This is a genomic window from Actinoplanes siamensis, assembly GCF_016862395.1.
GTDB lineage: Bacteria > Actinomycetota > Actinomycetes > Mycobacteriales > Micromonosporaceae > Actinoplanes > Actinoplanes siamensis.
This window is the reverse complement of sequence record NZ_BOMW01000051.1, coordinates 1-57,263: the sequence shown is the minus strand read 5'-3', so window position 1 is coordinate 57,263 and position 57,263 is coordinate 1. Positions and strand designations below refer to the sequence as shown.

Annotated in this window: 46 protein-coding genes and 1 riboswitch (1 of these 47 running past the window's edge); of the genes, 19 read left to right on the top strand and 27 right to left on the bottom strand. The window is 71.9% G+C overall.

Going from position 1 to position 57,263, the window contains the following annotated elements:
• Positions 1-580 carry the 5' portion of a precorrin-8X methylmutase gene (locus Asi03nite_RS25355; protein ID WP_239102912.1) on the bottom strand. Its footprint begins 38 nt before the window's first position, so only the first 580 of its 618 coding nucleotides appear in the window; it begins with the start codon at positions 578-580; its stop codon lies off the left edge, out of view.
• On the bottom strand, positions 580-2,055 hold the full coding sequence (locus Asi03nite_RS25350; protein ID WP_203682962.1) for a ferredoxin-like domain-containing protein: 1,476 nt from the start codon (positions 2,053-2,055) through the stop codon (positions 580-582). Before Asi03nite_RS25350 ends, Asi03nite_RS25355 begins: the two co-directional genes overlap by 1 nt.
• Before the next feature lie 186 nt (positions 2,056-2,241).
• Positions 2,242-2,315, top strand: a riboswitch (cobalamin riboswitch).
• A 54-nt stretch (positions 2,316-2,369) separates the two neighbouring features.
• Here Asi03nite_RS25350 and cobN point away from each other — a divergent pair.
• Positions 2,370-5,909, top strand: coding sequence for a cobaltochelatase subunit CobN (gene cobN / locus Asi03nite_RS25345; protein ID WP_203682961.1), 3,540 nt, complete (start codon positions 2,370-2,372; stop codon positions 5,907-5,909).
• 219 nt (positions 5,910-6,128) lie between these two features.
• Here the strand turns inward: cobN and cobF are convergent, their stop codons facing one another.
• On the bottom strand, positions 6,129-6,932 hold the full coding sequence (gene cobF / locus Asi03nite_RS25340) for a precorrin-6A synthase (deacetylating) (RefSeq protein WP_203682960.1): 804 nt from the start codon (positions 6,930-6,932) through the stop codon (positions 6,129-6,131).
• 291 nt (positions 6,933-7,223) lie between these two features.
• Between cobF and Asi03nite_RS25335 the strand changes: the two genes are divergently transcribed.
• Positions 7,224-7,634, top strand: coding sequence for an Hsp20/alpha crystallin family protein (locus tag Asi03nite_RS25335; RefSeq protein ID WP_203682959.1), 411 nt, complete (start codon positions 7,224-7,226; stop codon positions 7,632-7,634).
• Positions 7,635-7,637: 3 nt separating this feature from the next.
• Here Asi03nite_RS25335 and Asi03nite_RS25330 read toward each other — a convergent pair whose 3' ends face one another.
• From Asi03nite_RS25330 to Asi03nite_RS25320, 3 genes are all read right to left on the bottom strand, one after another.
• Positions 7,638-8,264, bottom strand: a complete 627-nt coding sequence (locus Asi03nite_RS25330) for a carbohydrate-binding protein (protein ID WP_203682958.1) — start codon at positions 8,262-8,264, stop codon at positions 7,638-7,640.
• A gap of 13 nt (positions 8,265-8,277) precedes the next feature.
• Positions 8,278-9,189, bottom strand: a complete 912-nt coding sequence (locus Asi03nite_RS25325) for a TIGR03619 family F420-dependent LLM class oxidoreductase (RefSeq protein WP_203682957.1) — start codon at positions 9,187-9,189, stop codon at positions 8,278-8,280.
• Positions 9,190-9,345: 156 nt separating this feature from the next.
• The gene (locus Asi03nite_RS25320) at positions 9,346-12,078 is read right to left on the bottom strand and encodes a putative bifunctional diguanylate cyclase/phosphodiesterase (protein WP_203682956.1); all 2,733 of its coding nucleotides are present in this window, start codon (positions 12,076-12,078) and stop codon (positions 9,346-9,348) included.
• 164 nt (positions 12,079-12,242) lie between these two features.
• On the opposite strand from Asi03nite_RS25320, the gene Asi03nite_RS25315 reads away from it, so the two are divergent.
• On the top strand, positions 12,243-12,764 hold the full coding sequence (locus tag Asi03nite_RS25315; protein ID WP_203682955.1) for a hypothetical protein: 522 nt from the start codon (positions 12,243-12,245) through the stop codon (positions 12,762-12,764).
• A 57-nt stretch (positions 12,765-12,821) separates the two neighbouring features.
• Here Asi03nite_RS25315 and Asi03nite_RS25310 read toward each other — a convergent pair whose 3' ends face one another.
• The 3 genes from Asi03nite_RS25310 to Asi03nite_RS25300 form a co-directional block, all read right to left on the bottom strand.
• Positions 12,822-13,802: a DNA polymerase domain-containing protein gene (locus tag Asi03nite_RS25310; RefSeq protein WP_203682998.1), complete on the bottom strand. Its 981-nt coding sequence runs from the start codon at positions 13,800-13,802 to the stop codon at positions 12,822-12,824.
• Positions 13,803-14,100: 298 nt separating this feature from the next.
• A complete protein-coding gene (locus Asi03nite_RS25305) occupies positions 14,101-14,490 on the bottom strand; it encodes a hypothetical protein (RefSeq protein ID WP_239102911.1) in 390 nt (129 codons plus the stop codon).
• Positions 14,483-15,238, bottom strand: a complete 756-nt coding sequence (locus Asi03nite_RS25300) for a TetR/AcrR family transcriptional regulator (RefSeq protein WP_203682954.1) — start codon at positions 15,236-15,238, stop codon at positions 14,483-14,485. The genes Asi03nite_RS25305 and Asi03nite_RS25300 overlap by 8 nt, the downstream gene beginning before the upstream one ends.
• A gap of 83 nt (positions 15,239-15,321) precedes the next feature.
• Between Asi03nite_RS25300 and Asi03nite_RS25295 the strand changes: the two genes are divergently transcribed.
• Positions 15,322-16,185 (top strand): NAD(P)H-binding protein, encoded by an 864-nt coding sequence (locus Asi03nite_RS25295; protein ID WP_203682953.1) that lies wholly within the window; start codon positions 15,322-15,324, stop codon positions 16,183-16,185.
• 353 nt (positions 16,186-16,538) lie between these two features.
• On the opposite strand, the gene Asi03nite_RS25290 is transcribed toward Asi03nite_RS25295, so the two are convergent.
• The 4 genes from Asi03nite_RS25290 to Asi03nite_RS25275 form a co-directional block, all read right to left on the bottom strand.
• A complete protein-coding gene (locus Asi03nite_RS25290; protein ID WP_203682952.1) occupies positions 16,539-17,786 on the bottom strand; it encodes an ABC transporter substrate-binding protein in 1,248 nt (415 codons plus the stop codon).
• 232 nt (positions 17,787-18,018) lie between these two features.
• Entirely contained in the window at positions 18,019-19,311 is a 1,293-nt protein-coding gene (locus tag Asi03nite_RS25285) for an MFS transporter (protein ID WP_203682951.1), read from the bottom strand.
• Complete coding sequence (locus Asi03nite_RS25280; RefSeq protein ID WP_203682950.1) at positions 19,311-19,847, bottom strand: ArsR/SmtB family transcription factor; 537 nt, start codon at positions 19,845-19,847, stop codon at positions 19,311-19,313. The genes Asi03nite_RS25285 and Asi03nite_RS25280 overlap by 1 nt, the downstream gene beginning before the upstream one ends.
• 65 nt (positions 19,848-19,912) lie before the next feature.
• The gene (locus Asi03nite_RS25275) at positions 19,913-20,161 is read right to left on the bottom strand and encodes an SCO4226 family nickel-binding protein (protein WP_203682949.1); all 249 of its coding nucleotides are present in this window, start codon (positions 20,159-20,161) and stop codon (positions 19,913-19,915) included.
• Positions 20,162-20,530: 369 nt separating this feature from the next.
• Between Asi03nite_RS25275 and Asi03nite_RS25270 the strand changes: the two genes are divergently transcribed.
• Entirely contained in the window at positions 20,531-21,214 is a 684-nt protein-coding gene (locus Asi03nite_RS25270; RefSeq protein WP_203682948.1) for a hypothetical protein, read from the top strand.
• Between the two features lie 19 nt (positions 21,215-21,233).
• Here Asi03nite_RS25270 and Asi03nite_RS25265 read toward each other — a convergent pair whose 3' ends face one another.
• On the bottom strand, positions 21,234-21,863 hold the full coding sequence (locus tag Asi03nite_RS25265) for a TIGR03086 family metal-binding protein (RefSeq protein ID WP_239102910.1): 630 nt from the start codon (positions 21,861-21,863) through the stop codon (positions 21,234-21,236).
• A 62-nt stretch (positions 21,864-21,925) separates the two neighbouring features.
• Here Asi03nite_RS25265 and Asi03nite_RS25260 point away from each other — a divergent pair, with 62 nt between their 5' ends.
• A complete protein-coding gene (locus Asi03nite_RS25260; RefSeq protein WP_203682946.1) occupies positions 21,926-22,330 on the top strand; it encodes a MarR family winged helix-turn-helix transcriptional regulator in 405 nt (134 codons plus the stop codon).
• Positions 22,331-22,332: 2 nt separating this feature from the next.
• On the opposite strand, the gene rnhA is transcribed toward Asi03nite_RS25260, so the two are convergent.
• Complete coding sequence (gene rnhA / locus Asi03nite_RS25255) at positions 22,333-22,800, bottom strand: ribonuclease HI (RefSeq protein ID WP_203682945.1); 468 nt, start codon at positions 22,798-22,800, stop codon at positions 22,333-22,335.
• 285 nt (positions 22,801-23,085) lie between these two features.
• On the opposite strand from rnhA, the gene Asi03nite_RS25250 reads away from it, so the two are divergent.
• Entirely contained in the window at positions 23,086-24,000 is a 915-nt protein-coding gene (locus tag Asi03nite_RS25250) for an ABC transporter ATP-binding protein (RefSeq protein ID WP_239102909.1), read from the top strand.
• Positions 24,001-24,082: 82 nt separating this feature from the next.
• Entirely contained in the window at positions 24,083-24,844 is a 762-nt protein-coding gene (locus Asi03nite_RS25245; protein WP_239102908.1) for an ABC transporter permease, read from the top strand.
• Between the two features lie 14 nt (positions 24,845-24,858).
• Here Asi03nite_RS25245 and Asi03nite_RS25240 read toward each other — a convergent pair whose 3' ends face one another.
• A complete protein-coding gene (locus tag Asi03nite_RS25240; protein WP_203682943.1) occupies positions 24,859-25,119 on the bottom strand; it encodes a hypothetical protein in 261 nt (86 codons plus the stop codon).
• 3 nt (positions 25,120-25,122) lie between these two features.
• Here Asi03nite_RS25240 and Asi03nite_RS25235 point away from each other — a divergent pair, with 3 nt between their 5' ends.
• Together Asi03nite_RS25235 and Asi03nite_RS25230 are read left to right on the top strand one after the other, a co-directional pair.
• The gene (locus Asi03nite_RS25235; RefSeq protein ID WP_203682942.1) at positions 25,123-25,323 is read left to right on the top strand and encodes a hypothetical protein; all 201 of its coding nucleotides are present in this window, start codon (positions 25,123-25,125) and stop codon (positions 25,321-25,323) included.
• A gap of 620 nt (positions 25,324-25,943) precedes the next feature.
• Positions 25,944-29,216, top strand: a complete 3,273-nt coding sequence (locus Asi03nite_RS25230; RefSeq protein ID WP_203682941.1) for a Calx-beta domain-containing protein — start codon at positions 25,944-25,946, stop codon at positions 29,214-29,216.
• Positions 29,217-29,273: 57 nt separating this feature from the next.
• Here Asi03nite_RS25230 and Asi03nite_RS25225 read toward each other — a convergent pair whose 3' ends face one another.
• The 3 genes from Asi03nite_RS25225 to Asi03nite_RS25215 all read right to left on the bottom strand — a co-directional run bounded on the left by Asi03nite_RS25225 (position 29,274) and on the right by Asi03nite_RS25215 (position 33,650).
• Positions 29,274-31,181 carry an ABC transporter ATP-binding protein gene (locus Asi03nite_RS25225; protein ID WP_203682995.1) on the bottom strand — a complete coding sequence of 636 codons (1,908 nt, stop codon included), beginning with the start codon at positions 31,179-31,181 and terminating at the stop codon, positions 29,274-29,276.
• A 112-nt stretch (positions 31,182-31,293) separates the two neighbouring features.
• The gene (locus Asi03nite_RS25220; RefSeq protein WP_203682940.1) at positions 31,294-33,030 is read right to left on the bottom strand and encodes an ABC transporter ATP-binding protein; all 1,737 of its coding nucleotides are present in this window, start codon (positions 33,028-33,030) and stop codon (positions 31,294-31,296) included.
• Positions 33,024-33,650 (bottom strand): TetR/AcrR family transcriptional regulator, encoded by a 627-nt coding sequence (locus Asi03nite_RS25215; protein ID WP_203682939.1) that lies wholly within the window; start codon positions 33,648-33,650, stop codon positions 33,024-33,026. Before Asi03nite_RS25215 ends, Asi03nite_RS25220 begins: the two co-directional genes overlap by 7 nt.
• 97 nt (positions 33,651-33,747) lie before the next feature.
• Between Asi03nite_RS25215 and Asi03nite_RS25210 the strand changes: the two genes are divergently transcribed.
• Positions 33,748-35,412, top strand: coding sequence for an alkaline phosphatase family protein (locus Asi03nite_RS25210; RefSeq protein WP_203682938.1), 1,665 nt, complete (start codon positions 33,748-33,750; stop codon positions 35,410-35,412).
• A gap of 102 nt (positions 35,413-35,514) precedes the next feature.
• On the opposite strand, the gene Asi03nite_RS25205 is transcribed toward Asi03nite_RS25210, so the two are convergent.
• Positions 35,515-36,486, bottom strand: coding sequence for an Acg family FMN-binding oxidoreductase (locus tag Asi03nite_RS25205; protein WP_203682937.1), 972 nt, complete (start codon positions 36,484-36,486; stop codon positions 35,515-35,517).
• 171 nt (positions 36,487-36,657) lie between these two features.
• On the opposite strand from Asi03nite_RS25205, the gene Asi03nite_RS25200 reads away from it, so the two are divergent.
• The gene (locus tag Asi03nite_RS25200) at positions 36,658-37,338 is read left to right on the top strand and encodes an adenosylcobinamide amidohydrolase (protein ID WP_203682936.1); all 681 of its coding nucleotides are present in this window, start codon (positions 36,658-36,660) and stop codon (positions 37,336-37,338) included.
• Positions 37,339-37,436: 98 nt separating this feature from the next.
• Here the strand turns inward: Asi03nite_RS25200 and Asi03nite_RS25195 are convergent, their stop codons facing one another.
• Positions 37,437-38,021, bottom strand: a complete 585-nt coding sequence (locus Asi03nite_RS25195; RefSeq protein WP_203682935.1) for a DUF1684 domain-containing protein — start codon at positions 38,019-38,021, stop codon at positions 37,437-37,439.
• A 97-nt stretch (positions 38,022-38,118) separates the two neighbouring features.
• Here Asi03nite_RS25195 and Asi03nite_RS25190 point away from each other — a divergent pair, with 97 nt between their 5' ends.
• The 4 genes from Asi03nite_RS25190 (at position 38,119) to Asi03nite_RS25175 (ending at position 43,568) form a co-directional block, all read left to right on the top strand.
• Positions 38,119-39,096, top strand: coding sequence for a class I SAM-dependent methyltransferase (locus Asi03nite_RS25190; RefSeq protein ID WP_203682934.1), 978 nt, complete (start codon positions 38,119-38,121; stop codon positions 39,094-39,096).
• A 178-nt stretch (positions 39,097-39,274) separates the two neighbouring features.
• Positions 39,275-40,423, top strand: coding sequence for an NAD(+)/NADH kinase (locus tag Asi03nite_RS25185; RefSeq protein ID WP_203682933.1), 1,149 nt, complete (start codon positions 39,275-39,277; stop codon positions 40,421-40,423).
• Positions 40,424-40,434: 11 nt separating this feature from the next.
• Positions 40,435-42,093: an NAD(P)/FAD-dependent oxidoreductase gene (locus tag Asi03nite_RS25180; RefSeq protein WP_203682932.1), complete on the top strand. Its 1,659-nt coding sequence runs from the start codon at positions 40,435-40,437 to the stop codon at positions 42,091-42,093.
• Between the two features lie 2 nt (positions 42,094-42,095).
• The gene (locus Asi03nite_RS25175) at positions 42,096-43,568 is read left to right on the top strand and encodes an ATP-binding protein (RefSeq protein WP_203682931.1); all 1,473 of its coding nucleotides are present in this window, start codon (positions 42,096-42,098) and stop codon (positions 43,566-43,568) included.
• 380 nt (positions 43,569-43,948) lie between these two features.
• Here Asi03nite_RS25175 and Asi03nite_RS25170 read toward each other — a convergent pair whose 3' ends face one another.
• From Asi03nite_RS25170 to Asi03nite_RS25160, 3 genes are read right to left on the bottom strand one after another with little or no spacing between them, the layout of a single operon-like run.
• Positions 43,949-44,452: a mycothiol transferase gene (locus Asi03nite_RS25170; protein WP_203682930.1), complete on the bottom strand. Its 504-nt coding sequence runs from the start codon at positions 44,450-44,452 to the stop codon at positions 43,949-43,951.
• Positions 44,453-44,465: 13 nt separating this feature from the next.
• Positions 44,466-45,242, bottom strand: coding sequence for a hypothetical protein (locus Asi03nite_RS25165; protein WP_203682929.1), 777 nt, complete (start codon positions 45,240-45,242; stop codon positions 44,466-44,468).
• A gap of 10 nt (positions 45,243-45,252) precedes the next feature.
• Positions 45,253-46,599 carry an MFS transporter gene (locus Asi03nite_RS25160; protein WP_203682928.1) on the bottom strand — a complete coding sequence of 449 codons (1,347 nt, stop codon included), beginning with the start codon at positions 46,597-46,599 and terminating at the stop codon, positions 45,253-45,255.
• A gap of 153 nt (positions 46,600-46,752) precedes the next feature.
• On the opposite strand from Asi03nite_RS25160, the gene Asi03nite_RS25155 reads away from it, so the two are divergent.
• Complete coding sequence (locus Asi03nite_RS25155) at positions 46,753-47,535, top strand: Clp protease N-terminal domain-containing protein (RefSeq protein WP_203682927.1); 783 nt, start codon at positions 46,753-46,755, stop codon at positions 47,533-47,535.
• A 34-nt stretch (positions 47,536-47,569) separates the two neighbouring features.
• Here Asi03nite_RS25155 and Asi03nite_RS25150 read toward each other — a convergent pair whose 3' ends face one another.
• Genes Asi03nite_RS25150 through Asi03nite_RS25140 form a run of 3 tightly spaced genes read right to left on the bottom strand, consistent with a single transcriptional unit; the run spans position 47,570 to position 53,703 of the window.
• Positions 47,570-49,351 (bottom strand): S9 family peptidase, encoded by a 1,782-nt coding sequence (locus Asi03nite_RS25150; RefSeq protein WP_203682926.1) that lies wholly within the window; start codon positions 49,349-49,351, stop codon positions 47,570-47,572.
• A gap of 10 nt (positions 49,352-49,361) precedes the next feature.
• The gene (locus Asi03nite_RS25145; RefSeq protein WP_203682925.1) at positions 49,362-51,134 is read right to left on the bottom strand and encodes an N-acetylglutaminylglutamine amidotransferase; all 1,773 of its coding nucleotides are present in this window, start codon (positions 51,132-51,134) and stop codon (positions 49,362-49,364) included.
• Position 51,135: 1 nt separating this feature from the next.
• On the bottom strand, positions 51,136-53,703 hold the full coding sequence (locus Asi03nite_RS25140) for a carboxylate--amine ligase/circularly permuted type 2 ATP-grasp protein (RefSeq protein WP_203682924.1): 2,568 nt from the start codon (positions 53,701-53,703) through the stop codon (positions 51,136-51,138).
• A 181-nt stretch (positions 53,704-53,884) separates the two neighbouring features.
• Between Asi03nite_RS25140 and Asi03nite_RS25135 the strand changes: the two genes are divergently transcribed.
• Together Asi03nite_RS25135 and Asi03nite_RS25130 are read left to right on the top strand one after the other, a co-directional pair.
• Positions 53,885-54,955: an NAD-dependent epimerase/dehydratase family protein gene (locus Asi03nite_RS25135; RefSeq protein WP_203682923.1), complete on the top strand. Its 1,071-nt coding sequence runs from the start codon at positions 53,885-53,887 to the stop codon at positions 54,953-54,955.
• A gap of 189 nt (positions 54,956-55,144) precedes the next feature.
• Positions 55,145-57,263 (top strand): SulP family inorganic anion transporter (locus tag Asi03nite_RS25130; RefSeq protein ID WP_203682922.1); only part of this gene is annotated, 2,119 nt, incomplete at its 3' end.

Below are 57,263 nucleotides of genomic sequence, written 5' to 3'. Positions count from 1 at the left end.
CGGTCATCGCGCTGCCACCCCGCCGCCCCCGCACGATCAGGTATTCCAGACCGGACCCGGCCAGCGCCTCCTTGGACTCCGCCGCACCGATGAACCCGACCGGGATGCCGAGCACCGCGGCCGGCCTCGGCGCCCCCGCCTCGATCATCTCCAACAGCCGGAACAGCGCGGTCGGCGCGTTGCCGACGGCCACCACCGCGCCGTCGAGCCGGTCCCCCCAGAGATCCAGGGCGGCGGCGCTGCGGGTGTTCCCGATCCGGGCGGCGATCTCGGGCACCCGTGGATCCCGCAGGGTGCAGACCACGTCGTTGCCGGCGGGCAGCCGCGCGCGGGTCACCCCGGACGCCACCATCTCCGCGTCGCACAGGATCGGCGCCCGGCCGAGCAGCGCCTTCCGGGCGGCCACCGCCACCCCGGGGCTGAACCGCACGTCCCGCACCAGATCGACCATCCCGCAGGCGTGGATCATCCGGACCACCACCCGCGCCACGTCCTCCGGCAACCCGGCCAGGTCGGCCTCGGCCCGGATCGTGGCGAACGACCGCCGGTAGATCTCCGCGCCGTCCCGCTCGTACTCCATCAGGCTCTCCTCGCCCCCGCCACCAGGTCTTCCAGCACGCCAACGGCGTCGCCCGCGCCAACCGAGCCCGCCCCAATCGGGCCAACCGCGTCGCCCGCGTCGCCCGCGCCCGCGCCCGCGTCGCCCGCGCCCGCGTCGCCCGCGTTTCCCGCCGCGCCCGCTGTCCCGGCCGGAGTCGTCTCCGTCGGCACCGTGCCGTCGGGGGAGCGCCGCGTCACCTCGTAGCCCCCCGCCGTCGCCTCGACCCGGACATGCCGGCCGGCCGGGCTCCCGCAGGCCCGCGCGCAGCCGACCCAGTGCACCGGCAGGCCCGCCACGAAGCGGGTCGCCGCGTCGGCGTCGGCACGCACGTCCGCCAGGGATCTCGCGCAGCCGGGCCGCCCCGCGCACGCGCTCACCCCGGTCCACCGGGAGCGGTCCGTCACCACCAGGCCCACCGCGGCCATCCGCTCGGTCCAGCCCGCCGCGGCGGCCGCGGTCAGGCCCGGCACCAGCACGCCACGCCACGGCGTGACGACCAGACGCTCCGCGTCCTCCAAGACCCTCGCCTGTACGCCCTCGAGCCGCCCGAGAGGCACCGAAGCCCCGGCCGCGAACTGACCATTCTCGGTCACCACGCCGACCAGCGAGGCTGGCTCCAACCCTCCGGCCGGCGCCGCCCCCGCCGCGCTCCAAGCCCCCGGCGCACCCACCGCGCCCGGCGCACCCACCGCGCCCGGCGCACCCACCGCGCCCGGCGCACCCACCGCGCCCGGCGCGGTCACCGCCCCCGGCGCGCCGACCGGCGTCACGCCGAGCGCCTCGGCCACCCGGGCCGACACCCGCACCGGCCCCTCGGCGAGCTCCCGCAACCGCCACGCGGCCGCCGGACCGGTGCGCTGCTCCTCCCGCTCGGCCAGGAACGCGTGCCCACTCGCGATCAACGCCGCCACGACCCGGCCGGCGTCCACCCGCAGCCCCGTGTCGCGCCCGCCGAAGCGCAGCGTGAACCACCGCCCGGCGCAGGCGCTCCCCGGCGGCGCCGGGGACGGCACCGCGGCCACGTCCGCGGCGAGGGGCACCTCACCGACCGCGAACAGGAACTTCCCCGGCAGGGCGGCCAGCCCCGGGTCGGCGCAGATCGCCGCGTCCAGCCGCGCCACCAGCCCGCGGGTGTGGTCGTCGGCGAGCGGCGGGGCGGCGATGTTGCGTACCGCGTCGTGGGTCGGGGAAGGCAGCAGCCCAGCGGCCCGCAAGCGGACCGCCAACGTCTCCACCCGCTCCGCCTGCAATGCCCTGAGCTGCAGATTCGCTCTTGAGGTCAGCTCCAGCCGGCCGTCGCCGAACTCCTCGGCGAGCTCGCGCAGGCAGCGCAGTTGGACGCCGCTGAGCAGGCCACCCGGCAGTCGGACGCGCGCCAGCAGCCCGTCGGCCGCGGCATGCAACCGCAGCGCGCCGGGACAGGCGTCGGTGTCCGACTGACGGAGGTGAGTCACGGCCCGGATACTACGGGCGGCCTCCGACAGGACCGCATGCTCGGGTCGGCAGCATCACAACTTCGTCAGCGGCGTCACACCGTCCGTCAGCGGCGTCACAATGCGGGCGGCGCCATCGCGATCCGGCCGCGTCCGCCCGTCCAGTAGCGTGTAGCGGGCCAAGTGAATTCGAGCGGCGACGCCGCGGAGGAAGCCGGTGCGAGTCCGGCGCGGTCCCGCCACTGTCACCGGCCCGCGGGAGGGCCGGGAGCCAGGAACTCCGGTCGCCGAGATGTCTACTACCCGGGGCGCGGACCCCGAGGGGGAGCGCACGCGTGTTTCTGCTGCTGTCGACGTCCGACACGGACCTGCTCAGCGCCCGGGCCTGCGGCTCGGCCTGGCGGCTGGGCAACCCGGCCCGCACCTCGGCCGGGGACCTGCCGGCCCTGCTCGACGGGGTCGAGCTGGTCGTGGTCCGCATCCTCGGTGGCCGCCGCGCCTGGGAGGAGGGGCTGGACGCGCTGCTCGGCGGCGACGTCCCGGTGATCGTCCTCGGTGGCGAGATGGCGCCGGACGCCGAGCTGATGAAGCTCTCCACGGTCCCGGCCGGCATCGCCGCGGACGCGCACACCTACCTCGCGCAGGGTGGCAGGGAGAATCTCGCCGCGCTGCACGACTTCCTCTCGGACACCGTGCTGCTCACCGGCAACGGCTTCGCCCCGCCCGTCGAGAGCCCCCAGTGGGGCCTGCTGGCGAGGCCGGCGGCGGCCCCGGAGAAAGCGCCGGACCAGCCGACCGTCGCGGTTCTCTATTACCGCGCCCACCACATGGCCGGCAACACCGCCTTCGTCGAGGCGCTCTGCCAGGCGATCGAGGCGAAGGGCGCCCACCCGCTCCCGATCTTCACGGCCTCGCTGCGCACCGCCCCGCCCGAGCTGCTGGCCGAGCTGCGCAAGGCGGACGCCCTGGTGGTGACCGTGCTGGCGGCCGGCGGCACCCGGCCGGCCACGGCGAGCGCCGGCGGCGACGACGAGGCGTGGGACGTCGGCGTCCTGGCCGACCTGGACGTGCCGATCCTGCAGGGGCTGTGCCTGACCAGCTCCCGCTCCGCCTGGGAGGCCAGCGACGACGGCCTGTCCCCGCTGGACGCCGCGACCCAGGTGGCGATCCCGGAATTCGACGGCCGGATCATCACGGTCCCGTTCTCGTTCAAGGAGATCGACCCGGACGGCCTCTCGGTGTACGTCGCTGATCCGGAACGGTCGTCGCGCGTAGCCGGGATCGCGGTGGCGCACGCCCGGCTGCGGCACGTGCCGCCGGCCGAGCGCAGGATCGCCCTGATGCTGTCCGCCTACCCCACCAAGCACTCGCGGATCGGCAACGCGGTCGGCCTGGACACTCCGGCCTCGACCGTGGCGCTCCTCGAGGCGATGCGCCGGCAGGGCTACCGGATCGGTGACTTCGGGACGTACGACGGCGACAGCCTGATCCACACCCTGATCGCCGCCGGCGGGCAGGACCCGGACTGGCTGACCGAGGAGCAGCTGGCCGGCAACCCGGTGCGGATCCCGGGCGACCGTTACGAGCGGTGGTTCGCCACCCTCCCCGAGGACTTCCGCGACAGCGTCGTGCGGCACTGGGGCCCGCCGCCCGGCGAGCTCTACACCGACGGCGGCGACATCGTGCTGGCCGCCCTCCGCGACGAGAACATCGTGGTGATGGTGCAGCCGCCGCGCGGTTTCGGGGCGAACCCGGTCGCCATCTACCACGACCCCGACCTGCCGCCGAGCCACCACTACCTCGCGGCCTACCGCTGGCTGGCCGACGAGTTCGGCGCGCACGCCGTGGTGCACGTCGGTAAGCACGGCAACCTGGAGTGGCTGCCCGGCAAGAACGTCGGGATGTCCGCCTCCGACGGCACCGACGCGGCCCTCGGCGACCTGCCGCTGATCTACCCGTTCCTGGTCAACGACCCGGGCGAGGGCACCCAGGCCAAGCGCCGGGCGCACGCCACGCTGGTCGATCACCTGATCCCGCCGATGGCCCGCGCCGAGTCGTACGGGGACATCGCCCGTCTCGAGCAACTGCTCGACGAGCACGCCAACATCGCCACGCTCGACCCGGCCAAGCTGCCGGCGATCCGGGCGCAGATCTGGACGTTGATCCAGGCCGCGAAGATGGACCACGACCTCGGCCTGTCGCACCGGCCGGACGACGAGCAGTTCGACGACTTCATCATGCACATCGACGGCTGGCTGTGCGAGGTCAAGGACGTGCAGATCCGCGACGGCCTGCACGTGCTGGGCGCCGCGCCCGAGGGCGAGGCCCGGATCAACCTGGTCCTCGCGATGCTGCGTGCCCGCCAGATGTGGGCCGGCCAGGTGGCGGCCCTGCCGGGTCTGCGCGAGGCGCTCGGACTGTCCGAGGACGCGTCCACCGCGGAGACCGACGCGATCGAGGAGCAGGCGCGGGCGCTGGTGACGGCCATGGAAGAGGCCGGCTGGCCGCACGAGGTGCCCGGCCTGACGGACAACGCGGAGGTACGGCGGGTGCTCGAGTTCGCCGCCCGCGAGGTCGTGCCGCGGCTGGCCCGGACCACCGACGAGCTGACGAACGTGCTGCACGCGCTGGACGGCGGCTACGTGCCGGCCGGTCCGAGCGGCTCCCCGCTGCGCGGCCTGATCAACGTGCTGCCCACCGGCCGCAACTTCTACTCGGTCGACCCGAAGGCCATCCCCAGCTCACTGGCCTGGGAGACCGGCCAGGCGATGGCCGACTCGCTGCTGGCGAGGTACCGCAAGGACTACGGCGACTGGCCGAGATCGGTGGGCCTCTCCGCGTGGGGGACCAGCGCGATGCGCACCGCCGGCGACGACATCGCCGAGGTGCTGGCGCTGATCGGCGTCCGCCCGGTGTGGGATCCCGCGTCGCGCCGGGTCACCGGCCTGGAGCCGATCTCGCGCGAGGAGCTGGGCCGCCCCCGGATCGACGTGACGGTCCGCATCTCCGGCTTCTTCCGGGACGCGTTCCCGCACGTGGTGGGGTTGCTCGACGACGCGTTCCGGATGGTTGCCGAGCTGGACGAGCCGGACAACTTTGTCCGCGAGCACGCGGTGCGCGACCAGGGCGACCACGGGGACTGGCGGCGGGCGACGATGCGCATCTTCGGGTCGCGGCCGGGGGCGTACGGCGCCGGGATCCTGCCCTTGATCGACAGCCGGAACTGGCGGGACGACGCCGACCTGGCCGAGGTGTACGCGGTGTGGGGCGGCTTCGCCTACGGACGTGACCTGGACGGCGTGCCGGCGCGCGGGGACATGGAGAACGCGTACCGGCGGATCGACGTCGCCGCGAAGAACATCGACACCCGCGAGCACGACATCGCCGACTCGGACGACTACTTCCAGTACCACGGCGGCATGATCGCCACGGTTCGCGCGCTCACCGGGCGCGCGCCCGCCGCGTACATCGGCGATTCCACGAACCCGGACGCGACGCGGACCCGCAGCCTCACCGAGGAGACCGCGCGGATCTTCCGCGCCCGGGTGGTGAACCCGCGCTGGATCGCGGCCATGCGGCGGCACGGCTACAAGGGCGCCTTCGAGCTGGCCGCCACCGTCGACTACCTGTTCGGCTACGACGCCACGGCCGGCGTGGTCACCGACTGGATGTACGAGCAGCTGGCCACCACCTACGCGCTCGACGCGGAGAACCAGGAGTTCCTGAAGCGGTCCAACCCGTGGGCGCTGCACGGCATCACCGAGCGCCTGCTGGAGGCCGCCGACCGCAAGCTCTGGGACTCCCCGCAGCCGGAGACGCTGGCCGCGCTCCAGCAGCTTTACCTGGAGACCGAGGGCGACCTGGAGGACAGCTAGTCCCTGCGTGGCTGCCGCGGGAGCCTCACCGCGCCGTGATCCGGATGCCGATGGATCATCGGCGTGCCGTGCGGCTCTCCGCGGCATGCCACCCGGGACGCCTGCCGGTGGCACACCCGCCGCCCTGGTCCACGCCCCGCCGGGAATGCGGATCGCCCTGTCCTTCACGGTCGGGGCGGCCGCGTCATCGCCGTCGACGCGGTCCTCCGTCCGGACGGCTCAGTCGCCGTCGACCCGCTCGGGTCGAGGGGAAGCTGGGTCGGGTCGGGGGGAAGCCGGGTCGCGCCGCAGCAGATAGGTGTCCATGATCCAGCCGTGCCGCTGACGAGCCTCGGTGCGCGTCGTGACGATCTGTTCGGCGACGTCCGCCACCCGCCCCGAGGCCAGCAACTCGTCCTCGGTGCCGACGTACGCGCCCCAGTAGATCTCCGCATCCGGGTACGCCGTGAACGCCTGCTGCGCGTCGAGCATCACCACCACGTCGTCAGCGCCCTCGGGCCACCCCTCGGCCAGCCGCCGCCCGGTGGTCACCTGGAACGGCTGCCCCACCCGGTTCAGTCCGATCCGGTGCTTGGCGGCGAGGGCGGAGACGCTGCTGATGCCGGGAATCACCTCGTATGCGAAGGTCGTCTCCTGCCGGGCGAGGATCTCCTCGAGGATGGCGATCGTCGAGTCGTAGAGCGCCGGATCGCCCCAGACCAGGAACGAGCCGATCTCCTCGTCCTTCAGATGCTCGCCGATCAGGTCCTCGATCACCCGGGCGCGGCGGCTGCGCCAGTCCGCGATCGTCCCGGTGTAGTCGGCCGGGGTGCGGTCCCGATCGGGGTCGCGGCCCTCGACGATCCGCTTGTGCGGGTGCGAGTACGCCCGGATGATGCGTTCCCGCAGATCGATCAGGCTCTGTTTGGCCTCGCCCTTGTCCAGCAGGAAGAACACATTGGTACGGCCGATGGCCTTGGCCGCCTGCAGGGTCAGATGGTCCGGGTCGCCCGCGCCGATCCCGATCACGTAGATCTTCCGCACGCCCCGAGTCTGCCGCACCGCCCCCGGCCGGCCTCGAGCGGCTCGCCCTTCCCCGTGTGAGGGCGAGCCGCTCGCGCGGTCCGGGACCAGCCTCGCGTCCGCGTCACCGCGCCACCCCGGCCGTGATGGGCGGGCCCGCGTCGGCGTGCATGATCACGCGCCCCAGCTTAGTACACATGTTCGAACCGCGCGGGTAGCGCCTGTCACATTGCCGAGGGGGAAGCGCGGACCGGGATTCCCGGTTCTCAGACTTGAGTCACCCACGCTCAAGCAAGGAACGAGGAACCACCCATGTTGCTCACCACTCCGACAGTGCGCGACCTCGAGCGGCTGACCGCCCGGGTCCTGGAGAGCTCGAACCGGACCGCCGGCGCGCGCCTCGACGCGTACCGCGAGGGCGACGCGTTCTACATCGACATCGACCTGCCCGGCGTGGACCCGGCCTCGCTCGACATCACCGTGGACGGCAAGGTGCTTACCGTCCGCGCCGAGCGCGCCCGCGCCGAGCGCGCCCGCGCCGAGCGCGACGGCGTCCGCTACGTGATGGCCGAGCGTTCGGTGGGCGTCTTCAGCCGCCAGGTCCAGCTCTCCGACAAGCTGGACACCGACCGCCTGGAGGCCCGCTACGACCAGGGCGTGCTCACCCTCAGCATCCCGGTCCTGGAGGAGCGTGGGCCCCGCAGGACCGAGGTGGCGGTCTGAGCCTCAGTGATCGAACTGGATCCAGTTGATGTTCATGAACTCGCTGTCGTCCGGCGCGGTGAACGTGAGGTAGACGGTGTGCGTGCCGGTCACCGGCGCCGTCAGCGCCGCGACGTCGGTACGCCACTTCTGCCACCCGCCGGTGTTGCTCACCGAGAGCTCGCCGACGGGGTCGGCGTCCGGGGTGTCCAGCCGGATCTGCACCCGGCCGGATACCCCGGCCTCGGAGGCGACTCGGAACTTCGCCTTCGCCGCCGGCACCTCGCCGAACACGAAGTCGTCGAACCGCAGGTGGTCACCGCGCTTGATCCAGCCGACGTTCTGCCCGCCGCCGGAATCCTCGGTGTCCTGCGCCTGGATGCCGGCCAGCTCGTCGGCCGCCTCGGCCTGCAGCACCGGGTACCGCACCGGGGTGGGCGCCGGCGTGGTCGGCGTGACCTCGGGGGCGGCCGGCGCGGGCGCTGACGAGGGCGGCACGACGGCCGCCGCCGGAGGCGACGACGGCGTATCCTGCCAGCGGCCGATCCCGTAACCGGCGAGCAGGAGGGCGAGACCGCCCAGGCCGATCAGTGCCCGGTTGCGGTTCGTCCAGGAGCGGGTCCGGTAGACGGTCGGAGTGCGCTGATCCACCCGGTCAGGGTAATCAGGCGCCGTGATCCGGAGCCAGGGCCTCGATCATCTCCACCCCCAGCTCGGCCGCCGCGGCCGGATCCGCGTCCGGGCCGCCGATCCGCGGGTCCCAGTTGGGCTCGTAGAACAGCTCGGTGGCGCCGGCCTCCGCGTACCGCCGGGTCGCGGCGCGGATGTCCGCCCACGAACCGGACAGCGGCACCTCCCGATTCTGGTCACCCGGATGGACCACGGCACGGACCACGATCCGTACCGCGGCGGGGTCCTTCCCGGCCTCGGCCGCCGCCTCCCGGACCACCCGGGCGCCGCGCTCGATCTCCGCGAGGCTCGCGCGGCTGCTGCTCACCCACCCGGCGGCGAGTCGCCCGGCCCGCCGCAGCGCCACCTCGGCGGTGCCGCCGAGCAGGATCGGCGGCCCGCCCGCCTGGGCCGGGAGCGGCCGCATCCGGCTCGGCGGAACGCGGTAGTAGCGCCCGTCGAACGCGGCCTCCCCGTCCGCGAACAGGGTCCGCAGCACGGCAAGATACTCCTCGGTCCGGGCACCGCGCGGGTTCGGATCGGCGTTGGTCGCCACGAACTCCGGCTCCGACCACCCGGTGCCCAGCCCCAGGTCGAAGCGACCGCCGGTGAGCCGGTCCAGCGTGCCCGCCTGTTTGGCCAGGTAGGCCGGCGCCAGGTACGGCAGGTTGATCACCGAGACGCCCAGCCGGATCCGCGAGGTCGCCGCCCCCGCCCAGGTCAGCGCGACGATCGGGTCGAGCACGCTCCGATAGCTCGGCGCCAGCTCCTGATCGCGGCCGGCGAGCAGCCGCTGGAACGCCCACAGCCCGTGGTACCCGAGCTCCTCGGCCCGCCGCGCGATGGACGTCAGTGTTTCCGGGCGCGCCCAGGCACCGGACACCGGACAACCGAAACTGATCAGCATGCGAAAAGGCTAGAGCCAGAAGACCGCAACCCGCTCGCCCGGTACGCCCGCCGCCCCGTCCCGTCCCGCCCGCGTCCGGCCGTGACCCGGGGTGGCGCGGCTCCGCCGTACCGGCAGGCAATCGGCGAAGCGCGACCACGCCGGGCCCGGAAGCGGTCAGGCAGACGTCTCCACCGGGGTGTCGGCGCCCTCCAGGAAGAGGCGGCCGGCCTCGGCGGCCGGCACCGGCCGCGAGAAGTAGTAACCCTGGGCGAAGCCGCAACCCATCTCGCGCAACGCCGCGAGCTGCCCGAACTCCTCGATGCCCTCGGCCACCGTGGCCATGCCCAGGCTCTTGCCGAGCCGGACGATGGTGTCGGTCAGCGCCGTGTCGTCGGCCAGGACGCCGAGGCGCTCGACGAACGACCGGTCGATCTTGAGGGTGTCCACCGGGAAACGGCGCAGGTAGGCGAGCGACGAGTAGCCGGTGCCGAAGTCGTCGATGGCCAGCGTGATGCCCAGGGCCTTGAGCCGGACCAACTGCTCCAGGTTGGCCTCGGTGTCGGTCATCAGCACCGACTCGGTCATCTCCAGGCACAGCCGGTCGGCAGGCATGCCGGTCTCGGCCAGCACCGCCGCCACCGTCTCGGTGAAGTCGGGCTGGTCGAACTGGCGGACCGAGACGTTCACCGACATCTTCAGCGGGCGCCCGCCGGCGGCCTCGCTCCACTGGACCGCCTGGCGGCAGGCCTCCTCCAGGACCCACCGGCCGAGCGGCACGATGAGGCCGGTGGCCTCGGCGATCGGGATGAAGTCCAGCGGGTTGATCATGCCGCGGGTCGGGTGCGGCCAGCGGACCAGTGCCTCGAAACCGACCACCTGGCTGGTGTCCAGGTCGACGGTGGGCTGGTAGTACAGGCGCAGCTGGTGGTTCTCGCACGCGGTGCGGAGGTCGTTCTCCAGCTCCAGGCGCTCGATCAGGCCGTCCCGCATCTGCGTGCGGTAGCTGGTGAAGACGCTGCCCCCGGTCGCCTTGGCATGGTGCATGGCCAGGTCGGCGTTGCGCAGCAGCTGCTCCGCGCCGTCCTCGTCCTCCTCGGCCAGCAGCGACGCCTGAGCCAGGCCGATGCTCGCCCGCACGTGGATGTTCCGGGCACCCACCTCGACCGGCAGGTCCAGGTCGTCGAGGATGCGGCGGGCCACGCACTCCGCCTCCTCGCCGGCGGCGCATTCGATCAGCACCGCGAACTCGTCGGCGCCGAACCGGGCCACCAGGTCCTCGGCCCGGACACAGGCCTTGATCCGGTCGGCGATCTCGACCAGCAGCTGGTCGCCGGCCAGGTGGCCGAGACTGTCGTTGACCCGCTTGAAGCCGTCCAGGTCCAGGTGCAGCACGGTCAGGTCGGCGGTCCGCGCCAGGGCGGCGGCGGTCCGGTCGCGGAACAGCGCACGGTTGGCGAGCTGGGTGAGCGAGTCGTGGTACGCCTCGTGGACCAGCTGCTCCTGTAGCTCCTTGCGCTCGCTGATGTCCCTGGTGTTCAGCACGAAGCCGCCCACGTGCGGGTCGTCCACCAGGTTCGTCACGATCATCTCGGACGGGCGGCTCCGGCCGTCCCGGTGCGTGTGCACCACCTCGAGCGTGACCGAGCTGTAGGCCCGGACCGCGACCTGCCGCATCGCCTGGTCCAGCCGGACCGCCGCGTCCGGAGCGAGCAGCTCGGTGAAGTGCTTGCCGCAGAACAGCTCCGGCCGGTACCCGAACACCCGCAGCATCGACTCGCTCTGGAAGGTCACCCGGCCCTCCGTGTCGATCACCGTGACGACGTCCGAGCTGTGCCGGATCAAGGCGTGGAACTGCTGCTCACGAGCGTGGAGCTCGGCGGTCCGTTCCTCGACCCGGTCCTCCAGGGTGCGGGTCAGCTCGCGGTTCTCCAGCAGCGTCAGCACCTGACGGCCGATCAGCAACAGGATCAGGACCGAGTGGGTGTACGCCACGAACGGGCGGCTGTGGCCGTTCACGATGTGGAACGACACGCTCGAGAACAGGGCCGCGGCGACCGCCCCGTACGGCAGCATCACGGCGCCCATCCGGATCCGCGGGCTGAACTCGCTTTTCAGCGGCTCCGCGTCGCGCGGCCGGGTAGCGCCCACGATGACCAGGCCGAACCCGATGATCCAGCCCAGGTCGACGGCTGATCCGGACCGATAGTGGTGGATCATGCCGAGGTAGCAGTAACCGATGTCGGAGATCGCGAAGGCGGCCACGCCGAGCCCGAAGAACGTCAGGTCCGCCGAGCAGCGGTACAGCGCGCGCCGCTGCGGCAGCATGTACCCGATCATGGTGGCGATCACGATGTCGCCGAGCGGGTAGAGCACGGTCAGGTAGAACCCGATCCCCTGGTCGTCCGGCCGGATCCGCGGGTCCACCACGAACACCCAGCCGACCAGCACCAGCGAGGCGGCCACCAGCATCCCGTCGAGCACGCTGCGGGCCCGGTTGGCCAGCGGCTGCGACGTGCTCGGCAGGATCAGCAGGCCGAGCGGGACGAGCAGCAGCATGCCGAGGTAGCCGGCGTCCGCCCAGGACGGGACGTCCAGACTGCCGCCGTACGGGAAGCTCTGGGCCAGCGTGTACGCCTGCCCGAGACCCCAGCTCGCGATGCCCGCGGCGAGCACCACCCAACCCCAGCGGGCCCGGCCGGTGAACAGCCCGGCACGCCACAGGCAGGTGGCCGCCGCCGCCAGCGGGAAGACGGTGAGCGCCCAGGTGGAGATGTCCCTGGTCAGCTCCGGCCCGCCCGCTTCCGCGCCGATCAGCACGACCAGGACGGCGAGGACGGCGGCCACGGCGGCGCAGACCCGTACCCAGCGGCGGGTGTCCACGGATCCATCCGCATTGTTGAGAGTCATACCGGCGCCTCCGGCCTCGAATTGTGATCAACCGGGCTATCGGGCGCTGGTCCGCCGTCATGAGGAACCGCGCGGGTGCAAACCGGTTACCCTCGCCGGCCGGACCCGGTGACCGGCCTTCTGCCGAGCTCGATGTCTCCGGTTCCGCCGGTTAAGGTGATCGGGTGACCGCCGCGGAACTGCTCGCCGCCTCCGGCCGCTTCCCGATCGCGCCCGGCCTGACCGATCGTGAACTCACCGACCTGGAAGCCGAGTTCGGCTTCTCGTTCGCTCCCGACCATCGCGAGTTCCTCGCGGCCGGTCTGCCCACCGGGATCGGATGGCCGGACTGGCGCGGTCGCGACCGGTCGGCGCTGCGCGCCTCGCTGACCGCGCCGGTCGAGGGAGTGCTGTTCGACGTGGCCGAAAATGATTTCTGGTACGAGGGGTGGGGCGCCCCGTTCGGCGACAAGGTGGCCACGGCCCGCGCCGGGCTGATGATCGCGCCCCGGATGATCCCGCTCTACGCGCACCGCTATCTGCCGGCGGCCATCCCCGGCCATCCGGTGCTCTCCATCTACCAGACAGACGTGCTGTGTTACGGCGTGGACCTCGCGGACTGGCTGCACCGCGAGTTCGGCCTGGGCGAGCCGGCGAACCGGCGGGCGCGGCCGACCGTGCCGTTCTGGAGCGCGCTGGCCTCCTGACTTCTCGGGTCTCGCCTCGGCCCGCCGATGCGGCCGGTCGTGCCCTTTCGGAGTTCGCTAGCTTCCCGACTCCTCGCGTCTTGCCCTGGCCCGGCGCTTGCCCTCGTGCATGGCCTGCACCCGGGCCACCGGGATGGTGTGCCCCTCCGCGATCAGCCCGGGGTCGAGGGTCTGCGGCGCCGGCATCCCGGAAGCCCACGGATCGCCGTCTTTCAAGATCTCGATTGCCGTACGGATGGTGAAGTCGCCAGGCGTCACCTCGTCCAGCTCGTCCCAGCCCAGCGGAAACGACACCGGCACGCCGGGCCGGATCCGGGGGCTGTAGGCGGCGGCCACAGTGGCCCCGCCGGCCCGGGTCGCGTCGAGGAACACCTTGCCGTGCCGGTCCTCACGGATGAACGCGGTGGTGGCCCGCTCCGGATCGATCCGCTCGGCGCGGGCGGCGACGGCGCGCTGGGCGGCGGCCACGTCCTCGGGCGCCGGGTCACCGGCCAGTGGGACGAAGACGTGCACCCCCTTGGACCCGCTGGTCTTGACGGCCCCGGTCATCCCGGCCCCGGCCAGCGCCTCCCGGACCAGCCGCGCGCCGAGCACGGCGAGCTCGAACCCGCCGCCGTCCGGTGGATCCAGGTCCATGATCAGATGCGTCTGCCGGTGCGGCGTCCCGGCCAGCGCCAGCGCCGGGTGGTACTCGACGGCCCGCTGGTTGCCGAACCAGAGCAGCGTCCGCCGGTCGTTGCCCAGCGCGTAGGTCACCTCGCGGTGCGAGGCTTCGGCCCACACTGTGGTGCGCGGGATCCAGTCCGGGGTGTACTTCGGCAGGTTCTTCTGCATGAACTGGTCCTGGCCGCGCAGCACCCGGATCACGGACAGCGGCCGATCACGCAGCACCGGAATCAGGCGGTCCGACATGGCGTCGAGGTAGTCGACGAGGTCGCGCTTGGTAGCCCCGGCGTCGGGAAAGATCTCCTGGTCCAGGTTGGTCAGCGGCACACCGTCGCGCTCTTCCTTCGGCTCGGCGGCCTTGCCGCGGCTCACCTTCGGCCGCGCTCTCCCCGGGTCCTTCTTGGCCGGAGCCTTGCCCACGCCGTCCTGCGCCGCCGTGCGGCGCGCGTCCCCCGCTGGTGGCGCGTGGCCCGCTGCTCCGTTCGGTCCCGCCTGGCTCGCGTCTTCCTCTGGCCGCGCGTCGCCCGGGCCTCGTTCCCGTCGCGCCGCCTGCCGGCTCGCTCGCAGCCGATCTCCTCCGGGCTCGTTCTCCAGCTGTGCCTCGATGCGCTCCTCGGCCATGCCGTCCATCATCCACCGACGCCCCGAACGCCGCTGCCGGGCGCGACGTCTATCCGTCGCCCGCGAACCGCCGTGCGATGTCGCGATGCAGGGCGACGGCCTTCGCGGCGTCCTCCGCTGAAACGCTCAGCCCCGGCGCGACACCGGCCCCGGGCGACATCCCGAACAGCGACTCCAGTTGATCCGCGAACTGCCGGTGCTGCTCACCCGCATACTCCCGGCACAGCAGGCACGTCACCCGCTCCGGATGCGGCGAAGTCGCCGCGAAGGCCACCCGCCTCCCGCACCCGGTCTCCACCTCCGCCGGCAGATCCGCGACCAGCCCGAACGTGGACGCCAGCAGATTCCGGACGTCCTTACTCGCTCGCACGAGGTTGCCGTCGACGTGCACATGAGGATCCCAGGCATCGCTCACGGACAGCAGTCTCTCATCATTCATGGATCAACCCCTGCGCCGGCTGTGGTGAGCCGGTGGTGAAAGTCCGGCTCTGCAACTCGGCGATGGCTCGGGCGAGCCACTCCGACATGAGCGTGCGCTCCGCGGGGCTCAGGCCGGGGAGGTCGGCGACCGCCGTGGCGAAGGCCACCGCCAGTGGCAGCACGCCGGGCTCGGCCGCGGCCGGTCGGCCGGTGAGGATGGCGGCGGTGACCGCGTCGAACATCGCCGTGGCCAAGGACAGATCGCGGGTGGCCGGAGGCTGGGACAGCAGGGCCACGATCGTGCCGCTGCCGGCAGCGTGGATGATCTCGGCGGCGTGCGCCTCGTCGACGCGCAGCAGGCCGGCCTCGGCCAGCCGGTGGACCCGGTGGTGCAGCACCTCGCGCCCCGCGGCGGTGGCTGGTGACTTCCGGCCCGGAGTGTTGATCAACAGATAGAGCTCCGGGTTGGCCAGGCCGAACTCGATGTGCTGATCCCACCCGGCGCGCAGCTCGGTCAAGGGGTCGTCAGTCCCGGGACTGGGCTTGGCGTGCACATACTCCACCATCACGTGCTCGGCCAGGGCGTCGAGCAAACCGTCCTTGTCGCGGAAGTGTCGATAGATCGTCGGCGGCTGCACGCCGGCGGCCTGCGCCACCCCGCGCGTGGTGACGGCGCGGGCGCCCTGCTCGCGAAGCAGCCGGCTCGCTGCTTCGACGAGCATCGCGCGGACCTCGCCGCGCGGTTCTTCCTCGAACTCCTCGACCATGAACCAACGATATCACCTCTTGCGTTCCACTGGAATTCCAGTGATAACGTCTTGGGCGTTCCGCCGATAACCGAGGGAGTGCCATGATCGTCGTGACAGGAGCCACCGGCCGCCTGGGGTCGCGCATCGTCGACCAACTGCTGGAGCGGGTGCCAGCCGAGCGGGTCGCGGTGAGCGTCCGTGACACCGCCAAGGCCGCCGGTCTAACCGAGCGGGGGGTGCGTGTCCGCCGTGGTGACTTCACCGAGCCCGCCGCGCTGGCGCATGCGTTCGAAGCGGCCGAGCAGGTCCTGGTCATCTCGGCCGCGATCCGGGGAGACGGCGCGTTCGTGGCCAACCGTGCCGCGATCGACGCCGCCCAGCGCGCCGGAGCGAGGCGCATCCTCTACACCAGCCACCAGGCCGCGTCACCGGATTCGCTGTTCGGCGCGCAGCCGGTGCACGCAGCGACCGAGGCCTACCTGGCCGGCACCGGTGTCCCCTTCACCGCCCTGCGCAACGGCTTCTACACCAATACCATCCCCATGCAGATCGGCGACGCCCTGCAGACCGGCCGCCTGCTCCTGCCGCAGGACGGCCCGTTCTCCTGGACCGACCACGCCGACCTGGCCGAGGCCGCGGCGATCGCCCTGACCGAGGAGGGCGCCCTGGACGGCGTGACACCTCCTCTGACCGCCCCCGAGTTGCTCGACTTCGCCGACGTCGCGCGCCTGCTGACCGAGCTCACCGGCCGCACCGTCACCCGGGTCGTCATCGGCGACGAGGAGTGGAAAGCCGCTGCCGTCGATGGTGGCTACCCGCCGGTCGCCGCGGAGTTCATGCTGGGCATGTTCCGCGCCGCCCGCCGCGGCGAGTTCGCGGTCACCGATCCGGCCCTGGAGAAACTCACCGGCCACCCGGCCACGTCGGTCCGCACGATTCTGGAGCGTTTCCTGGCCGATGCGTGATGTCTCGCCGGACCGCCGCGGTCGTCAGGACAGTGCCGCCGGTTGTGGTTCGCCGCGCCGGCCGCAGCCCTGCCGAAGTGCGGCACGACGCTGCCGTCGCGCTGCGGGCTCTCGGCCCGAAAGGAGGGGAGCTGACTGCCGTTGATCGGCGTGCCGGGCCGAATCGCTGTCCCGCGTGGTGCGGGGTCGAGGGCGGCTGAGGCTGGTGACCTGACGGCTTGAAGCCTGCTGACAGCCCGCCGGCCTGAGACCCGCTGGCCTGGAGTCTGACGGCTTGAGGCCTGCGGGCAGCCTGGCCGCTTGAGGCTTGCCGGCCCGGAGACTGTCGGGCCGGCGTGTGGCGTCGGTGCGGCTTATCGGCGGATGAACTGGTTGGCGGCTTCGGCCAGGGCGGATTGGAGGGTTTTGGGGTCACGGCTGGTGGAGTAGGCACGCAGCGCCGCGTTCACCGCGCTCTGCCAGGGCTGGGAGCAAGCCGAGCCGTGGGCACAGGACGGTACCGGGGTGGCCGACTTCCAATCGGCCATGGCGGACTGCTGGTACGGGGAGTAGCCAGTGGACACGATGTCGGTGCGGGCCGGGATCGAGCCCTTGGCGGCGTTGAAGGCCTGCTGGCCGGCTGCTGAGCCGACGGTCTTCAGCCAGCACTCGGTGCCGGTGCGGTTGGAGGCGCCGGTGGAGAGGGTGAACGAGTCGGCCAGCCACTGGAAGGCCTTGCCGTTGCCGGGGAAGGCGAACCAGCCGTACCCCGGGAAGCCCTTGGCGGTGAGGTCGGCGGCTTCCCAGTCGCCCATCAGCTGATAACCGGCCTTGCCGTCGATGAGCAGACGTTCGGCCTGGGGCCAGTCGAGCGTGTCCCGATCCAGGTTGCCGTAGTTGAGAAGGACGGTGAAGTCGTTGATCGCCTTGGTCACCGGGGTGCCGCGCCAGTCCGTGTCACCGGTGAACAGACCGGAGAAACGGGCCGGGCCCAGGTCGCTGATCAGGACCGCTTCGAGAAGCATCAGCTGGGTCCAGTCGCGGCCCAGAGCGAGCGGGGCCTCGACGCCTGCGAATTTCAGTTTCGCCAGGTCGGCGACGAAGGTGGCGAGGTCCTTCGGCGGGGCGGTGATTCCGGCGTCGGCCAGCACGGCCGGGTTGGTCCAGACGACGTTGGCGCGGTGGATGTTGGCCGGGATCGAAAAGATCTTGCCGTTGACGGTCAGATCCTCGACCAGGCCCGAAGGGAGGACGTCACGGAGGCCCCAACTGTCGTAGTACGCGGTCAGGTCCTCGACCTGTCCCGCGTCGATGTAGTCGGTCATCTCCGCCCCGGCGTGGGCCTGGAAGGTGTCCGGCGGGTCGTGGCGGGCCATGCGCTGGGTGAGCTCCTGCTTGGCGTTCACACCGGCGCCACCGGCCACCGCTCCGTTCTCGAAGCGCTGGCCGGGGCAGTCCGTGCCGAACCGGCTGACCAGCGCGTCGAGGCCGGCCTTCTCCCCGCCCTCGGCCCACCAGGTGAACACCTCGACGGTGTCGGGTGCGAGAGCATCGTCGTCGATCGAGCCGCAGGCGGAGGCGCCGAGCAGCGCGGCCACTGCGAGAAGGGCCACCATGCGCATGACGCCCAGACTATTACCGAACGGTGGAAAGCGCCGCTCCGGAGGTGGCCATGGGCTGTTGCCGGGTGGCGTCCGGGAAACGAGGCGATCGGAAGCTGCCTGGCCCATGGCTACGGCCGTGATGTCGGAGGTGGGTGAGGGAACCGGGGAGACGGTGCGCAGGTGTGGTGGCCACGGCTGTGACGTCGAAGGTGGATGAGAAAACCGGGGAGACGGTGCGGAGGTGTGGCGGCTACGAACGGGCTTCGGTGGTGGGCCGGGGACCGTGAACTGTGGAAGGAGGCGGTACCCGCTCCTCAGAGGTGGGTGACGCCGGAAGGTCGCGGCGCCCCCGGAACGGGCCGAGCAGGATGATCAGTCCGGAGAGGGCATAGGTTCCGGCCATCACCGCGACGGTGAGGCGGTTGCCGTACGCCGTGGCCAGCATGCCGCCGAGGACCGCGCCGAGCGGGATCGTGCCGTAGTTGACGAACTGCATCCCGGTGAGGACGCGGCCCAGGAACTCTGGGGGCACATAGGTCTGGCGGAAGCTGCCGGTGATCACGTTGGCGACCACCACCAGGGCGGCGACCAGGGCTGTCCCGGCCGCGAACAGGGCCAGGCCCCAGCCGGCCGTCGTGCACGGGATCAGCAGCGCGGAGAACCCGGCACCGGCTTTGCACCAGCGCATGGTGCGGGCCGCGCCGTGCCGGCGTACCAGGAGGGGCACCGCGAAAGCGGCGGCGACGCCGCCCAGTCCCGAGGCGGACAGCAACAGCCCCACCGTGCCGGTGCCGACGCCCACGTCGCGGACCAGGAAGACCACGTTCAGCGCGGTGTATCCGGTCAGCGCCAGGTTGGCCGCGGCGCCGTGCGACATCAGATTGCGCAGGTACGGATCGTGGACCAACCAGTGCACCCCGGCGAGGATCTCGCGCGTGATGTCCTGCCGTGGCACATGGGCGACGGGGCGCTCGGAGCGGCGGATGAGCAGCAGGCCGAGGAACGACGCGGCGAAGCTGGCGGCGTCGATCACCAGGCCGGTGACCGCGCCGGCCACCGCGGCCAGCGCGCCGCCCAGGGCCGGGCCGGCGATCTGTGTCGCCGACTCGCTGCCGTGGGCCAGGGAGTTGGCCTGCACCAGGTCGCCGGCCTGGAACATGGCCGGCAGGTAGCCGGTGTACGCGATCTCGAAGAACACCGAGGCCACCCCGGTGAGCAGGGCGACCGCGAGTAGGTGGGCGACGGTCAGACGGCCCAGCCAGGCGGTCACCGGAACGCTGGCGACCAGCAGCGCACTGGCCGCGTCGGCGGTCAGCAGCACCGGGCGCTTGGCCATCCGGTCGACCCACGCGCCGGCCGGCAGGCCGATCAGCAGCCACGGCAGCCAGGCCGCGGCGGTGAGCAGGCTGACCGTGAACGCGCCGGCGTCCAGCACCTGGACGGCGATCAGCGGGGTCACCACGCTCGCGACGGAGGTGCCCAGCTTGCTGACGGTCAGACCGCCCCAGAGCCTGCGGAAGTCGCCGTCCCGGAAGAGCGACATCACGGCCTCGCCGGGAAGCCGCGGCCCAGCACGAACACCGGCTCCCGGTCGGCGCGCTCCGGCCGGTCGCGGAAACGGGCGATCAGGGCGTTGATCTCCGCACCGAGTTCGGCGAGTTCCTCGGGGGAGAGCCGGAGCCAGCCGTCGGTGGAGAACGCGCTGTCGCCCCACGGCTCGGTGCGCGAGGCGGGGCTGCCCAGCCAGGTGCGCACCAGGTCGATCTGCCGCTGCAGGCCGATCGCGTCGGCGGCGTCGGCGGCCTCCGGCGGGAAGTCCGCCGGGTTCCAGCTGAGCCGCTGGTCGATCATCCGCCACCAGTGTTCCTTGCGGTTGCGGGCCAGCTCGGGCGCTTCCTCGATCAGCCCCGCGTCGGCCAGCACCCGCAGGTGGTGGCTGACGTTGGCGACCGCCTGGCCGGTGGCTCTGGCCAGGGCGCTCGGCATCGAGGGGCCGTCCACCCGCAGCGCGTCGAGCAGGCGGCGGCGCAGCGGGTGGGCGATGGCCTTGAGCGTGGCCTCGTCTCGAATCTCAGCCATGCCCTCAGCATGCAAAGTAAAGAGCTGTTGCGCAACAGCTATTTACCAACCTCGGGCGGGCGGCCTCACACCTCGGCGGTCAGCTCGAAGACCTGGCTGGCCGGATGGCCGGCGCGCTCGTGCACGCGCATCACGGCCTCCTTGCTGGGCCCGGTGCTGAGGCAGAACACCTTCCCGGCCTCCGGGGCCAGCCAGGCGCGCTCGAAGTGCACGCCCTCCTCGCCCTCGATCTTCAGATCGGCGTCGTGTTCCGCGTTCAGTTGTTCCGCGGTGACGTCGAAGAATCCGTCGTGGACGTCCATGAACTTCGCCATCGGAATGTTCCTTTCCGCAATGCCGCTTTCCGCAATGCCGGAAGTGCGGCGAGAATCTGACACCTACAGCCTGCTCCGGCAGGGCCGGGGCCGGGGCCGGTTCGCCGGCGGGCCACCGCGACTTCGGTGCTGACCAAGCGGAAACCGGGAGTGGCGCGGCCACGCGGAGGACCGGGAAATCGCGGAAGATCTGCTGATTCCACCGGGCGGGCGCGGCGTTTGTCCCGAGTGCTCCCGGACGAACTCGTGCGACGCGGTGCGCTCGGGCCGCCGAGTGGCCGGCCGTGGTCGAGCCTTCGAGCTAATTCCATCGTGGTCCGTCAAAAGGAGAATAGCTCGCTGTCAATCACGCTCGGCACAATCTCCGGCATGAGCGTACCGGGGAACTCCGTCATCCTGCTTCTCCTGCTCAGCGCGTTCGTGGGCTGCGTCGGATACGCGATGGGCCGGCTGCACGAGCGGCGGCAGAGCGGGGAGGAACGGGAAGAGGCGTATCGGGACGGATACGATCACGCCGCCCGCAGTGTGTTCAGTCTGGCGGCCCGGGTGGCGGGTCCGCGGCGTCGCGGGGCGGTCCGGGCTTCGGCCGCGGTGGCGGGGGACCCCGCGCCGGTGGCCTCCGCGACCCCCGCGCCGACGGGGAGGACGTCCTCGCGAACGGAAGGTCCGGTCGCGGCGGGCCCGACGTCCGGCCGCCGCGGGCCGGAACGCGCCGCCGGGCCGTCCTCCTTCGGCTTTCCGGCGCCGACCCCGCACGTCGTGCCGGGCCTGCCGGAGCCGGCGGCGGAGGGCGGGGTGCGCTACTCGTCGCTGCCGGATCCGAGCGGGGCGCCGGGGAGCGCGTGGTCCCCGGTGCCCGCGCCGCGGCACGCCGCCGCGGCGCCACCGGAGCACCCGGAGAACGTGGGGCGGCACACGCTGCCGGACGAGCTGGTGCGGGCGGCCACCTACAAGCTGGCCGCGGACCGGACGGCGCGGGCCAGGATCCCGTCCCAGCAGGAGCGGCCGTCGGATCCGGGCCGCCCGCCGGTGCCGCGTCCGCGCGGGCGGTGACGGCGTACGGCCGTACCCCTCAATCGTCTTCGGAGAGAAGCTCAGCGCCGGAACCCTCATCCCGGCGGCCCAGCAGTAGCAGGATCTCGGTGAGCGGGCCGGCGCCGGGCGGCACCGGCATCGCCGGGCCGAAGGCGGCGCCGGGGCGCAGGCGGTCCGGGCCGGTGGGGACGGACCTGGCGATCGGCAGGGTGGCGGCGAGGATCTCCGCGGGCGGGCTGAACGGCAGGCCCAGGCTCGTCGCCACGTCCCAGCCGTGGACCACGTAGTCGACGAGGTGGAACGCGACGGCCAGGCGGCCCGGGAAGCTGTGGTCCGGGCTCAGCTCGGGCAGCCGGAACGGGCGCTCCAGAAGATCAACGGCGGAGAAGGCCTGGAGTACGTCCTCGGCGGCTTCGGCATACCTGTCGGCGAAGTCGGCGCCGGGCCGGGTGGGCGTCCAGACGCCGAGGTCGGCGCCGTGGCCGCGGGCGGCCGCCGCGAAGCCGCGATGTTGGACGGTCATGTGCGCGATCAGGGCGGACAGATCCCACTCGGCGCAGGGGGTCGGGCGGGCCAGGTCGGCCGGGGTGGCCCGGACGACCAGGCCGACGGTGTCGCGGACGGCGGCGGCGTGCAGAGGTCGCAGGTCTCCCGTAATAGTAAGCATATGCATACGATCTAACTCCGCTTACGGTTCGTCAAGGCCGCGGGGCGTGAAAAGCTGCGCGGATGGCGAGGGACGATCTCGGCGCGATGGTGGCCCGGCTCGGGCGGCGGCTGCTCGCGATGGAGCAGCCGATCCTGGCCCGGCACGGGGTCTCGATGTGGGCCTATGTGGTGCTGAACGGGCTGGCCGGCGGGTCGGTGCGAACCCAGGCGGCGCTCGCCGCGCGCATCGGGGCGGACAAGACGCGGCTCATCCCGGTCCTCGACGACCTGCAGGAACGCGGGCTCATCGAGCGGGAACCGGATCCCGCCGACCGGCGGGTGCGGCTGCTCGCGCTGACCGATTCCGGTCGTGAGGTGCACCGGGTGGTGCGGGACGAGATCCGTACCGCGGAGGAGGCCCTTCTGGAAGGTCTGGCCCCGGCGGACCGGGAGGCCTTCGTGCGGGCGCTCGTCACGCTCTCCTGAGCTCAGAGGCGGGCGGCGGCCACCGCCTCCTGCAGGCCGCGGGCGGCCAGGCGGTCGGCGCGCTCGTTCTCCGGGTGGCCCGCGTGGCCCTTCACCCAGTGCCAGCGGACCTCGTGCCGGCGGACCGCGGTGTCCAGGCGCTGCCAGAGATCGACATTCTTGACCGGCTGGCGGGAGCTGGTCTGCCAGCCGTTGGCGCGCCAGCGGGGCAGCCACTTGGTGATGCCGTCGCGGACGTAGACGCTGTCGGTGTAGATGTCGACGACCAGCGGGGCCCGGTTGAGCGTCTCCAGGGCGCGGATCGGGGCCATCAGCTCCATCCGGTTGTTGGTGGTCGAGGTGGCCTCGCCGCCGCACAGGTCCTTCTCCGCCGTGCCCCAGCGCAGCACCGCGCCCCAGCCGCCGGGACCGGGATTCGGCACGCAGGCCCCGTCGGTGTAGATCTCGACGACGCGGCTCCGCTCACTCATGCCGCGAACCCTATCCAAACCCGCCCTCCGGTCCGGCCCGTGCCCGACCCGGGGAACCGGCCCAAAGTACGGGTGAGGGGGTCGTGGGCAGGGGGCGGCGGGGCCGCCGGGAGGGGAGCGCGGGTGCCGGGCATCGAGGAGGTGGCGGGAGTGAACGGGCGCTGGCGAGGGCCGCACGGCAGTGAGGGAGACCATCCACGGGCCGCCCCGGGCGGGGCGCCCGCCCGGCCGCCGTATCGTGGCCGGAGGCGGATCGGATGGGCGGAGCTCATGGTGGGTGGCGACGTGGCCGCGGTTGAGGTACGAGACGTCGTGGTGCGCTACGGCGACACGACGGCCGTCAGGGGCGTCTCGCTCCACGCCCCGCGCGGGCGGGTGCTGGCGCTGCTGGGGCACAACGGCGCCGGCAAGACCAGCCTGCTCCAGGTCTGTGAGGGGTTCCGTGAGCCGGACGCCGGCACGGTCCGCATCCTCGGCATGGATCCGATCGCCGAGCACGACGCGCTGATGCCGCGCCTGGGCATCATGCTGCAGTCCGGTGGTGTCTACCCGTGGGCCGCCGCGGGCGAGATCCTGCGGCTGTTCGCCTCCTTCGCGGCGACTCCGCTCGATCCGGACATGCTGCTCGACCGCCTCGGGCTCCGCAAGGTGGAGAAGACCCGGTTCCGCCGGCTGTCCGGTGGTGAGCAGCAGCGACTGAGCCTCGCGGTGGCCCTGGTCGGGCGGCCCGAGCTGGTGTTCCTGGACGAGCCGACCGCCGGCATGGACACCGAGGCGCGGCACACCACCTGGCAGTTGATCGAGGAGCTCCGCGCCGACGGCGTCTCCGTCCTGCTCACCACCCACCTGCTCGACGAGGCCGAGCGGCTCGCCGACGACGTGGTGATCATGCGCTCCGGTGAGGTGGCGGCCACCGGCACGCCGGCCGAGCTGACCGCGGCGGCCGGTATCGACCTGCTGGAGGTCCGCGCCAACCCGGGCCTCGACCTGGCCGCCCTGAAGACCCGCCACGAGGTCGCCGAGACCTCCCCGGGGGAGTATGCGATCACCGGCGCGCTGGACACCCGGGCGCTGGCGGACGTCCTGGCCTGGTTCGCCGCGGCGGACGCCCACGTCACCGCGGTCAGCAGTCGCCGGCGCACGCTGGAGGACGTCTACCTCTCGCTGACCAGTCAGAATCCGGTCGGAGCGGCGCAATGAGCATCACCACCCGGGCCACGCCGCGGCCCCGCGCCGTCCGTGGGCCAGATCCCCGCCCGACCAGCACGGTAGGAGTTGTGCAGTGACCGCCGGAACCTTCGCGCCGGCGCCCGGCCGGGCGCCGATGCGCACCATCATCGGCACGCAGATCCGGATGGAGCTGCTGCTCACGGCGCGGCGCGGCGAGGCCGTGGTGCTGGCCATGGGCGTTCCGCTGCTGGTCCTTCTCGGCGCCGGCCTGACGCATGCCACAAACCTTCCCACCGGCGACCGGCTCGGTTTCGTGGTCCCGGGCGTGCTCGCGCTGACCGTGATGTCCACAGCCTTCACCGGGCAGGCGATCACCACGGGCTATGAGCGCAGTTACGGCGTTCTCAAACGCCTCGGCGCCTCTCCGCTGACCCGGCCGGGGCTGCTGCTCGCCAAGACCGCGGCGGTGCTGGTCCAGATCGTGCTGCAGGTGCTGTTCCTCGGGCTGGTCGGTGTGCTGGTCGGCTGGCGCCCGCAGTTCGGTGACATCCTGCCGGCCGCCGGGGTGACCGTGCTGGCCGCCGCCGGGTACAGCGGGCTCGCGCTGCTGCTGGCCAGCGTGCTGAAGCCGGAGACGACGACAGGTGCGGCGACGCTGATCTACGTGCTGATGCTGTCGGTCGGCGGGATCATGTTCGCGGCGCCGGATCTGGGCCCGGTGGGCTGGTTCCTGCTGCCACTGGCAGCACACGCTCAGGCGCTGCGGGACACGCTGACGGACGGCGCGAGCATTCCACTGTCGATCTGGCTGGCGCTGGCGACGTGGGCGGTGGTCTGGCCGGCCGTGGCGGCCCGGAAGTTCCGCTGGGAGTGACGGCCGGCGCGGTTTCACCGGGCGGTTGACCCCGGGGCGCGGTCGGGGCACCGGGTTTCACCGGCATCATCACGCTGATCCAGGCCGCCGGCCCGGAGCTGCGCGACGAGCTCCTGGCGTTCGCGGTCCGCACCCCGCGGGAGAATCTGGGCCGCCCGTGACGCCCTGTCGCGGACCAACCCAAAACCGGTCGGCAACGCGCCGCCCTGCAACTGCTGCGGACCGCCCGCCGCGCCGCCGTCGAAGCCAGCGCTGACGCTCAGCAACAGCCGCATGCCATGGTCATCACCGCACCGGAGCAGCTACGTGCCCGCTTCCGCGGGCAGAGCACCCGCATCGTGCTCAGCACTGCCACCCGCCTGCGCCCCGCCACCGCCGACGACGTCGAGGTGTTCACCAGCCTGAGCGTGTTACGCGAGCTCGCTCGCCGGGTCCGATTCCTCGGAACAACGCGCCCTCAACCCCTTGACGCGTCATAGGAGCGTCCTCGATCCCCCAAGACACCCCTGGGCCGCAGCCGTGAAGAGCGAGAGGTCTCCCGGAGCGGCGCGGGCACCTCCGACACTCAGCCGGCGGGTGTGGGCCGGTCGTGAGAGGTCTCCGGGGTTGCCGGAGTCGTCCCCAGGGAGCAACTGGGCCGGGAGCGCGGCGGGGGAACGCGGCGCGACGGGCTCGCGGAATCCGGAGAGTCCGGGCGGGAGCGGCGGCCGGGACCACAGCGGACGTCCGACATGAAGTACGTGATCGTCGTCGATGGATGAATGTGGACGCTTCGCGTTCGTGAACGTTTCTCCGCCGGAAAAAGGCGTTCCGCCGAATAGAGCCCGTTATGCCGGTTAGATTACGGATAGCTCCGCCTCACGTGGCTGTTCGTCTGCGTGTTCGCGCTGCTGAGGGCCGGTATTCCCGGTGCCCCGACCGCCCAAGGTGCGGTACCCGAACAGGCGACCTCATCGGCCTCTGGCGCTGGAGGTTGCCCAGCCGCCTAAGGAGACAGGAAAGAATGCGTCATCGACCCATCCAAGCGGCGCCGCGAGAGCGGGTGCCGATCGCTCTATGGGGATCCACGCGAATCCGGCAGGTTCTGGCGTCCGTCGCGGTGTCGGCCGCGGCCCTGGTCCCGGCGACGTTCGTTGCGTCACCGGCCTCCGCCGCCGCCATCCCGAACCTCACCATCAGCCCCGCCGGTGTCTGGGAGGGAGGAACGGCGAGCTTCACGGTGACCTACACCGGCACCACGTCGTCGGGCGCCGTCACCTTCGACACCGCCGGCAGCGCCGAGAACAGCAACCTGACGGCGACCAAGGGCACCGACTTCACCGGTACGCCCAGCGTCGCCTCGTACACCTTCCCCGGTACGGCCGCCGGCGGCACCAACAGCATCACGGTGACCGTCGACACGACCGCTGACGCTTCGGCGGAGTCCGACGAGACGTTCCAGCTGACCGCCACGGCCGGCAGCAACACCTCGACCGGAACCGGAACGATCTGGGAGCCGGACCCGAACAACGAAATCACGCTCGCCGGACCGTCGGCGGCGGTGCCGGAGACAGCCGTCGGTGGCAACCAGCCGACGGTCACCATCACCGCCACCTCCACCAACCCGCAGGACCACGACGTGGTCATCCCGGTCCGGACGGCGAACGCGGTCCTGGACCTGGACAACACCCCCGGCCCGGACACACCGAACTTCACCACCGCGTGGGCCACACCCTCGGGTAACGCGAACCGGGACTACACGGCGCTGCCCGCCGACGCGGTCATCACCATCCCGGCGAACCAGACCAGCGGCTCGACGACGGTGACCCTCTGGGACGACACCTCCGACGAGAACGACACGCAGTACTTCAACGTCGAGCAGGACCCGGACCGGGCCACGCTCGGCGGCGCCGTCGTCAGCGCGCAGAGCGCGGTACGGATCGGCATCAAGGACGACGACGCCCTCCCGGTCGCCACCATCGCCGACGCCACCTCGGTGGTCGAGGGCAACCGTCTGGTCTTCCCGCTGAACCTCACCAACCCGTCCGAGAAGGGCGTGCCGCTCGACGTCACGGCGGCCGGTGACACCGTCGGCGGTACCGCCGGCGCGGCCAAGGTGGACCCCACCGACGACGGCACCGACACCGACGTCATTCTGACCACCGCGCAGGCGCACACGACCATCCCTAAGTACGCCTCCACCAGCAACCTGTCGTTGACCACCACGACGAACCCGACCGGCCCGAACGCGTTCGAGGGCCCGGAAGGCGTCAAGGTCACCATCGCCGAGCCGGTCAGCGGCGCGACGTCGAAGCTGGGCGCCAAGACGACCGCGACGGGCATCGTCACCGATGTCGGTCAGATGAAGACGGTCTACTACGGCGTCACCTCGGGGCCGACGAACAACACCGACCGGGCCTTCATCGAGGGCAGCAACGGCCCGGTGGAGCGGAACATCTTCGTCAAGTTCGACACGCCGGCCCCGCAGGCGGCGGTGCTGAACTACACCTTCGCCGACGGCACGGCGAAGAACGGCGAGGACTTCACCGCCACGGGCGGCTCGGTCACGCTCCCCAAGGACGCGACCGAGGTGAAGATCCCGATCACCATCAACGGCGACCGGACGGCGGAGCCGAACGAGGACTTCAACCTCGTGGTCACCAGCCCGAGCGGCGTGGTGGACGAGGCTTTCCTGGGTGAGCAGAGGTTCACCATCACGGACGACGACGCGGCGCCGACCTGGACCACCGAGGACATCAAGGTCCAGGAGGGCAACACCGGCACGACGCTGGCCCGGGTCCCGATCCGGCTGAGCGCGGCCGCTCCGGCAGACCTCACGTTCACCGTCGCGTCCGTGGCCGACGCCGGGGCCGAGGACAACACCACGACGTACGGCTCCAACGACTACGACACGCCCACCGCCACGACCGTGACCGTCAAGGCCGGCGAGACGGTCGGGTACTACGACGTCCCGGTCAACGGTGACGACATCTACGAGCGCGACGAGGCTTTCACCGTCACCTTCACGCCACCGATCTCGGGCCTGACGCCGTCGCCGGCCACCACCCGGACGCAGTCGCGGGTGACCATCGGCAACGACGACGCCATGCCGAAGATGCAGTTCTCCCAGGGCACCGTCGCCGAGGGCGGGTCCATCCCGATCACCGGCACCATCGTCGGGACCTCGCAGTACCCGTACGACCTCGGGGTCACGGTCGGCGGTGGCGCCACCAACCCGGCGACCGCGGGCGCCGACTACCAGCTGCCGGACAACCTGGCGAACTGGACTCTGCACGTCAGGCCCGGGGAATACGGTGACCTGGCCGGTTCGCCGTTCTTCATCACCAACCCGCCGGTCATCAGCGTGCTCAACGACACCATCGACGAGCCTACCGAGACGCTGGACATGACCGTCAACGAGACGTCCTCGATCCTGACCGGCTTCGCCACCTCGGCGACCACCGTGAAGATCGCCGACGACCCGCTGGACCTGCCGCCGGCGGCGACCATCCAGGCCGAGGTCACCGCCGACGAGGTGGATGGCACCGCCACCGTGCCGGTCAGCATGACCTTCACCGGTGACGCCACGTCGACGGTGCAGACCGTGACGATTCCGTACTACACGGCGGACGGCACCGCCAAGGTCGGCCAGGACTACAAGCTCGCCAAGGGCACCCTGTCGATCCCGCCGGGCACCATGAACGCCGTCATCAAGGTGCCGCTGATCAACGACCCGAACGTCGAGCCGGACGAGTTCTTCTCGGTCCGCCTGGGCACCCCGCAGCCGCTGGGCGCCTCGGTGATCAACGGCGACTCCACGGTCACCATCAAGTCCGACGACACCACCGTCCCGGTCGCGCCGACCCTGACCCTGACCGGTCCGTCGAGGGGCGCCGGCTCGGTCACCGCGTCCGGCAAGGCCACCGCGGGCACCACCGTCACGCTGTACGGCGCGGCGCTGCCCACCACCGCCAAGACCGGCATGAAGGCGGTGGCCACCACGACCGCCACCTCGTCGGGCACCTACAAGTTCTCGCCGCGGGCGATCAGCACGGGCTGGGCGTTCTACGTCAAGACCTCGGCCGGCTCGACCTCGGTCAAGACGGTCAGGCTGACCCAGTCGCCGTCGCTGAGCGTGTCCACCAGCAAGGGCAAGCTGGCCGTCACGGTCATCGGCAACCCGAAGGCCTCCGGCCAGACGGTCACCATCCAGCGCAAGAGCGGCAACAGCTGGGTGAAGGTCGGCTCCGGCAAGACCACCTCCACCGGGTTCAAGGGCTCGTGGAGCTTCCGGTCGGGCACCAAGCTGACGGTGCGGGCGCTGGTCTCCGGCAACACCAGCACGGGGATCAACGCGGGCTACTCCGCCAGCAAGTCGATCACCATCAAGTAGGCGTCATCTGACCCGAGACGACGGGGGCGGCCACGCGGCCGCCCCCGTTCCCCGGTGTCAGTCGACCTCGGCCACCGCCTGGGCGAACTGCGCCGAGTACAGCCGCGCGTACGCCCCCTCCGCCGCGATCAGCTCCTCGTGCGTGCCCTGTTCCACGATCGACCCGTTCTCCATCACCAGGATCAGGTCGGCGTCCCGGATGGTGGAGAGCCGGTGTGCGATCACGAAGCTGGTCCGGCCGGTCCGCAGCGTGTTCATCGCCCGCTGGATCAGCACCTCGGTGCGGGTGTCCACCGAGCTGGTCGCCTCGTCCAGGATCAGGATGCTCGGCTCGGCCAGGAACGCCCGGGCGATCGTGATCAGCTGCTTCTGGCCGGCGCTGACGTTCGATCCCTCCTCGTCGAGCGTCGTCTCGTAGCCCTCCGGGAGCATCCGGACGAACCCGTCGACGTGTGCGGCCTCGGCGGCCCGGACGATCGCCGCCTCGTCGTGGTCGTCCGCCCCGTACGCGAGGTTCTCCGCGATCGTCCCGCCGAACAGCCAGGTGTCCTGCAGCACCATCCCGATCTGTTCCCGCAGCTGCTCGCGGGGCATGGTCGCGATGTCCACCCCGTCCAGGGTGATCCGGCCGCCGGTCACGTCGTAGAACCGCATCAGCAGGTTGACCAGTGTGGTCTTACCGGCCCCGGTCGGCCCGACGATCGCGACGGTCTGCCCCGGTTCGACGGCCAGCGACAGGTTCTCGATCAGCGGCTGGTCCGGGGTGTAGCGGAACGACACGTTCTCGAACGCGATCCGGCCCTGGACCGGCGGCATCTCCAGCGGCGCCGGGTCCGGTGTCTGCTCGGGCGCGTCGAGCAGGGCGAACACCCGCTCGGCGGAGGCCACCCCGGACTGCACCAGGTTGGCCATGCTGGCCACCTGGGTCAGCGGCTGGCTGAACTGGCGCGAGTACTGGATGAACGCCTGCACCTCGCCCAGTGACAGCGAGCCGGACGTCACCCGCAGGGCGCCGACCACCGCGACCAGCACGTAGTTCACGTTGCTGATGAACATCATGGCCGGCTGGATCATGCCGGAGATGAACTGCGCGCGGAAACTGGAGGCGAACAGCTGGTCGTTGTGCTCACGGAAGGTCTGCTCGGCCTCGTGCTGCCGGCCGAACACCTTGACCAGCGAGTGCCCGGTGAACATCTCCTCGATGTGCCCGTTGAGCCGGCCGGTGGTCTTCCACTGGGCGACGAACTGCGGTTGGGCCCGCTTGCCGATGAACGTGGTCAGGAAGAACGACACCGGAATGGTGACCAGCGCGATCAGCGCCAGCAGCGGCGAGATCCAGAACATCATCCCGAGCACCCCGACGACCGTCAGCAGCGCCGTGATGAGCTGCGCGAACGTCTGCTGCAGGGTCTGCGCGATGTTGTCGGTGTCGTTGGTGGCGCGGCTGAGCACCTCACCGCGCGCCTGCTTGTCGAAATAGGAGAGCGGCAGCCGGGACAGCTTCGCCTCGACCTGGTTGCGCAGGTCGAAGACGGCGGTCTGCACCACCCGCGCGGTGATCCGGCCCTGGAACACGCCGAAGACCCAGGCGAACAGGTAGACCACGACCACCCAGGCCAGCACCCGCAACAGCTTGTCGAAGTCGATGCCCTGGCCGGGGATCACGTCGTTCATCCCGGCGAGCAGGTCGGCGACCTTGCCGTTGCCCTGCCGGCGCAGCCCCTCGACGGCCTCCGCCTTGGTGACGCCGGCCGGCAGCATCCTGCCGACCACGCCGTCGAAGATCACGTCGGTGGCGTGGCCGAGCAGCCGCGGGCCCAGCACCGACAGGAAGACCGAGGCCACACCGAAGAGCAGCACCAGGCCGACCAGCGCGCGCTGCGGCGCGAGCATCTTGAGCAGGCGCTTGGTGGAGCCCTTGAAATCCTGCAGCTTCTCCGGCGGTCCGCCGGCTCCCATCATCATCCGGGCGGCCGGCGGGCCGCCCACCGGCCGCGCGGGCGGGCGGTTGGGCGCGGTCACGCTGTGCCTCCCCGGGCGCGCTCGCCTGGCCCTTGCTTCGCTGCGGTGCGGTCGGTCACGCCGCGGCCTCCTGTTCGGTGAGCTGGGACAAGACAATTTCGCGGTACGTGGGGTTGCCGTCCATGAGTTCCTCGTGCGTGCCGGTCCCCACCACGCGGCCGTCGTCGAGCACCACGATCCGGTCGGCGTCCCGGATGGTGCTGACCCGCTGCGCCACGATCACCACTGTGGCGTCCGCGATGTACTCGGTGAGCGCGGCCCGCAGCGCGGCGTCCGTCGCGTAGTCGAGCGCCGAGAACGAGTCGTCGAACAGGTAGATCTCCGGCCGGTGCACCAGCGCCCGCGCGATCGCCAGCCGCTGCCGCTGCCCACCCGACACGTTGGTGCCGCCCTGCGCGATCGGGGCGTCCAGCCGGCCGTCCATCTTCTCCACGAAGCCCTTGGCCTGGGCGATCTCCAGGGCCTCCCAGAGCTGCTCGTCGGTGGCGTCCGGATTGCCGTACCGCAGGTTGGTGGCGACCGTGCCGGTGAACAGGTACGGCCGTTGCGGCACGATGCCGACCAGCCGGGAGAGCAGGGCCGGGTCCAGCTCGCGGACGTCCACACCGTCCACCAGCACGCTGCCCTCGGTGGCGTCGAACAGCCGGGGGATCAGGTTGAGCAGGGTGGTCTTGCCGCTGCCGGTGGATCCGATGATCGCTGTCACCTCCCGGGGGCGGGCGATGAGACGTACCTCGGAAAGCACCGCGGCCTCGGCCCCCGGATAGCGGAAGCTGACCTCGCGCAGCTCCAGCTCGCCGTGCCGGGTCACCTCGGTGACCGGCGCCGCGGGCGGCGTCACCGAGGTCGCGGTGGAGGTCACCTCCTGGATCCGCTCGGCGCACACCTCGGCCCGCGGGATCATGATGAACATGAAGGTGGCCATCATGATCGACATGAGGATCTGCATCAGATAGCTGAGGAACGCGGTGAGCGCGCCGACCTGCATCGCGCCGCTGTCGATCCGGTGCCCGCCGAACCAGAGCACGGCCACGCTGGACAGGTTCACGATCAGCATCACGGTGGGGAACATCAGCGCCATGATCTTGCCGGCCCTCAGCGAGACCTGGGTGAGGTCGTCGTTCGCCACCTCGTAGCGTGCCCGCTCGCGATCGTCGCGGACGAACGCCCGGATCACCCGGATGCCGGTGATCTGCTCGCGCATCACCTGGTTGACCCGGTCCAGCTTGACCTGCAGGCCGCGGAAGAGCGGCCGCATCCGGCTGATGATCAGGCCGACCACGCCGATCAGGATCGGGATGATCACCAGCAGCAGCGAGGAGAGCGGCACGTCCTGGCGCAGCGCCAGCACGATGCCGCCGACGCACATGATCGGCGCCGAGACCATCAGCGTGAAGGTGAGCAGCACCAGCATCTGGATCTGCTGTACGTCGTTGGTGGTCCGGGTGATCAGCGACGGCGCGCCGAACTGGCCCACCTCGCGCGCCGAGAACGTCTGCACCCGGCTGAAGATCGACTCACGCACGTCGCGGCCGACCGCCATCGCGGTGCGCGCCCCGAAGTACACAGCCACGATCTGCGCCGCGATCTGCAGCACGGTGATGCCGAGCATCCCGCCGCCGACCCGCATCACGTAACCGGTGTCCCCCTTGATCACGCCGTTGTCGATGATGTCGGCGTTCAGGGTCGGTAGGTAGAGCGTCGCGAGCGTCTGCAGGAACTGGAAGAACACGATCAGGCCGATCGTGTTCCAGTACGGCCGCAGGTGCACGCGAAGCAGTCTCATCAGCACGTCGCTTGCTCCCCCGAATCTTCTGGTTTGTCGTGCAGGATGCCGTCCAGCAGCAGCGACGCCAGCTCGGCGCCGTTGAACTCCTCGCCGTCGCCGAACGGGCCGAACGTGTTGGCGCCGCAGTAGAGCAGCAGCAGCCGGGCCGCCTTGGCCGGCGACACCCGCAGCCGGGCCGCGTCCGGCTGGAGCACCTCGGTCACGGCGGCCAGCAACCGCCCGCGGGTCGAGCTCATCCGCTCGCGGGCGTCCGGGCTGCTCTCGCCCGTGATGATCAGGCGCCGGGCCGAGTGCATCAGGCCCGCGTTCTCGGTGAACCGGGTGTGCACGATGTCGGCCGCCCGCATCAGCCGGGACCGCAGGTCCGCCGAGCGGTCGATGGCGGCCAGCGCGTCCAGCGTGGGCTGCGGGTCCAGCGCCTTGACCACCGAGCAGACCACCAGCTCGTTCTTGTTGCTGAAGACGCCGAAGATGGTGCCCTCGGCGACCCCGGCGGCGTTCGCGATCTGCCGGGTGCTCACCTCGACACCGTGTTCGTGCAGCAGCGGGATGGTCGCCGCGATCAATGCGGCCCGCCGCTCGTCCGGCGCGAGGGCCGGTTGACGTCTGCGTCGGTTCTCCACGACGGACACAGTAATGAGCGAGCGCTCACTCATCCACTGACTTTTGTCATGGGCCTGTCGTCGAACCGCGAACGGCATACCGGCGTATCAAGGGAACGTGAGCCAACCAGCCAAGCCGTACCGCCGGGTCGTCCGTCAGGTGACCACGGGTTTCGCCGCAGTCCTCGTCTTCCTCGCGCTGGTCCTGCCGGACCAGATCACCCGGCTCCCGCCGGGCAACCACTGGTACACCGCGCTGGTCCGGATCCCGGTCGAGGCGCTGGTCGCCGGTGTGGTGCTGCTGGTCGCGCCGCCGCGAGCGCGCCGCTGGCTGGCCGCCGGCCTGGGCCTGGTGCTCGGCGCGCTCACCGTGGTGAAGCTGATCGACATCGGCTTCTTCGCGGTGCTGGCCCGCCGGTTCGACCCGGCGCTGGACTGGACGCTCTTCGACGACGGCTTCAACTTCCTGATCGACTCGGCCGGCAAGGCCTCCGCGGTCGGCGTCGCGGTCGGCGCGATCCTGCTCGCCGTGCTGCTGATCGCCGGGATGGCCTGGGCCATGCTGCGGCTCACCACGGTCGCTGTGGGACACCGGCGGCTCGCCGCGGGCACGCTGGGCGTCGCCGGAATCACCTGGATCGCCCTGTTCGCGATGAGCTACCAGCTGATCGGCGGCATCCCGGTCGCCTCGACCGCCGCGGCCGACCTGGCCCGGGACACCGCGCTGGCGCTGCCCGAGGACCTCGCGGACAAGCGCAGGTTCACCCAGGAAGCGCTCAACGACGCGTACCGCGACCAGCCGGGCGACCAGCTGCTCACCGCGCTGCGCGGCAAGGACGTGGTGATCTCCTTCGTGGAGAGCTACGGCCGGGACGCGGTGGAGAACCCCGAGTTCAACGGCGCCGTGCTCACCGCGCTCGCCGGCGGCGACAAGAAGCTGGCCGCGGCCGGGTTCGGCGCTCGCAGCGGATTCCTCACCTCGTCCACCGCGGGCGGCGGCAGCTGGCTCGCGCACTCCACGTTCCTGTCCGGCATGTGGGTCGACAACGAGTCCCGCTACCGCAGCCTGATGGCGACCGACCGGCTCACGCTGACCCGGACGTTCAAGAACGCCGGGCACCGCACGGTGGGCATCGAGCCGGGCGTCATCTACGCCTGGCCGGAGGGCCAGTTCTACGGGTACGACCAGGTCTACGACAAGGCCGCGCTCAACTACCACGGCCCGCAGCTCAGCTGGTCACCGATGCCCGACCAGTACGCGTTGTCGCAGTTCCAGAAGTTCGAGTACGGCAAGCCGGGCCGCGGCCCGCTGCTCGCCGAGATCACCCTCACCTCCAGCCACACCCCGTGGGCGCCGGTCCCCGGCATGCTCGACTGGGACCAGCTCGGCGACGGCAGCGTCTACGGCCCGCTGGTGCGGAGCGCCCCCACCGCCAAGGACGTCTGGAAGGACGACAAGAGGATCCGCACCGAGTACGCCCGATCGATCGCCTACTCGGTCGACAGCCTGGTCGACTGGGCCGCCAAGTACGGCGACGACAACCTGGTCATGGTCTTCCTCGGCGACCACCAGCCGGCCTCGGTGGTGGTCGGACAGAACGCCGGCCACGACGTGCCGATCACCATCGTCGCCAAGGACCCCAAGATCTTCGACCGGATCTCGTCCTGGGGCTGGACCAGCGGCATCAAGCCGGCCGCGGACGCGCCGGTGTGGCCGATGAACACGTTCCGGGACCGCTTCCTGGGTGCCTTCGCGGCGTCTGATGGCCACGCTGGCGCCTGATGGCCTGGTCACCGACGGGCGAACTGCGTTGTGGTTCCGGTAGGGCCGGTTGGGGTGGTCGGCTGGGAACGGTGGGAGCGGGGTGGCGGTGGGTTGACCGGGTCAGTCCTCGACCCGGATCACCTGGGTGGCGGGGAGGCGGGGGGTGTGCGGGGGAGCGGTCCGGGCCGGGTCCTGCAGGCCGAGACGCAGCGCCAGGTAGGGAACTCCGGCGCCGCCCAGCATCCGGCGCAGCGCGTCCCGGGTGAACGGGACCTCCACCGGCCCGCTGAACGGCAGCACGGTCACCGCGTGCTCGGTGGCGGCCAGCCACAGCCGGCTCAACGACTCCCCGCCGCGCAGCCAGTCCGGCTCGGCGTCCCCGGTGCCGTACAGCACGGCGTACGTCGCGCTCCGGTCGTGCCCAGCGCCGGCCTCGACCGTCCCGGCGGTCTGGAAGTCGCGCTCCGCGACAGTGGTCAGCGGCATCTCGGCGGGCAGCGCCGACGACGGGATGCCGGTGCCCTCCGGCCGCTCGCCGCCCACCCAGGTGGCCAGCTCGGCCCGCGCCCGGTCGTCGGCGGCCTCGGCCGCCTGCGCCCGCTCCACCGCGACGGCCAGCTCGAGAACCTGGTCCCGGCCCAGCACGTGCAGCCGCGCCCCGGCCTGTTCGGCCGCCTTGACCAGCTGGTCCAGCACGTCCTCGGGCACCGCCTCGTCGCGGACCGTGCGCCTGTCGGTGCGCCGCACCTGCAACATCTGCAGATGCCGCGTCGCCTCCGCCTCGGCGGTCCGCCGCTCCCCTGGCGTGATCACCGCGAGCGGCGCGTCCGGCGCCAGCGAACCGACCCGCTCCACCGTGTGCGCCCAGCCCTCGGCGTCCAGCGCGACCCGGGCGTGGTGCAGCGCCGCCCCGCAGCTGATCAGCAACATCCGGGCGTCCGGGTCCTGGGCGCGCAGCTGGCGCTCGGCCACCGCGAACAGCTCCAGCCGGTCGGCCCGGACCACCCAGCGCCACGGCTGGGTGTTGTGGATCGAAGGGGCGAGCCGTGCCGCGTCCGCCGCTCGCACCAGTGCCTGCTCGACCTCGCTCATACCTCAATGTTGCCCCGCGGGGGCACGACCACCTAAGGCCGAAGGGCTCTATTTCGCGGCCTCGCGTCGTACCCGCGTGATCGCCGGACAGGACCCGGCCGGCTTCGGCACTCTCGTCATCGACGGGCAAAACGCGCGTCGGTCGTGGTTACTTCCGGGAGCTGGTGCCGCATGTTCGCCGAACCGTCCCTGACGCATCGCAAGGAGGACGGCCACGAGGTTCCGCTGCTGCTCTGGCGGTTCCCGGAGCCGGTGCTCGCCGCCTCCAGCGCGGTCCTGGGCGGCGGCGCCGGCCTCCGCGGGTGGCTGATCAACGCCAGCGTCCCGATGTCCTACGCCCGCCCCGACCCGGAGGCCCACCTGACCGCTCTGGCCGCCGGACTGAACCTCACCGGCCCCGGCATCGGCCTGCTCACCGGCGTCGACGTGCACGACGTGGTCGCCGCCGTCGAGGACGGCGTGCACGTCTACGCCACCGTCGGCCTGGGCGCCCCGATCCGTGCCGCCGAGCCAGGCGTCACCGGTCACGGCCACCACCCGGGCACCGTCAACATCGTCGTCTGGGTCCCGCAGCGCCTGGCCGACGGCGCGTTGATCAACGCGGTGGTCACCGCCACCGAGGCGAAGACCCAGGCCCTGAGCGACCTGGGCCTGACCGCCACCGGCACGGCGACGGACGCCGTCGCCGTCCTGTGCCCGGCCACCGGCGAGCCGGCCCCCTACGGCGGCCCGAGGTCCCACTGGGGCACCCCGCTGGCCCGCGCCGTCCGCGACGCCGTCCACGACGGCGGCGCCGTCAACCTGGCCACCGGCCGCTCCTGGTCCGACCGCGCGGCCGGCCCGCCCCGGTGAGCCCACCGGGGCTGGTGGTGTCCGACCAATCGCGACTGGATCCAGGGGCAGTGCCGAGTGCCCGGGGTGTGTGCCGCGCGACCCTGGCCGCGACCAGGTCAGTGGTACGTCAGTTCGCCGACCTCCAAGCGGGTCGTGACGCGGTTCTCCGGTGGGGCCAGCGGGCACGCCCACCGGGGGTCGTACGCGCAGCTGGGGTTGTAGAGATAGTTGAAGTCCAGCCGGACCCGGTCGGAGCCGAGCCACTGGACGCCGCGGCCGTGCGTGCCCTTGACGGTGTCGGTGAGGTAGCGGCCACCACCGTACGTCTGATCGCCGCACGTGCCGTCGCGGAGCGGGAGGAACAGGCCGCCGCCGTAGGCGGCGATCCACCAGAGCGTGAGCTCGCCGAACGGGGTCCGCAGGATCCCGGCCCGGGTGTACCGGACGACGCCGTCCGGGCCGCCGGTGTCGATGGCCAGCTCCCCGTCCGCCGGCCGCAGCGGCACGTCGACGATCGCCGCCTCGTCGGCCGGGTAGTACCGCAGGCCGTCGAAGGTCGCACGTTCCCCGGGCGGGATCGGCGACTGCGGATGGGTGGCGAACAGCTCGTCCCGGCGGGTGCGGAAATCCGACAGATCGCCCGCGCCGAGGTACATGCGGGCGACCGCGGCCCGGAAATCGGCCAGCTCCAGTGACTCCATGCCGGGAACGGTAGCCGCGGATCACCGCAGCTCACACCGGCGTGCTCGGGTGAATGAAACGTTGCGCGGGTCACAGCCCGGCTGCATTCTGGTGGGCGTGCCGGAACGGATTAGCGAAGTCGCCGCCCTGTTGGCCGAGGTGCTGACGCCGCGGGCGCCGCTCACCGTGATCGTCGACGGCGGCGACCCGGGCGCGGCGGCCCACTTCGCCGCACGGCTCGCCGCGGCGTTCCCGCCCTCGGCCCGGGCCTGGAACATCGACGCCGTGCTGGGACTGATCGGGCCGGGCGGAGGCGGCTCCGGCTCGGCGCTCAACGTGCTGGAGCCGGCCACCGACCAGATCCTGGTCTACCTGCGGGGCGGTCCGCGGAACCGGTTCATCGCGGGGGACGGGGAGCGGCGCGCCCAGGTGGTGATCGACCACCGGGACCCGGACTGGCCGGTGATCCGGCACGTGCACCCGTCGCTGGCCGACCCGGACCGGTGGTACCTCTCGGAGAGCCGGGCGTTCTTCACCGCCCGGGCGGCGAACTGGGACGTCAAGTTCGGCGACGACCTGCCGGCGTACGCCGAGGCCGTCCAGCAGGCCGGGGTCCGGCCCGGCGACGTCGTGCTGGACGTGGGGTGCGGCACCGGGCGGGCGCTGCCGGCGCTGGCCGGCGCGGCCGGGCCGACCGGCCGGGTGATCGGTCTGGACTTCACGCCGGGCATGCTGGCCGAGGCGGCCCGGGCCGGCCGGGACAGCGCGGCCACCCTGGTCGTCGCGGACGCCCGCCGCCTGCCGGTCGCGGACGCCACCGCCGACGTGATCTTCGCGGCCGGGCTGGTGAACCACCTGCCGGATCCGGTGGCCGGTCTGGCCGAGCTGGCCCGGGTGACCAGGGCCGGCGGGCGCCTGGCGATCTTCCACCCGGTGGGCCGGGCGGCGCTGGCCGCCCGGCACGGGCGCACGCTGCGGCCGGACGAGCCGCTCGGGGAGACCCGGCTGACTCCGTTGCTGGCGGCCTCCGGGTGGGTGCCGACCTCGTACGAGGACGGCACGGACCGCTTCCTGGCCCTGGCCACCCGTCTCTGACCGTCCCCCGCATCCGGATCGACATTCACCACAGTGGGTACGACGACGCCCCGCCCCGGGGAAAAATCACGTGCTCCCCGCCACGGCGCCGAAGCTCGCCGATCTCGCGTGCGGCATGCGAGGCTGGCACCGGCAAAATGAGGCCGGGACCGCACGAGCGGGAGCGAAGGGGACGCGAATGGGCATGATCGAAGTGGTCGGCCTGGTGCTGCACCCGCGGCGGGACTGCGGTTCGGCCGTCGACGCGATCGTGAACTGGGCGGCAGCCCGCGGGGTGACGGTGCTGGGCCTGCCCGACGAGATCACCCGGATCGACTGCAGCGCGGTGGCGGTGTCCGCCGAGGACATGGTGGAGCGGGCCGGCCTGCTGGTCAGCCTGGGCGGCGACGGCACCATGCTGCGCGCGCTGCGGCTGGTAGAGGGCCGCAAGACACCGGTGCTCGGGGTGAACGTGGGACGCCTGGGCTTCCTCGCCGAGGTCGACCTGCCGGATTTGAAGGACGCGCTCTCCGCCATCGACGAACATTCGTACCGGATCGAGTCGCGCACCGCCGTGCGCACCACCCTGCCGGACGGGCGGACGGTGACCGCCTTCAACGACATCGCCCTGGTCCGGGTGCCCGGTCACGGGCTGGCCGCGGTGGGGATCAAGGTGGAGGGCAAGCGCTTCGTCAACTACGCGGCGGACGCCGTGATCGTCTCCACCCCCACCGGCTCCACGGCGTACAGCTTCTCCGCCGGCGGCCCGATCGTCTCGCCGAACGTGGAGGGTCTGATCGTCAGCGCCGCCGCCGCGCACTCCTCGTTCAACCGCTCGCTGGTGCTGGACACCTCCGAGCATCTCCGCCTGGACGTGCTGACCACCAGCGGCCGGCTGGCGATCGAGGTGGACGGGATCATCGAGGGGTACGCCGAAGCCGGCGCCTCCATCGAGATCGAGCCGATCCCGGCCGCCGCTCAGGTGATCCGTTTCGGCCGCACGTCGTTCTACGAGCGGGCCCGGCGCAAGCTGCGGGTGGAGGGCAGCGCCCAGGCCGGCGACTACGACGCCGGTGACGCGGTCGTGGTGGACAGCTTCGAGCGAGACCGCTACGAGATCGTGCTCGGCGGCGAGGTCGCCGGGGCGCTGCACTACCGCCGCCACGGGGACCGCATCGAGCTGCTGCACACCGAGGTCGACCAGGCCTTCTCCGGTCGTGGCCTGGCCGGCCGGCTGGTCTCGGCGGCCCTGGCCGACGCCCGGGCGCGGGCCACTCCGGTCACCGCGACCTGCCCGTTCGTCGCCGGCTATCTGGAACGCCACCCCGAGTACAACGATGTGAGCTGAGGTAACCAGACATGGGCCAACCCGCGATCCTCACCGTCGACGACGATCCCTCGGTGTCCCGGGCCATCGCACGTGACCTGCGCCGCCACTACGGCGACCACTACCGGATCATCCGGGCCGGCTCCGCCACCGAGGCGCTGGACGTGTTGAAGGAGCTGAAGCTGCGCGGCGGGCGGGTCGCCGTGATGCTCGCCGACTACCGGATGCCGCAGATGAACGGCATCGAGTTCCTGGAGCAGGCGATGGACCTGTTCCCGCACGCGCGGCGGGCCCTGCTCACGGCGTACGCGGACACCGACGCCGCGATCCAGGCGATCAACCTGGTCGACGTCGACCACTACCTGCTCAAGCCGTGGGATCCGCCGGAGGAGAAGCTCTACCCGGTGCTGGACGCGCTGCTCGACGCGTGGCAGGCCAGCGGCGAGCCGGAGCTGCCAGACATCCGCCTGGTCGGGCACCGGTGGAGCGAGCCGTCGTTCCAGATCCGCGATTTCCTCGCCCGCAACCTGGTGCCGTACAAATACTTCGGCGCCGACGATCCGGAGGGCCGCCGCCTGATGGAGGCGGCGGACGCCGGGCCGGAGTCGATCCCGCTGGTGGTCACCGCGGACGGGCGAACGCTGCCGCGCCCCAGCGTGCAGGAGGTGGCCGAGGCCGCCGGCCTGTCCACCAACCCGGGCCGCGACTTCTACGACCTGATCATCGTGGGCGGCGGACCGGCCGGGCTCGGCGCCGCGGTCTACGGCGGCTCCGAGGGCCTGAAGACGCTGCTGATCGAGCGGCAGGCGGTGGGCGGCCAGGCCGGCCAGAGTTCCCGCATCGAGAACTATCTGGGCTTCCCGGACGGCATCTCCGGCGCGCAGCTCACCGACCGGGCCCGCCGGCAGGCCGACAAGTTCGCCGCCGAGACGCTGAACACCCGCGAGGTCGTCGGCCTGCGGGCGGACGGCTCGGCGCGGACCCTGACGTTCGCGGACGGCGGTGAGGTCTCGGCGCACGCGATCCTGCTCGCCACCGGCGTCTCGTACCGGCCGCTGCTGGCCGAGGGGGTCTCCGGCCTGACCGGGTCGGGCGTCTTCTACGGCTCGGCGTCGACCGAGGGACCGGCCTGCGCCGGCAGCGACGTCTACATCGTCGGCGGGGCGAACTCGGCCGGCCAAGCCGCGCTCTTCTTCGCGAAATACGCACGGAAGGTCACGCTGCTGATCCGCGGCGACTCGCTGGAGTCGTCGATGTCGTACTACCTGATCCAGCAACTGGCCCAGGTGGCGAACATCGAGGTGCGCACCCGGTGCGAGGTGATCGGCGCGCAGGGCGACGGTCACCTGCAGGCGATCACCATCTGTGACAGCAAGGACGGCACGAAGGCCACCGTCGAGTGCGGTTACCTCTTCGTCTTCATCGGGGCGGAGCCGCGGACCGAGTGGCTGGGCGACGCGGTCGCCCGGGACGAGAAGGGCTTCATCCGGACCGGATCGGACCTTCTCACGAACGGGGAACGCCCGCGGGGATGGGATCGGGACCGCGATCCGTTCTATCTGGAGAGCAGTGTTCCCGGCATCTTCGCCGCCGGCGATGTCCGGGCCAACTCGATCAAACGGGTGGCCTCGGCGGTCGGTGAGGGCGCGATGGCCGTCGCGCTGGTCCATCGTTACCTGGAGGCGCAGTAGCCATGACCACGGAGACCGAAGAGATCCGGCTCTCTCCCTGCGAGCCGGGACGGCTCACCCCGGCCGAGCTGAAGACCCTGTTCCTGTTCGAGAAGCTGACCGACGACCAGCTCGCCTGGATCGCCGACCACGGCTGCACCATGCGGGTGGCCGGCGGCGGCCTGGTGCTGCGCGAGGGTGACCCGGCCACGCAGTTCTTCGTGCTGCTCAGCGGCACTGTCGCGTTGAGCCGCCGGGTCGGGCAGGACGACGTGCAGACCAGCCGCACCGAGCAGCGCGGCGTCTACATGGGCGCGACCAACGCGTACCTGCGCGACGACGGCGTGCCGCGCAGCTACCTGGGCAGCATGCGGGCGCTCTCCGACTCCGAGTTCTTCGTGCTCTCCGCCGAGGACTTCGGCTGGATGATGCGCGAGTGGTTCCCGATGGCGATCCACCTGCTGGAGGGTCTGACGCTGGGGATGCGCAGCTCGCAGGCGGCGATCGGGGAGCGGCAGCGGCTGCAGGCGCTCGGCGCGCTCTCGGCCGGCCTGATGCACGAGCTGAACAACCCGGCCGCGGCGGCTTCCCGGGCCACCGGCGCGCTGCGCGAGCGGGTCGCCGGCATGCGGATGAAACTCGGCAAGCTGGCCAAGGGCAAGGTTCCGCCGGACCGCCTGATCGCGCTGCTCAACCTCCAGGAGGAGGTGATCGAGCGGGCCGCCAAGGCGCCGGTGCGCACCGCCATGCAGATAGCCGACCTGGAGGACGAGCTCGGCGACTGGATGGACGAGCGTGGCATCGGCAACGCCTGGGACGTGGCGCCGGTCTTCGCCCAGGGCGGCATCGACACCGAGTGCCTGCTCGAGGTGGAGTCCCGGCTGGAGTCGCCCGACCTGCTCGACCAGGCGATCCACTGGATCGGGTACGCGCTGGAGACCGAGCAGCTGATGAGCGACATCGAGGACGCCACCAGCCGGGTGTCCTCGCTGGTCAACGCCGCCAAGCAGTACTCGCACCTGGACCGGTCGGCACACCAGTGGATCGACGTGCACACCGGACTGGACAGCACCCTGGTGATGCTCTCCCACAAGATCACTGACGGCGGCATCAAGGTGGTCAAGGAGTACGACCGGTCGCTGCCGCAGATCCCGGTCCACCCCGCCGAGCTGAACCAGGTGTGGACCAACCTGATCGACAACGCGGTGCAGGCGATGGCCGGTTCCGGGACGCTGACCATCCGGACCTACCAGGAGGACGAGCGGGTCGTGGTCTCGATCGGGGACACCGGCCCCGGTGTGCCCGACGGGATCAAGAAGCGGGTGTTCGAGCCGTTCTTCACCACCAAGCCGGTGGGGGAGGGGACCGGGCTCGGGTTGGACATCTCGTACCGGATCGTGGTCAACGGCCATGGCGGCGACATCTCGCTGCAGTCCCGGCCGGGTGACACCAGGTTCCTGGTGCGGCTGCCGCTGAGCGAGCCCGCCTCGGCGTGAACCGGGCGGAGCCGTTCGTCCTCGGGCCTGCGGGACGGGCTCGGGAGGTGCCTCGTGCGCGCGCTCCCTCCCGGCGGCTGACCCCCCGCCCCTCGTCCCCGGCTGCCACCAGAGGTGTCTGACGGTTGCTGAGGGGCGGTCCGGTGGCCAGCCGGCGGGTGCCCGCCGGTGGTGAGGCGTGTCTGGTGACGGCTGCGGCGCCTCTGGGGGTCGGCCGGCAGGTCCGGGCAGGGCGTGAGGGATGTCGGGTGGGGCGCCCGATAAGCGCCGGACGCCGGAAAAGGGCCGAGCGTTCGGATAGTGCGAGGCGCCCGGGAACGCCGGGCGGCCGGACAATGGGGCGCCCGGAAAAGCGCCGGCGCCGGGAAGCGCCGGGAAGCTCAGGGAAGCAGTCCGCGGATGTACGCGGCCTGCCCGGCATGCTGAGCATCGTCGTCATAGACGCTGATCAGCCGGACCCCCAGGGTGACCGGCGGATCCCAGTTCCGGTCCACCACCCGGTCCAGGTCCGCCTCGCTCAGGCCGCGCAGGAACTCCCCGGTCCGGTCGTGCACGGCCCGGTAGTACTCGCTCAGCGCCGCCGCGCTCTCCGGCCGCACCGCCGCCACATCGGCAGCCGTGTGCCCGTAGCCGGTGTCGGAGGGGTCGGACTTGCGCCCGAACCGGGCGGCCCAGTCGCCGGTGACGTACACCTGCTCGGTGTCGAGGACCTCGGCGAGGTGGCTGTCCTGCACCCGGGTGAGGTGCCAGACCAGCCAGCCGATCGAGTTCGCGCCGGGCTTCGGCGCCCAGTGGAGCTGCTCCGGGGTGAGGCCGCGGATCGCGGTGTCGACCAGGTCGGGCAGGCGGCCGTACGCCTCCTCGAGAACGCCCTTGGCGTCCATCTCGATCTCCTTCCTACTGCTGCGGTTGTTCTGCGGTGCCCTGCTGCTGATTCGGGCCGCCGCCCTGCTCGGAGCCGCTGTCGGTCCCGGTGCCCGTGCCCGTGTCGCTCCCGGTGCCGGTGCCCGTGTCGCTCCCGGTCCCCGTGTCGGGTCCGGTCTCGGTGCCGCCGGTCGGCGTCGGGTCGGCCGGGGCGCCGGTGGTCTGCTGCTGCGGCTCCGGCGACGTCGTGGCGGTGTCCGAGCCGGCCGGCGCGGTGGTCGTGGCCCTCGTCGGGCCGCTGGTGGCAGGCGTGGCCGACGGCGCCGGTTTCGGAGCGACGTCGCCGGAGTGGTCGCCGGTCCAGTTGAACACGGTGGGCGCCCCGCTGTCCCGCCCGCTGGTGGCATCGGCAGCCGAACGTCCGGCCAGCAGCTCGGCCGCGGTCAGCGTGCCCATCGCCAGCACGAACAGCGCCCCGGCCACCAGCCCGACGCGCTTCCAGCGGATCTTGCGAGGGGTCCCGGACGGCGCCACGTCCTCGGCCGGCGCCGCTGTCACCTCGGGCGTCCCGACGGCGGCCGGCGCGGTCACGAACGCGGCCTGCAGCTTCTTCGTGCCCCGGTCCAGGTAACGGTGGTAGATCTCGGTGCCGACAGAACTGACCAGACTCGCCACCGCGGCGCCGACGAGCGTGCCGGCCACCCCGAGGAAGGAGCCGACCACCGCGGCGGAGACCGCCGCGAGCGTGCCGGCGATGGTCTTCGGAATGTCGATGCCGGCCCACTTCCGGGGCTGCGCGTGCTCGGTCATGTGCCTCCTCTCAGTCGCGCCAGCTTTCCGCCTTAACCGCACGGCTGAATGCCAAACCCCGCCGCTCGGCGAGCGCCACCCGCAGGGGCCGGATGACGATGCCTTCCTCCTCCTCGAGGCGGCGACGGGCCAGTTTCCGGGTGCGCAGGATGCCGGTCAGGCCCACCGCGGCGACGAGGAACTGCACCGACATGGCGACCCGGAAGTCGGCGATGTGATAGTCCGCACTGCCGCCGGTGCGGGCGTCCAGGATCAGGCCGACCAGCTCGATGGTGAGCAGCGAGGCGACGAACCCGCCGACGTTGACGACCCCGGTGGCGGTGCCGAGGCGGTGCGGGGGATTGAACGTGCGCGCGTAGTCGAACCCGATCATCGAACCGGGGCCGCCCGAGCCGAGCGCCACGACCAGCAGGATCAGCACCGGCAGCGGAGCCCGGCCGGGCCAGAGCAGGACCAGCGCCCAGGCGCCCAGGTTGAGCCCGACGATGCCGAGCACCAGCAGCGAGCGGCGCAGCGGATAGCGCTGCACCAGCGCTCCGAGCACCGGGCCGGTGGCCATCCCGACCAGCACGAACAGGGTGAGCAGCGTGCTGGCCGTGCCGCGGCTGAGGCCCTCGCCGGCGATCAGGAACGGGACGCCCCACATCAGCGCGAAGACGGTGCCGGTGAACTGGGTGGTGAAGTGGGTCCACAGTCCCAAACGGGTGCCCGGGTGCCGCCACGCGTGCGCCACGTCGGCGCCCAGCTTGCGCAGGTTCACCGGGTCGCCGCTGGTCATCCGGCGCTCCGGGGTGTCGTGCAGGGCGGCGACCGCCGCCAGGGTGACGAGGACCCCGGCGCCGGCCGAGGAGAGGAAGGCCGCGGTCCAGCCCGGTCCGGCGAGCAGAGCGGCCAGCGGTACGGCGGAGAGCACCTGGCCGAGCTGCCCCACGATCCCGGTCAGCTGGGTCAGCAGCGGGACCCGGCGGGCCGGGAACCAGTGCGGGACCAGGCGCAGCACGCTGATGAAGGTCATGGCGTCGCCCGCGCCGACCAGGACCCGGGCCACCACCGCGCCGGTGATCCCGTCGGCGAACGCCAGGAGCGCCTGCCCGGCGGCCATCACGAGCGCGCCGGAGACCACCAACCGCAGCGATCCGAATCGGTCGAGCAGGAGCCCCACCGGGATCTGCAGGCCGGCATAGACGAGCAGTTGCAGCACCGCGAAGCTGGCCAGCGCGCTCGCGCCGACGTCGAACCGGTGTTGCGCGTCCAGCCCGGCGACGCCGAGCGAGGTGCGGTTGAGAACGGCGATGACGTATGCGGCTAGGCCGGCGGCCCACACCGCCCAGGCCCGGGCTCCGGGTCGCAGGGACATGTGGCGCCTTCCACTCGGGCGGTCTCGAGGTACGTATTCCAGCCTTCTCCGCAGGTCCCCGAGCTGCAACGTGCGCTTGCCCACTGATCCGGTTGTCTGTAACCCCTATGGGGGTATATATTGATAACCCCAACCCTGCCGGAGGTGCGCGCGATGCCGAAGATCAATGTCTATCTGCCCGACGAGCTGGCCGACGCCGTCAAGGCGACCGGCCTCCCGGTCTCCGCGATCTGCCAGCGGGCCCTGGAGCAGGCGGTCCGCCGGGTCACCGCGATCCGGGAGACGTCGCTGGCCGAGCTGTCCGGCGCCGACCTGGAGGAGCGGTTCCCGCTGATGACCGGTCGCGGCCGGACCGTGCTCGGCCTGGCCGTCGCGCGGGCCGGCGCCGCGTCCCGGGCGTCGGTCAGCAGCGGCGACCTGCTCGGCGCGATGATCGAGGAGGGCGCCAACCTGGCCGTGCACGTGCTCCAGGCGCTCGAGATCGAGCCCGCGCGCCTGGCCCGCGACCTGGAGCGCGAGCCGGACGACGAGGCGGCCGGGCCGGGCCGGGGCGTGCGCTTCAGCGTGCCGGCCGCGGGCGCGCTGGAGCTGGCCGTGGGGGAGGCGGTCGGCCTCGGGCACAACTACGTGGGGTGTGAGCATCTGCTGCTCGGGCTGGTCGCCGAGCCCGACGGGGCGGCCGGCCGGGTCCTGCGCGCGGCCGGCGCCGAGCCCCGCCTGACCCGCCGGGCGGTCGCCTCGGCCCTGGCCGGATACCGACACCTGCAGGCCAACGCCGCCGCCGCGTCCGGCTACTCCCAGCTGCGGTCGACCAGCGGGGCCGCCGCGGCGCCCGACCCGGCCCAGCTCCTGGCGGCCGCCCTCCAGCCGCTGATCGAGCGCCTGGAACGGCTGGAGCGGCTGGCCGAGCGGGCCGATCCGGCCGGGCAGTCGTGAGCCGGGTCGTCGCGGCGTGCGCGGCGGCCCTGCTCTATCCGATGATCGCGCTGGCGCTGGTCGCCTGCAGGTGAGTGGTCAGCCAGGCGATCGTCTCCCGCAGGTACGCGGCCCGCGACGAGCGGCGCAGCAGTTCGTGGCCCTCGCCGGGGAAGAGCAGGTAGCGGTGCGGCACCCCGCGCGTGGCCAAGGCGGCCACCACCTGCTCGGCCTCGACGACCGGGACGTTCGTGTCGTTCTCGCCGTGCACGACCAGCAGCGGGGCCCGCAGGCGGTCGATCCGGTGGATCGGGGACAGGTCGCGCAAAAGGGCGGCGTCCGCCACCGGGTCGCCGTACTTGCTGATCGCGGCGGCGGCGATCCACGGCTCGGTGTGCTCGTAGAAGGTCGCGAAGTCGGACATCCCGCAGACGTCGACGCCGACGTCGAAGAGGTCCGGGAAGGCGCACAGCGCCGCCAGCGTGAGGTACCCGCCGTAGGACCGGCCCATCACACCGGTCCGGCCGGCGATCCCGGCCGCGCGCAGATGGCGCACGCAGGACCGGACGTCCTCGATCGCGTCGTAGCGCAGCGCGAGGTTGTCCGCGTTCACGAAGCCTCGCCCGAACCCGGACGACCCGCGCACGTTCGGTGCGAAGACCGCGATGCCCTGCCGCGCCAGCGACTGGAACAGCGGCCCGTGGCCCGGCCGCTCCTGCGCCTCCGGCCCGCCGTGCAGCCAGATCACCGTGGGGTACGGCCCGTCGCCGGGCGGGGCGAACAGCCACCCGGTCAGCGTCAGCCCGTCGTGGGCGGCGAACTCCTCCAGCGTCGGCCGCACCGCGTCGGGCGCGGCCGGCTCGGCGGAGATCGCCCGCAGGCCGGAGCCGTCCCGGTCGCAGGCCCAGACCCCGTGCGGCTGTCCCGGCCCCTCCGCGGTGAACGCCAGCGTCGACCCGTCGAAGCTCCAGGTCAGGCCGGAGGCCACCGGGCCGGGCAGCGGCACCCGGGTGGCCGAGGACGAGCCGTGGTCCAGATCGAGCAGGTCCAGTGCGGACTCGCCGCCGTGGACGTTCCAGAGCACCGCGGCGGTCCGCCCGTCAGCGGTGATCGCGAAGGACTCCACCTCGGCGAGATCCGCGGCGAGCGGGTCGCACGTCCCGGAGGCGAACCGGACCAGCGCCGGGAACTCCCCGTCCTCGCCCCGGGCGTAGACGCAGCCCCCGCCCGGGCTGAAGACCGCCTGCTCGCCGCTGGTGACCCGCTCCTCCGTACCGGAGACCAGGTCTCTGAGGAGGATCTCGCGCGCACCGCGCGGCCCGCGCCGCAGCAGCGCGAACCGTCCCGCGGGGTCCACGTCGCACAGCGACAGCAGCTCTCCGGAGGCGATCACCGTGCGGGTCCCGGTGACCACGTCGATCAGCACCGCGTCCGTCAGGTTCTCGGTCAGCGCGAGCACCGGCCGTCCCGGCAGCCAGCGCATGTTCTCGGCGGTGTCGCTGCCGAAACCGGCCACCTGGTGGCGGTCCGAGCCGTCCGGCCGGACCAGCCAGACCTCCTGCCGGGGCCCGCCGCCGGGCGCGATCTGGCAGGCCAGCCAGCCGCCGCCGGACGACCAGGCCACCGAGGTGACCGGCTCGTCGCCGCCGAGCAGGAAGGCCAGCTCGCTGCCGACCGGCTGGACCCAGACGGCAGGCGTGCCGCCGCGGTCGGAGACGTACGCCGCGTGCCGCCCGTCCGGCGACAGCGCCACCGACCAGTTCCCGGCGATCTCGGCGGCCGGCCGGAGGAAGACCGGCAGCACGGTGACGTCGGCGCGGTGGAGCTGACCTGCCAACACGTACCTCCTAGAGATTTTTGTCCTGCAACCACATCTCCAGCAGCGCGAGCTGCCACAGCTGGTTCGCCCCGAGTGTCGTTCGTGGCGTGTTCGGGTCGGCGAGCAGGGCCCGCACGTATTCCGGCCGGAAGAGCCCGCGGGTCCGGGCCGCCGGCGCGTACAGCGCGTCGCGCACCCTGTCCAGCATCGCCCCTTGCAGGTGCCGGATACCCGGCACCGGGAAGTAACCCTTGGTCCGGTCGATCACCTCGTCCGGCACGAGTCCGCGGGCCGCGTCCTTGAGCACCCCCTTGCCGCCCGCCGCGAGTTTCAGCTCGGGCGGGCAGGCCGCCGCGAGCTCCACCAGCTCGTGATCGAGGAAGGGTACGCGCGCCTCCAGCCCCCACGCCATGGTCATGTTGTCGACCCGTTTGACCGGATCGTCGACCAGCATCACCTGCGAGTCGATCCGCAGCGCGGCATCGACAGCGGTGGTCGCCCCCGGGCGCGCGAAGCTGTGGGCGACGAACTCCCGGCTGACGTCGGAGTCGACGTGCCACCGCGGGCTCAGCTGCCGGGCCAGCGAGGCGTGCGGCCGGTCGAAGAACTCCTTCGCGTACGCGTCGACGGCGTGCTCACGCGGGACACCGGCGAGGGGCGGATACCAGCTGTAACCGGCGAAGATCTCGTCGGCGCCCTGTCCGGACTGCACCACCTTGACGTGCTTGGAGACATCCTCGCTGAGCAGGTGGAACGCGACGCAGTCGTGGCTGACCATCGGCTCGCTCATCGCCGCGACGGCCCGGTCCACCGCGGGCAGGAACCGATCGTGTCCGATCATGATCTGGTGGTGCTCGGTCCCGAACCGCTTGGCGATCAGATCCGAGTAGACGAACTCGTCGCCGCTCTCGCCGCCGGCCGACTCGAACCCGATGCTGAACGTGGTGAGCCCCTGCTGGCCCTGACCCGCCAGCAGGGCGACGACCAGGCTGGAGTCGAGGCCGCCGGAGAGCAGTACGCCGACCGGGACGTCGGCGACCATCCGGCGCCGCACGGCGAGATCCAGCTTCTCCCGCACGGCCGCGGCCCACTCGCCGGGGGCCATCGATGTGGTACGCACGAAGTCCGCCGTCCAGTAGCAACGGTCGGTGACCGTCCCGTCGGCCTTGACCACCCGCACCGTGGCCGGCGGAAGTTTCCGGATCCCGGACAGGATGGTGCGCGGCGCCGGCACCACCGAGTGGAACGTCATGTAGTGCTGCAACGCCACCCGGTCGATGATGGTGTCCACCCCGCCCGCGGCGAGCAGCGCCGGCAGCGTCGACGCGAACCGCAGCCGCCCCGGCGACTCGGCCAGGTAGAGCGGCTTGATCCCGAGCCGGTCCCGGGCCAGCGTGACGGTCCCGGTGTCGTGCTCGGCGATCGCGAAGGCGAACATGCCGAGGAAGCGGGTGACACAGTCGGCGCCCCACCGGTGATACGCCTTGAGGATCACCTCGGTGTCCGACGTGGAGGCGAACGTGTAGCCGTGCCCCCGCAGCTCCTCGCGCAGCTCCCGGTAGTTGTAGACGCAGCCGTTGAAGACCACGGTGAGCCCCAGGCCGTCGTCGGTCATCGGCTGCCGGGCGTCCTCGCTGAGGTCGATGATCTTCAGCCGTCGGTGTCCGAAGACGATCCGCCCGTGCTCCCAGACGCCCGCCCCGTCCGGCCCGCGGGACTCCAGGCACGGAAGCATCCGGCGCACCGCCTCGGCGTCCGCGGGCCGCTCCCCGTACCGGATCTCACCGGCGATCCCACACATCTCATCGACCTCCCAGTAGCCAGGTGTCCTTCGAGCCCCCGCCGCGCGACGAGTTGACGATCATGGAGCCGGCCGGGGCGACCCGGGTCAGCGCGGCCGGCGCGACCACCGACCCGCTCTCCGTGCTGAACACGAACGCGCGCAGGTCCACGTGCCGGGGCGCGAGCCGGTGGCCGTCGAAGACCGGGTGGGTGGAGAGCTCGACCAGCTCCTGCGCCACCCAGCGGTGCGGGGCGGCGCGGATCTGGCGGCGCAGCGCGTCCAGTTCGCCGGCGGTGGCGTGCGGGCCGATCACGATGCGGTCGCCGCCGTACCCGTCGACCGGCTTGCAGACCAGCTCGCCGAGCCGGGACAGCACCTCGTCGCGCTGGCCGGGGAGCCCGCACAGGTACGTCGGCACGTCGGCCAGCAGCGGTTTCTCACCCAGGTAGTACTCGATCATCCGGGACACGTACGCGTAGACCGCCTTGTCGTCGCCGATCCCGTTGCCCAGCGCGTTGGCCAGCGTGACGGTCCCCGCGTGCAACGCCGCCACCAGGCTCGGGCCCAGCGGCATCCCGTCCGCGCCGGGGGAGTGCACCAGACTGTCCTCGCCCATCCGCAGGTAGATGACGTCCACCGGGTAGCGCTTGCCGTCGCGCAGCCGGTGCACCCGGCCCTCGTCGACGAAGAGCTCGGTGCTGCGCACCACCGGCACGCCCATCGCCTCGGCGAGCATCCGGTGCTCGAACCAGGCCGAGTCGTCCGGGCCCTGGCTGAGCACGACCAGCGCCGGGTCGTCGCCGGGGGCCGAGGCCAGCAGCGCCTCCTTGAGCAGCCGCGGCGTGTCCTCGACCGGGATCAGGCCATCCGGCCGGGGCAGCTCGGGCAGGATGCTCTCGGTCAGGCGGCGGTTCTGCATCGCGTACGCGATCCCGGACGGCACCCGCAGGTTGTCCTCCAGCACACACCACCGCCCGCCCGCGTCCCGGACCAGGTCGACGCCGGCCACCTGAGCGCGCACCCCGGCCCGGGACGCCAGCGCCCCGCTGGCCCGTAGCTCGGGCGAGCCGTCGATCACCCACTCCGGGACGATCCCGTCCGCGACGATCTGCCGGCCGTCGTAGACGTCGGCGAGGAACGCGTTCAGCGCGCGCGCCCGCTGCACCAGACCGGCCCGCAGCGAGGCCCAGTCGCCGGCCGGGACCACGCGCGGGACCAGGTCGAACGGGAACAGCCGGGTGGCCGCCTCGCCGGCCACGCTGAACGTCACGCCGTTGGCGCGCTGCTCCTCGTCCCGGGCGTCCTCGCGGTGCCGCAGGCCGGCGGCGCCGAGCGCGGTCAGCACCGGGACGATACCGGTGTACTCCGGCGCGACCAGGCCGGGAAACGCCTCGTCGCCCTCGGCCGCGTAGGGGGTGAGCCGCGTGGGCGCCACCGGGCCGCTCGTCACGGCGCCGCCGCGGGTCTCGGCCACCAGCAGGTCGACCACGTCGGCGATCCGGCCGCGCCGGGCCAGCGCGCGCCGCTGCCGGGACGCCGAGCTGCCCTGGCTCAGCGCCCGCACCGACAGGTCGACGACCTGCTCCCAGTCGCCGAGCGCCTCCAGGTCCGGCCGCAGCTCGCCGACCAGGTGCTCGACCGCGACCGCGGCCGGCACCGGCACCGGCGAGCGGGGCAGGTCGAGCAGCTCACCCTCCAGGCCGGAGCGCGCGGCCCGCCACATCGCGGCCCGGTGCAGCGGCGGCCGGGGCCCCGGCAGCGGCCTGCCCTCCCGGTGGTCCCGCCGGGCGCGCCGGACCAGCGCCCGGAACAGGCCGGCCAGCAGCACCACGGTGTCCACGTCCGGGCAGGCGTCGGTGACCCGCAGCTCCACGGTGGGCACGTGCGCGGACGGCCGGACGTCGAAGTAGACCATCTTCGGGTCGCTGATCGTCCCGGACGCGATCAGCTCGTTGACCAGCATGTCGAACTCGTCGGCGGAGCGCAGCGGGCCGCTGTCGCCGGCGGTCGGCCACCGCGTCCAGACCAGCGAGCGGGCGCTGGCGTACCCGGAGTCCTCGCCCATCCAGAACGGCGAGCTGGTGGAGAGCGCGAGCAGCACCGGCAGCGCCGGGGCCACCCGTTGCGCCACCGAGACCGCCTCGTCCCGGTCCGGCACCCCGACGTGCACCTGCGCGCCGCAGATCAGCTGCTCCCGGACGAGCATCTGGTACTCGGCGAGCATCCGGCGGTACCGGCTGGTCGGGGTGACCGCCAGCGCGTCCAGATCGACCAGTGGGACCGTGCCGGCCGCGACCAGGCCGAGCCCGAGCGACCCGGCGACCTCCAGCGCGGTCCGGCGGCGGGCCGTGATGCCCTCGCGCAGACCGTCCAGCGTGGTGCTGACCGGGGTGTTCGTCTCCACCACCGATCGGTGCAGCTCGGCGGAGAAGTGCTCGGGGTCGAGCCGGTCGAGCACCTCCGGCGCCCGGGGCACCAGTTCCCGGGTGGCCAGATCGACGACGTGGAGTTCTTCCTCCACACCGAGAGTGAGCGCCGAGGGGACGTCGGAGGTGGGGGATTCGAGTGCCGGGAGGGACTCCGTCATCGCGACCGCCTTTGTCTGGTGAAGTCCGCTTAGCGTTTCCATCGGTTGTGGCAGATCTGTGACGTGCCCATTTCGTGCTCTCGCCAAGCATGGTGATCGCTGCCCTCGCCACCGGTGCCGAGGAGGTTTCGTCGCTACCGGTAACCTCCTGTGTCGGCACCCACATCCAGCGGAGGTCCTGATGGGCAGCGTCGTCGTCATCACCGGTTCGGCCGGTCTGATCGGTTCCGAGTCGGTCCGCCACTTCGCCGCCCTCGGCATGGACGTGGTCGGGGTCGACAACGACATGCGCGGCTACTTCTTCGGCGCCGACGGTTCCACCAAGTGGAACCTGGAGCGGCTGACGAACGAGATCGGCCCGAAGTACACGCACCACTCGCTGGACATCCGGGACCGCGAGGGCCTGGACAAGCTCTTCGCCGAGTACGGCAAGAACATCGGGCTGGTCATCCACGCCGCCGCGCAGCCCAGCCACGACTGGGCGGCCCGGGAGCCGTTCACCGACTTCGACGTGAACGCGGTCGGCACGCTGAACATGCTGGAGGCGGCGCGCCGGCACGCGATCGACGCCCCGTTCATCTTCACCTCGACCAACAAGGTGTACGGGGACACGCCGAACTCGCTCCCGCTGGTGGAGAAGGAGACGCGTTGGGAGCTGCCCGAGGACCACAAGTGGTACGCGGGCATCGACGAGACCATGACGATCGACAGCAGCCTGCACTCGATCTTCGGGGCCAGCAAGGTCGCCGCCGACGTGATGGTGCAGGAGTACGGGCGGTACTTCGACATGCCGACCGCGGTGTTCCGGGGCGGCACGCTGACCGGGCCCGGTCACTCGGCGGCGGAGCTGCACGGCTTCCTGGCGTACGTGATGCGTTGTGTCATGGAGCAGCGCAAGTACCGGATCTTCGGATACAAGGGCAAGCAGGTCCGGGACGCCATCCACTCGCACGACCTGGTCTCCGCGTTCGAGGCCTTCCACCAGGCTCCGCGGGTCGCCGAGATCTACAACATGGGCGGCGGCCGCACCTCCAACTGCAGCGTGCTGGAGGCGTTCCAGCTGGCCTCGGAGATCGCCGGGCGGCCCGCCGACACCGAGTACGTGGAGGAGAACCGGGTCGGCGACCACCAATGGTGGATCAGCAGCACCGCCCGGTTCGAGGAGCACTACCCGGACTGGAAGGTCACCTATGACGTGCCGATGATCCTGCGCGACATGTACGAGTCGAACAAGGATGTCTGGAAGGCCTAGAGCCGATCTTCTCCACGAAAAGGGCCGCAAGGCCCTTTTCGTATTTCTGGGGGTACTTTTCAGGCGATGCCGCACATCCTGTGCGATATTCCGGCACGACGCTGAGAATCCGGCGGCAAATGCCTGTGTTTTACCTGTAAGTGCACGTCAGATAACCCCGCGTTAATAAGTTCTAGGTATTTTTACCTAATGTCCGACTTGACGCAGTTGTTGCGCCGGGACTTGCCGGCGTCCATCGTCGTGTTCCTGATCGCCATCCCGCTGTCGCTCGGTATCGCCGCGGCGTCCGGGGCCCCGCTGCTGGCCGGCCTGGTCGCCGCGGTTGTCGGCGGCATCGTCGCGGGCGCCCTGGGCGGCGCTCCGTTGCAGGTCAGCGGACCGGCCGCCGGTTTGACCGTGATCGTGGCGGGAGCCGTGGCGGACTTCGGGTTCGCCGGCACCGCCGCCATCGTGGCCGTCGCCGGAATCGTCCAGATCCTGCTCGGTGTGTCCCGCCTGGGGCGTGCCGCACTCGCCCTCTCACCCGCCGTCGTGCACGGCATGCTGGCCGGCATCGGTCTGGTCATCGCGCTCGGCCAGGTGCACGTGCTGCTCGGCGGGTCGCCGCAGAGCAACGCCTGGCAGAACCTGCGGGAACTGCCCGCCCAGATCGCCGACCACCACGGGATGGCCGCCCTGCTCGGCCTGCTCACCGTCGCGATCCTCGTGCTCTGGCCACGCTACGTGAAGATCTCCGTGCTGCCCGCCGCCCTGGTCGCGGTCGTCGGAGTCACAGCGCTGGCCTGGGTGCTCGGCGCCGAGGTGGTCCGGGTCAGCCTCCCCGAGGAGCCGCTGGCCGAGCTGATCACGCCGGTCTGGCCGGACGCGCCGCTGCACGAGATCACCGTCGCGGTGCTGACCATCGCGCTGGTCGCCAGCGTGGAGTCGCTGCTCTCCGCGGTCGCGGTGGACCGGCTGCACGACGGCCCGCGCGCCCGGCTGAACAAGGAACTCGTCGGCCAGGGCGCCGCCAACATGGTGTCCGGCATGTTCGGCGGCCTGCCGGTGACCGGCGTGATCGTGCGCAGCTCGACGAACGTGGCGGCCGGCGCGCGGACCCGCGCGTCGGCGATCCTGCACGGCGTGTGGATCGCGGTGTTCGTGCTGCTCTGCGCGTCGCTGCTGGAGATGATCCCGATGGCGGTGCTGGCCGCCGTGCTGATCGTGGTCGGGGTCCGGCTGATCAATCTGGCCCAGATCCGCACCTACGCGCGGCATCGGGAGCTGCCGACGTACCTCGTCACGGCTCTGGGCGTGGTCTTCATCGATCTGCTCACCGGCGTGGCGCTCGGCATGGCCACGGCCGCGGCGCTGATCCTGTGGCGCCTCACCCGGTGCGAGATCCGCACCGTGCAGCGCGCGCCCGGGGAGTGGCTGGTCATCATCAGCGGCACGCTGGCCTTCGTCGAGGCGGCCCGGCTGTCCCGGGAGTTCGGTGTCATCCCGCCCGGCGAGGACGTCGAGGTGGAGATGCACCTGGACTACCTGGACCACGGGGCGTTCGAGGCGATCAAGCACTGGGAGGAGGCGTACCGCAAGGCCGGCGGCCGGGTCCGCATCCGCGAGGTGCACGATTCCTGGTTCCACCGGGCCACCTCCGGGCGGCTCGGCGGCGGCAAGAGCACACCGCGCCTGGTCGGCTCGTGGTCCCGCTGGCAGGGCATCGACCAGGAGCGCCGGGACGCGATGGCGGCCGGCATCGCCGAGTTCGAGCGCAGCGTCGCCCCGATGGTCCGGCCGCACCTGGCCGAGCTGGCCCGTGACGGCCAGCGACCGGAGCAGCTCTTCATCACCTGCGCCGACTCCCGGCTGGTCCCCAATCTGATCACCGCGAGCGGGCCGGGTGACCTGTTCTGCGTCCGGAACGTCGGCAACCTGGTCCCGCCGCACGCCGCGCCGGGCGACGCCTCGGTCGGTGCCGCCGTCGAGTACGCGGTCGAGGTCCTCGGCGTCACCACGATCACGGTGTGCGGGCACTCGGGCTGCGGCGCGGTGCGGGCGCTGATGTCCGGCGCGGCGCCGCCGGGCTCGTCGCTGGGGGACTGGCTGGCGCTCTCCGGGGTCGAGTTCACCGACGGCGAGGACGAGGCGCGCTGCTGCATCGACAACGTGGTGCAGCAGCTGGCGAACCTGCGGACCTATCCGGTGGTCCGGGCGGCTGAGGCCGCCGGGCGGCTCCGGCTGGCCGGCATGTTCTTCGACATCGCCGAGGCCCGGATGTACGAGGTCGACCCGGTCCTCAACGTGTACCGACCGGTCCACACGCCGG

Excerpts from the sequence above, each read along its gene's own strand:
- Asi03nite_RS25335 (WP_203682959.1), top strand. The coding sequence starts at position 7,224 with ATGTTGCTCACCACTCCGACAGTGCGCGACCTCGAGCGGCTGACCGCC.
- Asi03nite_RS25325 (WP_203682957.1), bottom strand. The coding sequence starts at position 9,189 with ATGCTGATCAGTTTCGGTTGTCCGGTGTCCGGTGCCTGGGCGCGCCCG.
- Asi03nite_RS25320 (WP_203682956.1), bottom strand. The coding sequence starts at position 12,078 with ATGACTCTCAACAATGCGGATGGATCCGTGGACACCCGCCGCTGGGTA.
- Asi03nite_RS25305 (WP_239102911.1), bottom strand. The coding sequence starts at position 14,490 with ATGAATGATGAGAGACTGCTGTCCGTGAGCGATGCCTGGGATCCTCAT.
- Asi03nite_RS25300 (WP_203682954.1), bottom strand. The coding sequence starts at position 15,238 with ATGGTCGAGGAGTTCGAGGAAGAACCGCGCGGCGAGGTCCGCGCGATG.
- Asi03nite_RS25295 (WP_203682953.1), top strand. The coding sequence starts at position 15,322 with ATGATCGTCGTGACAGGAGCCACCGGCCGCCTGGGGTCGCGCATCGTC.
- Asi03nite_RS25290 (WP_203682952.1), bottom strand. The coding sequence starts at position 17,786 with ATGCGCATGGTGGCCCTTCTCGCAGTGGCCGCGCTGCTCGGCGCCTCC.
- Asi03nite_RS25285 (WP_203682951.1), bottom strand. The coding sequence starts at position 19,311 with ATGTCGCTCTTCCGGGACGGCGACTTCCGCAGGCTCTGGGGCGGTCTG.
- Asi03nite_RS25280 (WP_203682950.1), bottom strand. The coding sequence starts at position 19,847 with ATGGCTGAGATTCGAGACGAGGCCACGCTCAAGGCCATCGCCCACCCG.
- Asi03nite_RS25275 (WP_203682949.1), bottom strand. The coding sequence starts at position 20,161 with ATGGCGAAGTTCATGGACGTCCACGACGGATTCTTCGACGTCACCGCG.
- Asi03nite_RS25270 (WP_203682948.1), top strand. The coding sequence starts at position 20,531 with ATGAGCGTACCGGGGAACTCCGTCATCCTGCTTCTCCTGCTCAGCGCG.
- Asi03nite_RS25265 (WP_239102910.1), bottom strand. The coding sequence starts at position 21,863 with ATGCTTACTATTACGGGAGACCTGCGACCTCTGCACGCCGCCGCCGTC.
- Asi03nite_RS25260 (WP_203682946.1), top strand. The coding sequence starts at position 21,926 with ATGGCGAGGGACGATCTCGGCGCGATGGTGGCCCGGCTCGGGCGGCGG.
- rnhA (WP_203682945.1), bottom strand. The coding sequence starts at position 22,800 with ATGAGTGAGCGGAGCCGCGTCGTCGAGATCTACACCGACGGGGCCTGC.
- Asi03nite_RS25240 (WP_203682943.1), bottom strand. The coding sequence starts at position 25,119 with ATGCGGCTGTTGCTGAGCGTCAGCGCTGGCTTCGACGGCGGCGCGGCG.
- Asi03nite_RS25235 (WP_203682942.1), top strand. The coding sequence starts at position 25,123 with ATGGTCATCACCGCACCGGAGCAGCTACGTGCCCGCTTCCGCGGGCAG.
- Asi03nite_RS25225 (WP_203682995.1), bottom strand. The coding sequence starts at position 31,181 with ATGATGATGGGAGCCGGCGGACCGCCGGAGAAGCTGCAGGATTTCAAG.
- Asi03nite_RS25205 (WP_203682937.1), bottom strand. The coding sequence starts at position 36,486 with ATGAGCGAGGTCGAGCAGGCACTGGTGCGAGCGGCGGACGCGGCACGG.
- Asi03nite_RS25200 (WP_203682936.1), top strand. The coding sequence starts at position 36,658 with ATGTTCGCCGAACCGTCCCTGACGCATCGCAAGGAGGACGGCCACGAG.
- Asi03nite_RS25195 (WP_203682935.1), bottom strand. The coding sequence starts at position 38,021 with ATGGAGTCACTGGAGCTGGCCGATTTCCGGGCCGCGGTCGCCCGCATG.
- Asi03nite_RS25185 (WP_203682933.1), top strand. The coding sequence starts at position 39,275 with ATGGGCATGATCGAAGTGGTCGGCCTGGTGCTGCACCCGCGGCGGGAC.
- Asi03nite_RS25180 (WP_203682932.1), top strand. The coding sequence starts at position 40,435 with ATGGGCCAACCCGCGATCCTCACCGTCGACGACGATCCCTCGGTGTCC.
- Asi03nite_RS25175 (WP_203682931.1), top strand. The coding sequence starts at position 42,096 with ATGACCACGGAGACCGAAGAGATCCGGCTCTCTCCCTGCGAGCCGGGA.
- Asi03nite_RS25170 (WP_203682930.1), bottom strand. The coding sequence starts at position 44,452 with ATGGACGCCAAGGGCGTTCTCGAGGAGGCGTACGGCCGCCTGCCCGAC.
- Asi03nite_RS25165 (WP_203682929.1), bottom strand. The coding sequence starts at position 45,242 with ATGACCGAGCACGCGCAGCCCCGGAAGTGGGCCGGCATCGACATTCCG.
- Asi03nite_RS25160 (WP_203682928.1), bottom strand. The coding sequence starts at position 46,599 with ATGTCCCTGCGACCCGGAGCCCGGGCCTGGGCGGTGTGGGCCGCCGGC.
- Asi03nite_RS25155 (WP_203682927.1), top strand. The coding sequence starts at position 46,753 with ATGCCGAAGATCAATGTCTATCTGCCCGACGAGCTGGCCGACGCCGTC.
- Asi03nite_RS25145 (WP_203682925.1), bottom strand. The coding sequence starts at position 51,134 with ATGTGTGGGATCGCCGGTGAGATCCGGTACGGGGAGCGGCCCGCGGAC.
- Asi03nite_RS25140 (WP_203682924.1), bottom strand. The coding sequence starts at position 53,703 with ATGACGGAGTCCCTCCCGGCACTCGAATCCCCCACCTCCGACGTCCCC.
- Asi03nite_RS25135 (WP_203682923.1), top strand. The coding sequence starts at position 53,885 with ATGGGCAGCGTCGTCGTCATCACCGGTTCGGCCGGTCTGATCGGTTCC.